At 51.2% G+C, this 57,671-nt stretch carries 52 protein-coding genes, 2 rRNA genes and 1 other RNA gene (1 of these 55 running past the window's edge); 30 read left to right on the top strand and 25 right to left on the bottom strand.

Annotated elements, in window-relative coordinates; genetic code table 11:
• The 5 genes from LLG46_09010 to LLG46_08990 all read left to right on the top strand — a co-directional run.
• Positions 1 to 217: the 3' portion of an LPS export ABC transporter periplasmic protein LptC gene (locus LLG46_09010; protein ID MCE5323435.1), read on the top strand. Its footprint begins 395 nt before the window's first position; only the last 217 of its 612 coding nucleotides appear in the window; the start codon falls outside the window, past its left edge; its stop codon occupies positions 215 to 217.
• Between the two features lie 7 nt (positions 218 to 224).
• Positions 225 to 848 (top strand): LPS export ABC transporter periplasmic protein LptC, encoded by a 624-nt coding sequence (locus tag LLG46_09005; GenBank protein ID MCE5323434.1) that lies wholly within the window; start codon positions 225 to 227, stop codon positions 846 to 848.
• Positions 845 to 1,564, top strand: coding sequence for an LPS export ABC transporter ATP-binding protein (gene lptB / locus LLG46_09000; GenBank protein MCE5323433.1), 720 nt, complete (start codon positions 845 to 847; stop codon positions 1,562 to 1,564). Before LLG46_09005 ends, lptB begins: the two co-directional genes overlap by 4 nt.
• Before the next feature lie 7 nt (positions 1,565 to 1,571).
• Complete coding sequence (locus LLG46_08995) at positions 1,572 to 2,690, top strand: LptF/LptG family permease (protein ID MCE5323432.1); 1,119 nt, start codon at positions 1,572 to 1,574, stop codon at positions 2,688 to 2,690.
• A gap of 378 nt (positions 2,691 to 3,068) precedes the next feature.
• Entirely contained in the window at positions 3,069 to 3,869 is an 801-nt protein-coding gene (locus LLG46_08990) for a hypothetical protein (GenBank protein ID MCE5323431.1), read from the top strand.
• Here the strand turns inward: LLG46_08990 and LLG46_08985 are convergent.
• From LLG46_08985 to LLG46_08975, 3 genes are all read right to left on the bottom strand, one after another.
• Positions 3,863 to 6,037 carry a hypothetical protein gene (locus tag LLG46_08985; GenBank protein ID MCE5323430.1) on the bottom strand — a complete coding sequence of 725 codons (2,175 nt, stop codon included), beginning with the start codon at positions 6,035 to 6,037 and terminating at the stop codon, positions 3,863 to 3,865. The two genes, LLG46_08990 and LLG46_08985, sit on opposite strands and share 7 nt — an antisense overlap.
• A 110-nt stretch (positions 6,038 to 6,147) precedes the next feature.
• Positions 6,148 to 7,989 (bottom strand): penicillin-binding protein 2, encoded by a 1,842-nt coding sequence (mrdA, locus tag LLG46_08980; GenBank protein MCE5323429.1) that lies wholly within the window; start codon positions 7,987 to 7,989, stop codon positions 6,148 to 6,150.
• Positions 7,990 to 8,005: 16 nt separating this feature from the next.
• Positions 8,006 to 10,327, bottom strand: coding sequence for a penicillin-binding protein 1A (locus LLG46_08975; GenBank protein MCE5323428.1), 2,322 nt, complete (start codon positions 10,325 to 10,327; stop codon positions 8,006 to 8,008).
• Between the two features lie 126 nt (positions 10,328 to 10,453).
• Between LLG46_08975 and queD the strand changes: the two genes are divergently transcribed.
• Genes queD through LLG46_08960 form a run of 3 tightly spaced genes read left to right on the top strand, consistent with a single transcriptional unit; the run spans position 10,454 to position 12,530 of the window.
• Positions 10,454 to 10,816, top strand: a complete 363-nt coding sequence (gene queD / locus LLG46_08970) for a 6-carboxytetrahydropterin synthase QueD (protein ID MCE5323427.1) — start codon at positions 10,454 to 10,456, stop codon at positions 10,814 to 10,816.
• Between the two features lie 11 nt (positions 10,817 to 10,827).
• On the top strand, positions 10,828 to 11,556 hold the full coding sequence (locus LLG46_08965; GenBank protein MCE5323426.1) for a 7-carboxy-7-deazaguanine synthase QueE: 729 nt from the start codon (positions 10,828 to 10,830) through the stop codon (positions 11,554 to 11,556).
• Positions 11,553 to 12,530: a 2-hydroxyacyl-CoA dehydratase gene (locus LLG46_08960; protein MCE5323425.1), complete on the top strand. Its 978-nt coding sequence runs from the start codon at positions 11,553 to 11,555 to the stop codon at positions 12,528 to 12,530. Before LLG46_08965 ends, LLG46_08960 begins: the two co-directional genes overlap by 4 nt.
• A gap of 70 nt (positions 12,531 to 12,600) precedes the next feature.
• Here LLG46_08960 and LLG46_08955 read toward each other — a convergent pair whose 3' ends face one another.
• Positions 12,601 to 13,074 carry a hypothetical protein gene (locus LLG46_08955; protein MCE5323424.1) on the bottom strand — a complete coding sequence of 158 codons (474 nt, stop codon included), beginning with the start codon at positions 13,072 to 13,074 and terminating at the stop codon, positions 12,601 to 12,603.
• A 190-nt stretch (positions 13,075 to 13,264) separates the two neighbouring features.
• Positions 13,265 to 14,068 (bottom strand): RNA methyltransferase, encoded by an 804-nt coding sequence (locus LLG46_08950; protein MCE5323423.1) that lies wholly within the window; start codon positions 14,066 to 14,068, stop codon positions 13,265 to 13,267.
• A gap of 94 nt (positions 14,069 to 14,162) precedes the next feature.
• Here LLG46_08950 and LLG46_08945 point away from each other — a divergent pair, with 94 nt between their 5' ends.
• Complete coding sequence (locus LLG46_08945) at positions 14,163 to 14,345, top strand: tautomerase family protein (protein ID MCE5323422.1); 183 nt, start codon at positions 14,163 to 14,165, stop codon at positions 14,343 to 14,345.
• Positions 14,346 to 14,679: 334 nt separating this feature from the next.
• On the opposite strand, the gene LLG46_08940 is transcribed toward LLG46_08945, so the two are convergent.
• A complete protein-coding gene (locus LLG46_08940) occupies positions 14,680 to 17,151 on the bottom strand; it encodes an AAA family ATPase (protein ID MCE5323421.1) in 2,472 nt (823 codons plus the stop codon).
• 202 nt (positions 17,152 to 17,353) lie between these two features.
• On the opposite strand from LLG46_08940, the gene LLG46_08935 reads away from it, so the two are divergent.
• The 3 genes from LLG46_08935 (at position 17,354) to LLG46_08925 (ending at position 20,533) form a co-directional block, all read left to right on the top strand.
• Positions 17,354 to 18,553: a helix-turn-helix transcriptional regulator gene (locus LLG46_08935; protein MCE5323420.1), complete on the top strand. Its 1,200-nt coding sequence runs from the start codon at positions 17,354 to 17,356 to the stop codon at positions 18,551 to 18,553.
• 66 nt (positions 18,554 to 18,619) lie between these two features.
• Complete coding sequence (locus tag LLG46_08930; GenBank protein MCE5323419.1) at positions 18,620 to 19,486, top strand: hypothetical protein; 867 nt, start codon at positions 18,620 to 18,622, stop codon at positions 19,484 to 19,486.
• Entirely contained in the window at positions 19,487 to 20,533 is a 1,047-nt protein-coding gene (locus tag LLG46_08925) for a hypothetical protein (GenBank protein MCE5323418.1), read from the top strand. It abuts the gene before it with no gap.
• A 64-nt stretch (positions 20,534 to 20,597) separates the two neighbouring features.
• Here LLG46_08925 and LLG46_08920 read toward each other — a convergent pair whose 3' ends face one another.
• A complete protein-coding gene (locus LLG46_08920; GenBank protein MCE5323417.1) occupies positions 20,598 to 22,403 on the bottom strand; it encodes a hypothetical protein in 1,806 nt (601 codons plus the stop codon).
• Positions 22,404 to 22,684: 281 nt separating this feature from the next.
• Positions 22,685 to 24,637 carry an arginine--tRNA ligase gene (locus LLG46_08915; protein ID MCE5323416.1) on the bottom strand — a complete coding sequence of 651 codons (1,953 nt, stop codon included), beginning with the start codon at positions 24,635 to 24,637 and terminating at the stop codon, positions 22,685 to 22,687.
• Between the two features lie 122 nt (positions 24,638 to 24,759).
• Between LLG46_08915 and LLG46_08910 the strand changes: the two genes are divergently transcribed.
• Genes LLG46_08910 through LLG46_08900 form a run of 3 tightly spaced genes read left to right on the top strand, consistent with a single transcriptional unit; the run spans position 24,760 to position 28,018 of the window.
• On the top strand, positions 24,760 to 25,563 hold the full coding sequence (locus LLG46_08910) for a phosphoglycolate/pyridoxal phosphate family phosphatase (GenBank protein MCE5323415.1): 804 nt from the start codon (positions 24,760 to 24,762) through the stop codon (positions 25,561 to 25,563).
• Positions 25,560 to 26,330, top strand: coding sequence for a bifunctional hydroxymethylpyrimidine kinase/phosphomethylpyrimidine kinase (gene thiD, locus LLG46_08905; GenBank protein ID MCE5323414.1), 771 nt, complete (start codon positions 25,560 to 25,562; stop codon positions 26,328 to 26,330). Before LLG46_08910 ends, thiD begins: the two co-directional genes overlap by 4 nt.
• 56 nt (positions 26,331 to 26,386) lie before the next feature.
• Complete coding sequence (locus LLG46_08900) at positions 26,387 to 28,018, top strand: CTP synthase (GenBank protein MCE5323413.1); 1,632 nt, start codon at positions 26,387 to 26,389, stop codon at positions 28,016 to 28,018.
• Positions 28,019 to 28,120: 102 nt separating this feature from the next.
• Here LLG46_08900 and LLG46_08895 read toward each other — a convergent pair whose 3' ends face one another.
• The 3 genes from LLG46_08895 to dusB are packed head-to-tail and all read right to left on the bottom strand — an operon-like array spanning position 28,121 to position 31,086.
• Positions 28,121 to 29,191 carry a shikimate dehydrogenase gene (locus LLG46_08895; GenBank protein MCE5323412.1) on the bottom strand — a complete coding sequence of 357 codons (1,071 nt, stop codon included), beginning with the start codon at positions 29,189 to 29,191 and terminating at the stop codon, positions 28,121 to 28,123.
• Between the two features lie 28 nt (positions 29,192 to 29,219).
• Positions 29,220 to 30,134, bottom strand: coding sequence for a quinate 5-dehydrogenase (locus LLG46_08890; GenBank protein ID MCE5323411.1), 915 nt, complete (start codon positions 30,132 to 30,134; stop codon positions 29,220 to 29,222).
• Positions 30,112 to 31,086, bottom strand: a complete 975-nt coding sequence (dusB, locus tag LLG46_08885; protein MCE5323410.1) for a tRNA dihydrouridine synthase DusB — start codon at positions 31,084 to 31,086, stop codon at positions 30,112 to 30,114. The genes LLG46_08890 and dusB overlap by 23 nt, the downstream gene beginning before the upstream one ends.
• Before the next feature lie 310 nt (positions 31,087 to 31,396).
• On the opposite strand from dusB, the gene ligA reads away from it, so the two are divergent.
• From ligA to LLG46_08840, 9 genes are all read left to right on the top strand, one after another.
• Positions 31,397 to 33,472, top strand: coding sequence for an NAD-dependent DNA ligase LigA (gene ligA, locus LLG46_08880; GenBank protein MCE5323409.1), 2,076 nt, complete (start codon positions 31,397 to 31,399; stop codon positions 33,470 to 33,472).
• 505 nt (positions 33,473 to 33,977) lie between these two features.
• Positions 33,978 to 34,544 (top strand): GNAT family N-acetyltransferase, encoded by a 567-nt coding sequence (locus tag LLG46_08875; GenBank protein ID MCE5323408.1) that lies wholly within the window; start codon positions 33,978 to 33,980, stop codon positions 34,542 to 34,544.
• A gap of 21 nt (positions 34,545 to 34,565) precedes the next feature.
• Entirely contained in the window at positions 34,566 to 34,979 is a 414-nt protein-coding gene (locus tag LLG46_08870; protein MCE5323407.1) for a VanZ family protein, read from the top strand.
• Positions 34,933 to 35,349 (top strand): DUF1844 domain-containing protein, encoded by a 417-nt coding sequence (locus tag LLG46_08865; GenBank protein ID MCE5323406.1) that lies wholly within the window; start codon positions 34,933 to 34,935, stop codon positions 35,347 to 35,349. The genes LLG46_08870 and LLG46_08865 overlap by 47 nt, the downstream gene beginning before the upstream one ends.
• Positions 35,350 to 35,426: 77 nt before the next feature.
• Positions 35,427 to 35,615: non-coding RNA, 6S RNA (gene ssrS / locus LLG46_08860), on the top strand.
• 49 nt (positions 35,616 to 35,664) lie between these two features.
• The gene (locus LLG46_08855) at positions 35,665 to 35,865 is read left to right on the top strand and encodes a hypothetical protein (GenBank protein ID MCE5323405.1); all 201 of its coding nucleotides are present in this window, start codon (positions 35,665 to 35,667) and stop codon (positions 35,863 to 35,865) included.
• Positions 35,866 to 36,179: 314 nt separating this feature from the next.
• Positions 36,180 to 37,061: an NmrA family NAD(P)-binding protein gene (locus LLG46_08850; protein MCE5323404.1), complete on the top strand. Its 882-nt coding sequence runs from the start codon at positions 36,180 to 36,182 to the stop codon at positions 37,059 to 37,061.
• Between the two features lie 76 nt (positions 37,062 to 37,137).
• Complete coding sequence (locus LLG46_08845; GenBank protein MCE5323403.1) at positions 37,138 to 37,545, top strand: Rubrerythrin; 408 nt, start codon at positions 37,138 to 37,140, stop codon at positions 37,543 to 37,545.
• 23 nt (positions 37,546 to 37,568) lie between these two features.
• Positions 37,569 to 38,375, top strand: a complete 807-nt coding sequence (locus LLG46_08840) for a bacteriocin family protein (protein ID MCE5323402.1) — start codon at positions 37,569 to 37,571, stop codon at positions 38,373 to 38,375.
• A gap of 69 nt (positions 38,376 to 38,444) precedes the next feature.
• Here LLG46_08840 and LLG46_08835 read toward each other — a convergent pair whose 3' ends face one another.
• The 7 genes from LLG46_08835 to LLG46_08805 form a co-directional block, all read right to left on the bottom strand.
• Positions 38,445 to 38,783, bottom strand: a complete 339-nt coding sequence (locus tag LLG46_08835) for a GNAT family N-acetyltransferase (GenBank protein ID MCE5323401.1) — start codon at positions 38,781 to 38,783, stop codon at positions 38,445 to 38,447.
• A complete protein-coding gene (locus LLG46_08830; GenBank protein MCE5323400.1) occupies positions 38,776 to 39,048 on the bottom strand; it encodes a GNAT family N-acetyltransferase in 273 nt (90 codons plus the stop codon). Before LLG46_08830 ends, LLG46_08835 begins: the two co-directional genes overlap by 8 nt.
• A 43-nt stretch (positions 39,049 to 39,091) precedes the next feature.
• Positions 39,092 to 39,478 carry a PIN domain-containing protein gene (locus tag LLG46_08825; protein ID MCE5323399.1) on the bottom strand — a complete coding sequence of 129 codons (387 nt, stop codon included), beginning with the start codon at positions 39,476 to 39,478 and terminating at the stop codon, positions 39,092 to 39,094.
• On the bottom strand, positions 39,472 to 39,684 hold the full coding sequence (locus LLG46_08820) for a type II toxin-antitoxin system VapB family antitoxin (GenBank protein MCE5323398.1): 213 nt from the start codon (positions 39,682 to 39,684) through the stop codon (positions 39,472 to 39,474). The genes LLG46_08825 and LLG46_08820 overlap by 7 nt, the downstream gene beginning before the upstream one ends.
• A 179-nt stretch (positions 39,685 to 39,863) precedes the next feature.
• Positions 39,864 to 42,911 carry a preprotein translocase subunit SecA gene (locus tag LLG46_08815; protein MCE5323397.1) on the bottom strand — a complete coding sequence of 1,016 codons (3,048 nt, stop codon included), beginning with the start codon at positions 42,909 to 42,911 and terminating at the stop codon, positions 39,864 to 39,866.
• 210 nt (positions 42,912 to 43,121) lie between these two features.
• The gene (locus LLG46_08810) at positions 43,122 to 44,051 is read right to left on the bottom strand and encodes a hypothetical protein (GenBank protein ID MCE5323396.1); all 930 of its coding nucleotides are present in this window, start codon (positions 44,049 to 44,051) and stop codon (positions 43,122 to 43,124) included.
• 142 nt (positions 44,052 to 44,193) lie between these two features.
• Positions 44,194 to 45,132 carry a DUF4037 domain-containing protein gene (locus tag LLG46_08805; protein MCE5323395.1) on the bottom strand — a complete coding sequence of 313 codons (939 nt, stop codon included), beginning with the start codon at positions 45,130 to 45,132 and terminating at the stop codon, positions 44,194 to 44,196.
• Positions 45,133 to 45,268: 136 nt separating this feature from the next.
• Here LLG46_08805 and LLG46_08800 point away from each other — a divergent pair, with 136 nt between their 5' ends.
• The gene (locus LLG46_08800; GenBank protein MCE5323394.1) at positions 45,269 to 46,651 is read left to right on the top strand and encodes an alpha-glucosidase/alpha-galactosidase; all 1,383 of its coding nucleotides are present in this window, start codon (positions 45,269 to 45,271) and stop codon (positions 46,649 to 46,651) included.
• 4 nt (positions 46,652 to 46,655) lie between these two features.
• On the opposite strand, the gene LLG46_08795 is transcribed toward LLG46_08800, so the two are convergent.
• The 3 genes from LLG46_08795 to thiM all read right to left on the bottom strand — a co-directional run bounded on the left by LLG46_08795 (position 46,656) and on the right by thiM (position 49,308).
• On the bottom strand, positions 46,656 to 47,288 hold the full coding sequence (locus tag LLG46_08795) for a GDSL-type esterase/lipase family protein (GenBank protein MCE5323393.1): 633 nt from the start codon (positions 47,286 to 47,288) through the stop codon (positions 46,656 to 46,658).
• A 52-nt stretch (positions 47,289 to 47,340) separates the two neighbouring features.
• The gene (locus tag LLG46_08790) at positions 47,341 to 48,435 is read right to left on the bottom strand and encodes a glycoside hydrolase (GenBank protein MCE5323392.1); all 1,095 of its coding nucleotides are present in this window, start codon (positions 48,433 to 48,435) and stop codon (positions 47,341 to 47,343) included.
• A gap of 75 nt (positions 48,436 to 48,510) precedes the next feature.
• Entirely contained in the window at positions 48,511 to 49,308 is a 798-nt protein-coding gene (gene thiM / locus LLG46_08785; protein MCE5323391.1) for a hydroxyethylthiazole kinase, read from the bottom strand.
• Between the two features lie 286 nt (positions 49,309 to 49,594).
• Here thiM and LLG46_08780 point away from each other — a divergent pair, with 286 nt between their 5' ends.
• The 4 genes from LLG46_08780 to LLG46_08765 all read left to right on the top strand — a co-directional run bounded on the left by LLG46_08780 (position 49,595) and on the right by LLG46_08765 (position 53,108).
• Positions 49,595 to 50,056 (top strand): DUF305 domain-containing protein, encoded by a 462-nt coding sequence (locus LLG46_08780; protein MCE5323390.1) that lies wholly within the window; start codon positions 49,595 to 49,597, stop codon positions 50,054 to 50,056.
• 61 nt (positions 50,057 to 50,117) lie between these two features.
• Complete coding sequence (locus LLG46_08775) at positions 50,118 to 51,419, top strand: nodulation protein NfeD (protein MCE5323389.1); 1,302 nt, start codon at positions 50,118 to 50,120, stop codon at positions 51,417 to 51,419.
• A 240-nt stretch (positions 51,420 to 51,659) separates the two neighbouring features.
• Complete coding sequence (locus LLG46_08770) at positions 51,660 to 52,436, top strand: SPFH domain-containing protein (protein ID MCE5323388.1); 777 nt, start codon at positions 51,660 to 51,662, stop codon at positions 52,434 to 52,436.
• A 297-nt stretch (positions 52,437 to 52,733) separates the two neighbouring features.
• A complete protein-coding gene (locus LLG46_08765) occupies positions 52,734 to 53,108 on the top strand; it encodes a hypothetical protein (GenBank protein MCE5323387.1) in 375 nt (124 codons plus the stop codon).
• Between the two features lie 439 nt (positions 53,109 to 53,547).
• Here the strand turns inward: LLG46_08765 and LLG46_08760 are convergent, their stop codons facing one another.
• Complete coding sequence (locus LLG46_08760) at positions 53,548 to 54,996, bottom strand: PIG-L family deacetylase (GenBank protein ID MCE5323386.1); 1,449 nt, start codon at positions 54,994 to 54,996, stop codon at positions 53,548 to 53,550.
• A 28-nt stretch (positions 54,997 to 55,024) separates the two neighbouring features.
• Positions 55,025 to 55,969 (bottom strand): thioredoxin-disulfide reductase, encoded by a 945-nt coding sequence (trxB, locus tag LLG46_08755; protein ID MCE5323385.1) that lies wholly within the window; start codon positions 55,967 to 55,969, stop codon positions 55,025 to 55,027.
• Positions 55,970 to 56,055: 86 nt separating this feature from the next.
• Between trxB and LLG46_08750 the strand changes: the two genes are divergently transcribed.
• Positions 56,056 to 57,180 (top strand): iron-containing alcohol dehydrogenase, encoded by a 1,125-nt coding sequence (locus LLG46_08750; protein ID MCE5323384.1) that lies wholly within the window; start codon positions 56,056 to 56,058, stop codon positions 57,178 to 57,180.
• A gap of 97 nt (positions 57,181 to 57,277) precedes the next feature.
• Here LLG46_08750 and rrf read toward each other — a convergent pair.
• Together rrf and LLG46_08740 are read right to left on the bottom strand one after the other, a co-directional pair.
• A 5S ribosomal RNA gene (rrf, locus tag LLG46_08745) occupies positions 57,278 to 57,393 on the bottom strand.
• A gap of 85 nt (positions 57,394 to 57,478) precedes the next feature.
• Positions 57,479 to 57,671 (bottom strand): 23S ribosomal RNA (locus tag LLG46_08740); the annotation flags it as partial.

Below are 57,671 nucleotides of genomic sequence, written 5' to 3'. Positions count from 1 at the left end.
CATAGTAACGGCCACCGGCGGGGTGACTCTGAAATCATTGGAGAGAAACACCACGGTCAGGTCGCAGTGGATGAAATGGTATGCCAAAGAGCAGAAGGTGGTCGGTGACGGCGGGGTAAAGATAAACTCCACCATGGGCAATATGCAGGGCGCTGCATTTATCGCCGACACGGCCATGAAGAGCATCAGGGTCATGGATTCCGGGAAAGGATTGTAGTATCGGTATGAATATACATAGGCTGGTTCAGCATCCTAAGCCTCGTCAAAGGATGCGGCTGCTTATAGTAATGACTATAGTATTGTGTGTAATGATATATGTTCCGGCATTCGCATTGACACGATACGAGAGCAATGGAGTCACCATAGTCGCCGCCATAATCGACGGAAATCTTATAGACGGTTCATATAAAGTAGTCGCCGACAAAAGTGTGTATGCAAAAATGATCGACCAGGCTGCGGGGACATTTTTTGAGGCCGAATCCGATAAGATGATGGTAATCATCGGCTCGGTTTCCGGACCCATGGGTGCGATCAAGTCAGCCGAACTCTGCGGTCTTGTCAAACTGACGTATACCACCTGTGATCCCAAGACCAGCCTCAAGACAGTCACCACGGCCACAGCCGACAGCGCGACATACGACGGCGTCGTGCAAAAGGCATATCTTGTCGGCAATGTAAAGATAGTAAACACAAATCCTGCGCTCTATACTGAGCCTGCGGTTATGACCGGCGATAAAGCCACCATAGACCTCAAGTCGACTCCAAGTCCGGCTTTCAGACTGGAGAGTAGTCCCGGCCTGAGCAGGATTGAATTAACTCCAAAGAAAGAGGCGACAGCCCCCAAGTGAAGCTCCAAGCACATAACCTGGTCAAGATATACAAGGGACGCCGTGTGGTCAGCGATGTCAGTCTGTCCATGTCCACAGGCGAGACTGTCGGCCTGCTGGGTCCGAACGGTGCGGGTAAGACGACTACTTTTTATATGATGGTCGGCTTGGTCAAGCCCGACGAGGGAAAGGTGACCCTTGACGATAAGGACATAACAAACAAGCCCATGTTTATGCGCGCGCGTCTGGGTTTGGGTTATCTTGCGCAGGAGCCATCTGTATTCAGAAAGCTTACTGTGGCGGAGAACATCCTGTTGGTGCTGGAGATGCATGGCGTCAGCAAGAAGGAGAGATTGGTTCGCACAGACCAGCTACTGAATGAGTTCGGCCTGACGCATGTGCGCAACAGCAAAGGCCAGGTCTTATCCGGCGGTGAGCGCAGACGGGTGGAGATAGCCCGCGCCCTCGCCACCGATCCGAGGTTCATTTTGCTGGACGAGCCGTTCACGGGCGTCGACCCGATTGCAATCGGCGATATCCAGGATATTGTCCGTCACCTCAAGGACAAGGGTATCGGCATAGTAATTACTGACCACAACGTGCGTGAGACCCTCGCCATCACCGACCGCGCCTATATAATGTCCGAGGGCGAGATAAAGACCGCTGGAGCTTCAGCCGATTTGCCTAACGACCCCATCGCCCGCAAGTTCTACCTTGGCGACCGGTTCGAGATGTGAGGCCTGCATGAAGCTATTGGACAGACTTATCTGGCGCGAACTGCTCGGTCCGTTCGCATTCGGCGTAATCGCATTTACAGGTGTCTTCTTCAGCGGATCATATCTGCTCAAACTCACCACCTGGGTCATGAACGGCATGCCTCTTCTCACCGCGATAGAGATCGTGGTTCTGATTCTGCCTCAGATAGTGGTCATCACTTTGCCCATGGCGACACTGCTTGCCGTGCTGTTGGGCATTGGCCGACTATCCAGCGACAGCGAGGTCATAGCCATATTTGCAGGCGGCATTAGTTTATATCGACTGGTGGTGCCGGTCATCACGCTGGGTCTGTTGGTCAGCGGCGGTTCCATACTGCTCAACGAAGCCGTTGCTCCGTATGCCAATATGAGGAACAAGGAACTTCAGGCGGAGGTATTCAAGCAGGAAATGCCTTCGGATCAGCCGTTCAGCCTGGTAGATGAGGGCACGAGGTCGCTCATCAGGGTCGGCGGCGGAATGGATACAAAGAGCCGTACGCTCAAAAAGGTTACTGTCGTCCAGAGTGACAGCGAAGGCCGTCCTTCGATTCTCATATATGCCGATCATGCCGTATGGGCGGGGATCGACAACAACCCTGATAATAAGTATAAATGGCTGCTCTATGACGGCTATCTGCAGATAGGCCTTGGCACGGATCACCCCGACCTCTGGAACTTCCAGAAGTCCCAGACCCGCGAGATCAAGATCGAGAAGACTCCCGACCAGTTTGCGCTCTATCAGAAGGATCCTGAGCAGATGAGTTTTGTGGAGCTTTCTCAATTTATAAAATATGTCAGGGCTCATCCAGACAGACCACAGGAGAAGATCAACGATCTGGACGTCGAGCGCTGGAACAAACTCGCCCTGCCTATTTCCAGCCTGATATTTGCCCTTCTGGCAGCTCCCTTGGGCATCAGACCCAGCAGAAGCAGTTCGTCTGTGGGCTTCGGCCTCAGTCTGCTGCTTATCCTCATATACTGGCTCATATGGCGCTACACGTCATCACTGGCCGTCCAGGGCGATATGGCGCCGTTTGTGGGTGCATTTACGGCCAATGTGCTTGGTCTTGGGGCAGGCGTTGTGCTGCTGAAGAGAGTGGCCAAGTAATTCCCCAAACGAAGTTAAAAAGCCTCTGAGAGCTATAACATTTCCCCAGTAATTCGGCAGCATTCGGCACGACAGGGGTGCTGGCCCCACTATTCACGAGGGACGTGAATAATGCTCTCGGAGACCCGGATTATGCACTTCGCACATAATCCGGGCTGGGAGGGCGAGGCTCCTGCCGAGCCATTTGGCTGATTTATGTAAACGCTTTGTCGCCACATTGTCAACAGGTTTGCACAAAAGTGGCACTGGGTAACAAAAGCGAGGGTACGCAGTGCGAGAGGCTTGGCCCGCATTATTCACGAAGATCGTGAATAATGCTCTCGGAGCCTCATTCGCCGACTATGCCCGATATTCAGTTATTCATAAGGAGGCACCGAGATGCGACTTTTCGTAATGGTTTGCGCCCTGACTCTCGCTTGTGCGGCTGGCGTCTTAGCAGCCGACTCATGTTGTCCGAGCAATACTTGCCCGACTGTGACATGTCCCAGCAACCCATGCGCCGTTTGTCCGTCGTCAGCGCAGGTGCAATCGGTTGACAATTGTCTGATGTGCACTTTCGGTCTGACTCAACAGCAGCTGTGTGACCTGCGCAATCAAGGCTACAGTGACAAGGACATAGCCATAGCAGCGGCCATTGCCAAAAAGGCTTGTGTTTCAGTCAGCGACGTGCTGGCGAGTTACTGCGAGTGCAAAGACTGGAACAGCGTAGCGGCCAAGTATAATGTCTGCCTGGCGGACATGATTGCGATAGCAGACAAATGTCTCTGCCCGTCTGAGACAGTCGGTGCGGGTCCATGCGCCTGTTATGCTATTTATAACAAGACAGGCAACGTGCTGCTGACGCGTGCGGAGGTGTTCAGGTATTATGCGATGGGTTATGACTGGATGGACGTCGCCCTTGCAACAAATATAGCGATGGAGACCGGTTACCCCATCGGCCATACGCTTATGGACATCAGGCGGGGTGTGCTATATGAGGAGATTGCGGTGATGCAGGGAGTGCCGTATAGTGTAGCGTTCAATTTTACATGCTATCCATTCCCGAGGCAGAGTATTTACAGCGCAAGCATCCAAGAGAAGAATATGAGCAAATTTGCTCAATATCAAGTGCCGGGCAAATGTGCCGGGGCAGGGCCCTCTACCATGATCACCCTGCCGGCGTTAAGACCCAATTACTGATTCGTTGCTTCGGGCCGGGAGATATCTCTCGGCCCTTTTGTTTGTTCAAGGCTAAGCAGACGAACGGCGGGCAGCATCCATAGTACCACAGCGCACGTTGCTGCAGCGAGAACACCCGAATCATTAAATGCAAATGCTCCACATATGCCTATGAAAGTCCCGACCATTGCGGCTTTTTCATCCCTCGGGAAAATTTCCAGCGCTTTGCGGCTGACTTGCCACAGCGCAAGTAGATATCCGATCAGACTCAGTGCAAGCAGTCTGCTCCACACGCTTGTTGCCAGCAGCATGAAGTTTAGCGCCATCTTGCGCTCGGCGATCCAAAGAATATCGCTCCCACTGCCCGATGCGCTGAGTGCACGGCCGACATGTGACTGTGAAGCTCCACCGCGCAGCAAGTCGGGTCCGAATAGCGCACCAAACGCAATAAATACTACCAGTAATGCAACAACGAATGTGCGCCAACCCGGCCATTTGCCGCGCCGTGCAAGCAGTGTTGCACAGAGCGCAAGTGCTGCAGCAAGCGCTCCGCCAAGGTTTACGCCCAGGTTCGGCGCTCCAATAAAGACAAGCACCAGCACATATACAATAATTGCGGCCATCCATTTTTTCCACGCCTGAGCATTCCATGCGGCAAGCACAATCCCCATGCCGATGATCGATGAACCTAGCATGGTTCCCATAAGTTCATTTCCGATGCCGTAATACCGCGCGCCCTCAATCATGCCGTATCCGGCGACTGACGATTTGATAAGAGGCGCTCCCCGCACCAGATCGACCATCAGACTCACGACAACAATTCCGCACAGCCATCCCATTGCCCTTACCGGATTACGGAAGAGCATGGAGCATACGAGCACAATTGCTGCTGTGATGACGATCAGCCATATTATTGTGCCGACCAGTCCGCCGGAATAGACAAGCGGCAGATAGAGCATAGCAATTGGGATAGCAAGTGGCACCAAGGCGACCCATGCGGCAAGCTTTTTTACCGGACGCGACACTCCGAGGACAACTGCAAGCGTCACCAGGATCACTGCCACGGACTGAACTATACTTCCTACGCGCATAGCAGGCTGCCTTTGGTCCTGCTTGGCCGCATCCAGGTTCAACTGAAGGAGCTTACTGATATTATTGTTCTGCTTCACAAATTTGAACGGCCGCCCACCCATCGGCTGCTCAGGTTCGACTCTGAGAAGTGAGATGATCGTCGGGGCTACATCGCTGATCGTAATGAGCCCTGGTCGGCGCGTTGACGGCGAGGTCAGTGTGCCGACTCCAAAGCCTGGTCCTTTAACGATTACGGGTGCCAGTTTTTCTTCATCGATATCGCTGAAACTGCGCGAGTTGGGTGAGAGCACAATCAGAACGTCTTTATTGAAATCGAGTTTTGCAGTCAGTTTCGATATGAAATCGTCCAGATGGTGTACTGACTGACGTCTTAACATGGCTGCCTGCTCATTCGTGCAAGAGTCGGCATATATATCTGCGCGGGATGTGTCTCCGACGTCTATCACGATAAATCTGCATCTGTTCGCTGCCTGGTCGAACTCACTCATCAGAGCTGCCTGGTCGGTTCGAATGCCGTATGGTGAGTCCGAGTCGACCAGAGCCAGACTTGGTAAGTCGATATTGCCGAGGTCGACAATGCCATTTTTGTCCATTGCAATCGCTACGGCCTCGTGGTGCATTTGGCCTGGAATGTCCGAGTTTCCGATCACGGCGGTCTTTATCCCAGCCTCATGCAAAGCCGAGCCGATAACGCCTGGGTGCGCCCTGTAAGACGCCTCTTCATTGGCTCGCAGTATCTTGCCGATTTCAGTGTGGACTATCCGAGCATCCCCATAGTCGAGCGCGGTCCTCGATTTATATATGCTGCCCGCGCGAACGCCATTTATCAGGCAGTCCACACCGGCTGCACGGCGAGTTTCCGCTCCAGCCACGGCCAGCGTGCCTGCACCCAGGCTCACGCAGCCGGGTTCCATGCCGGGTTTGTCTACCGGATCGATATCTTTACTGGCTCTGCCTGTGCGCACGTTCATAAGCGCAGCTGACCCGCTGTGCATCAGGTCCCACAGGTGCGGGAAAGCAGGATCGGCAATATCCCTAATGCTTATGCCGCCCGCAACAACGAGCACCACACGCCCTTCAGTCTGGTCAGCAGCCATGACGCTGGTGCAGAGTGCAAGCGCAAGTATGATTATAATCGGTATCCTTATAGTCAGGCTCCTCGCATATAGCCAAATATAAAATACAATATACTAAATATCAAATCAACTCAGTCTCCGCTGACTGAGACTTTCTTCTCTTCAATTTCGCCAATCTTCTTTTTACCGAAATATACGTCCATGATGGCGCGGCAGACGGGCGCTGCGGCGCTGGCTCCATGGCGGCCATGTTCGACTATGCATGCGACTGCAATCTGAGGGTCTTCCAGCGGTGCGAAGCAGACGAACCATGCGTGGGCGGGTCCTCTGTTTTCAGCCGACCCGGTCTTACCGGCGACAGTGATGCCGGGGATATTGCACACACGACCTGTTCCCTGGGTAATCGTAGCGCGCATTGCCTGCCGGACCAGTTCAAAATCCTCATCAGAAGCATCGACACGGCGTTTAATATACGGTTTTGTGCGCATTGTCACTTTGCCGTTGCGGTCCAATACTTCATCCAGCAGATAAGGCCTGTAGACCTTGCCTTTGTTTGCAACTGCCGCAATTGCCACAGCCATCTGAAGTGGGCTGGTCTCGACATATCCCTGGCCTATTCCGCAGCTCGGAGTTTCGCCGGGATACCATTTCTGCTGTTCCGGATGGTTCTTAAAACGTTTTTTCTTCCAGGCGGTGGAAGGCATTGTGCCCACGTGATTGTCTTCGTAACGGCTTTCATACGGCAGATCGATGCCGGTTGCCTGGCTGATACCGAACTGTTTGGCAACTTTTGCCATTCGGTCGATGCCAAGTCGCAGAGCCAGTTTGTAGAACCAGACATCACACGACTCAGCAATAGCCCTGGTGAACGTCACACCCCGGCCGTGGACTTTCCAGCAGCGGAATGTACGCCCGAAGTGAAAAGATCCTGGGCAGCTGACCGTGGTGTTTTTGTTGCACTGATGATATACCAGCCCGGCAATCGCCATAATCGGTTTGAATGTGGAGCCTGGCGGATAGACATTATATACACTTCTGTTCTGTAGTGCTCGCTCACGGGTTATTCTGTCCCAATCGCTGCGTTTTATTCTTTTGACGAAGATATTGGGGTCAAACGAAGGTTTGCTGACCATAGCCAGCACGGCACCTGTTTTAGGACTGATAGCCACGACTGCGCCGGTCTGTTTGCCGAGTGATCGTTCAGCGGCGATTTGAAGGTCTCTGTCGATTGTAAGTTTGAGAGTCTTTCCAGGTGTCGAGCGTTTCTCACCTAATATTCTGACTGCCCGACCCATGGCATTGACTTCGATTTGTTTACCGCCGTCTTGGCCTCGGAGCAGGTCTTCATACTCCCGTTCTATGCCGGACTTGCCTACATAATCGCCCGGCCTATAGTCTTTATTCTCTTTTTTCGTCTGGGCGAGCCGTTCCTCGCTTATCTCACCGAGGTAACCCATCACATGAGCCACCGCCTCGCCGTCGGGATAGTTTCTGAGATTGTCGAGTTCGACGCTCACACCCGGCAAATCCATCCTCATCTCACCGATACGTGCAACGGTGGCCAGCGGGACATCGACCTCGACTCTGACGGGTGAGCCGGGTCTTGCTTCACCTTTTCTCATGCTCATTTGGAGCCTGTCTTCAAGCTCCACTGGGGTAATGGCAAGGATACCGCATAGGGTGTTTATTGCATGCTTGTCTTTTTTGAGGACATCCGGCGTCGCCAACACCACAAACTGTGGACGGCTTGTGGCAAGCACCCGGCCTTTTCGGTCGAGCACGGTCCCTCTAGGGGCGCGCGTGCGCAGGAGCTTGATGCGGTTTGCTTCGGATGCTCTCATCAGCTCATTGCCGAGTGCGATCTGCAAATACCACAGCCGCGCAATCAAGATTAGGAAAAGGACAACCGCAATTACAGCGAATGTATTTATTCTCGCGAGTTGGAGTTTGCGGTCTTCGGATCTACTTACCATTACGACTCACATGCCCCTATTCTCTCGGGTGGCTGTGTACGTTACACACCTGTGTCGGCACTTCATCAATTGGCACCAGTTTGCGCACAGACGGGCAGTTTCTCGTTGCCAGCATTCCGGTTTCCTTACAGACAGTTGCCGGGACGTATTGCGTATTGGGTGATGTATTTGTTCGCTGCGTATGCTGCTGCTTATGTTCGTTATACCAGTCACGTGTGTGGATAGTGCAATATGAAGTCGGCTCAGTGCCGCGGAGCATCTTTTCAGTATGAGTTGCCGGGCAATATCGGGTTGCTCGCATCTGGCTCTCATTGCAGATTTTAACAGTGACGACATCGGAATCGGTTTCAGTCACATCCGGCGATGGCTCCTCTTTTGGAGTATCGTCTTTATGTGTATCGGCGGCAGTCTGCTCTCGTTTTGGAGTGTCCTTGGCAGTGTCGCTAATTTTTACTCTGTTGGGTGCCTGGTTTTCATCCTGATGAATCTTGTCATAGATGGGCAGAGACTGGCTCATGAACTCTTTCCAGACGGGGGCGCATACGACTCCACCGAATGCGTGCCTCATAGGGGCATAGTTATCGTTGCCGACCCAGCATGCCGCGACCAGTTTGCCCGGCACATAGCCGATGAACCATGCATCTCTGTCATCGTTGGTTGTGCCGGTTTTACCTCGGGCATCGCGAATACTCTTGACTGCGTAGCCTGTCCCGCCTCTGCCGGTGACGACTGCCCTGAGCATCTTGTCCATTTCCGAGTTAACTCGCTCGGATATAACCCTGTTGCCCTCGGGCACGTAATCCTGAAGAATTTCACCACGACTGTTTGTCACACGGATTATCGAGCATGGGTCGACATGAATGCCTTTGTTTGCGAATGTTCCGTATGCCGAAGCAATCTCTATAGGTCGCAGTCCGCCTATGCCGCCGATGGCAGTGGACAGATAAGGCTCCAGGTGAGAGGCTATTCCCATCAACTCGGCATATTTGATCACGTTATTGATTCCGACTTTTTCAGCCACCTTGATAGCCGGTATGTTGATCGACCTTGCGACAGCCGACTCCATCGTCACCCAGCCATGATATTTGTTGTCGTAGTTTTTTGGTCTCCATGTGCCGCCTGTGCCGTTAGGATATGAGACGGACTCGTCCAAAATTCTATCGGAGGGCTTCATTCCAGCCGCAAGTGCAGCGGTATAGACAAACGCCTTAAAGGCGCTTCCCGGCTGCCGCTTGGCCTGAACGCATCGATTATACTGGCTGGCCGGGTCCACACTGCCGACCATGGCTCTCACATAGCCTGTGGCCGGCTCAATCGCAATAAAGCAGCCCTCACTTACGTGACGTAGTTTCTCATGTTTTCTCACACCGTTGCGCAGCGCATCCTCGGCAATCTGCTGCATCCTATAGTTGAGGGTCGTATAGACTCTGAGGCCGCCCTTAAACAGAACGTCATCGCCGTATTTGTCTCTCATCTGCTTGGTTACGTAGTCGATAAAATGCGGGGCTTTGTATGTATTGCGGCCCTTGGTTCGCCTTATGACATACAGTTTTTCGGCCTTGGCTTCGTCCCTCTGCTCGGGAGTGATATATCCCTGCTCGGCCATGGCATCCAGGACGACGTTGCGCCTGCCGACGGCTGCGTCTATGTCTTCATGAGGTGAATAGCCGGAAGGCTTTTGAGGCAGACCGGCCAGCATAGCGCATTGAGCGAGGTCGAGCCTGCCCACGTCCTTACCGAAATAGACACGTGAGGCAGCCTGCACACCGAACGCTCCGCTGCCGTAGTATACCTGGTTGAGATATAGTTCAAGTATTTTGTTTTTAGTGAAGTTGCGCTCCATGAGGATAGCGAGCACGGCTTCCTGTATTTTTCTGTTAAGGGACTTTCTCTGTGTAAGATAGACGTTTCTGGCAAGCTGCTGGGTTATGGTGCTGCCGCCCTGAGCGAGTCTCTGGCCTCGGACATTCTGCCATACGGCGCGCGCTACACCTTTCATGTCGATCCCGGAGTGGTGATAAAACCGTTTGTCTTCGATTGCTACGGTTGCATTGCGCAGGGTTTTGGGGATATCGTTGAGCGGCACGTTGGTACGGTCCTCGCGGTATATCCTGCCGAGGATGACATTGTCGCTGGAATAGATGATCGTCGCTTCCGGCGCTTCGAAGTCTCCGACTTTCGGCAGAACATTGGACAGGTTGATAAACAGTCCAAGCGCTATTCCCACAGAGGCGCTGATCCCAAGCAGAATCATCACCTGCAAAATAGTAACTATGGATCGCAGTCTGCTGCGCTTACTGCGAGTTGATTCCGTTCTTCGCGATGACGCGGATTTCATATTCACCTTTACTCCCGATTCGCACTAAATTATAGGTTCGCACGCATTCAGGTGTCAAATCAATAACCCACAACTCCTAAATCATATCTATGATATAATCTCTTATGTTCAAGGAGCGCCAATTACATGTATGAGATTACCATAGAAGATAGTTTCGACGCAGCTCATCGCATTCCCGACTACCAGGGCAACTGCAGCAGGCTCCACGGCCATACATACAGGGTGCAGGTGTGTTTTCGTGTAAAAGACCTGGACTCTCTGGGCATGGCCATAGACTTTCGCAGAGCCAAGCAGATACTCAAAGCTGCTCTAGATTACATGGACCACCATTATATAAACGAATTGCCGGAGTTTTCGGATCAAAATCCTACAGCAGAAAACATAGCTCGGTTTATATACGACCGCGTAAATGCCGAAGCCGATTCCGTACAGAGCGTAAGTGTTTGGGAGACTCCATCTTCCTGCGCAACATATTATCGGGAGGATTGACATTGACCGATGTGAATCAGCCCGGCTGGTTGTGCGAGATATTTACCTCTATCCAGGGTGAGGGCATCTACTGCGGCCAGAGACAGACATTTGTCAGGCTTGCCGGATGCAATTTGTCATGCAAGTATTGCGATACGATGGGCTCACGCGACCCGAAACCTGCGCTGGCAAGAGTCGAACTTGGGGCAGGTGGTCAAAAATTCGATGAATTGCCTAATCCTATCGACGCCGAAACAGCAATCAAGGCATGCCGTCGGCTCGGGTCGAAAGTCGCGGCGCTTACGGGCGGAGAGCCCCTTGTTCAAGTGGATTTTCTCTCACATTTGATGCCGGGGCTAAGCGGCGCCGGGATTACTACATATCTTGAGACCAATGGGATTCTGCCGGACGCTCTGGCTCGTGTTGTGCAACACACGGATATTATTGCGATGGACATAAAACTGCCGAGTGCATGCGGAATGTCGGAACTGTGGGATCTGCATGAGAAGTTTTTAAAGATCGCCGCTCAAAAGCAAGTGTTTGTGAAGTCGGTAGTAGCGCCCGTCACGCCGGATGACGAGGTTATCAGATGTGCGGCGTTGATAGCATCAATCGACCGTGAGATTCCTCTTGTGATCCAGCCGATCAGCGGCGTGCGCTTCGATGCCTCATCACTGATCCATATGCAGGAGACAGCCATGGATCGGCTTGCGGATGTCCGAGTGATACCGCAGTGCCACAAGATACTCAATTTGCCATGAAGAAAATAGGAATTACATCCACCATACCCGTCGAGGTCGTTTATGCTGCAGGCTGCGTGCCTGTGGACCTCAACAATATTTTCATAACCTCAGAGCAGGCTCCCGCCATGGTTGCGGAGGCTGAGTATGACGGCTATCCCCGGAATGCATGCGGATGGATCAAGGGCATCTACTCTGCGGCAAAGAGAGCAGATATCGATGCGCTGATAGCGGTTGTAGAGGGCGACTGCTCACAGACTCAGGCTATGGTCGAGACCCTGGAGATAGCGGGTATCGAGATTATCCCGTTTGCATATCCATATGGACGCGACCGCGTGCTGCTGCGAATGGCGATAGACAAGCTGATCGACCGTCTGGGAACCACATGGGATGCCGCACATGAGTGGAAAGCGCGGCTCGACAGGATCAGACGAAAAGTATCCAGACTCGACGAGTTGACCTGGCGCACAGATGCCATATCTTCATTTGAAAACCATTATTATCAGGTCAACTGCAGCGATTTTATGGGCGATCCCGACGCATTTGAGTCGGATATCGACAAACGCCTGGCTGAAGCCGATTTACAATCCACGACTCACAACTCACAACTAAAGCTAGGTTTTGTGGGCATCCCGCCCATCTTCACTGACTTCTATGAATATATCGAGAGCCTTGGGGCGAGGGTAGTGTTTAATGAGGTCGTTCGTCAGTTCGCCATGCCGTATGAGACGGCCGATCTGATAGAGCAGTATGCCGCCTACACCTATCCATATGACGTATTCGGCAGAATAGAGGATATCAGCCGTGAAATGGAAAGACGTGGTCTGGAAGGTCTGATCCATTACACTCAGAGTTTTTGTTTCAGGCAGATTCAGGACTTGATTATACGCAGTCGGATAGACATTCCGATATTGACGATCGAGGGTGATGCTCCGACAAAGCTGGACGCGCGCACAAAGGTCAGGATAGAAAGTTTTGTAGAGATGCTAAGCTGAGCTTGATCTTGGCGTAAACACTCATCAGAGCCGTCTGAATGGCACTGGCAGGCCTACAAAACACAGGAGATTAACGGGCAACGCTCACTGTATGCTCGGAATGATCGTCCATTATAGCGATCACACTCTCTTCCGTTATTCCAAGGACAGCCGACACCTCTTCTGCAAGCAGTTTTTTTGCTCTTTTGAGCTGATGCTGTTCACTAACTTTTGGATAGCGAGATTTCGGCTCTGTCACTCCGCGGCGTATAGCGCCTGCAAGAGCGATTGGATCACCCCAGGTAAGGTTTCGCAGGCCATCATCTTTTGGCACATCTTCATCACCGGCCAGAATGTGAAGTGCTTCTTGGATTTTATCCGGTGTTGACACGGGACGAAGTCCAAGTTCATCAGCAGAATCGACAGGGACGAAGATTGTTGAGCAAATAGATGGCTTGGGGATAACGTAGTATTCGCGGGACTGGCCGTCCTGTTCACGACGTTCGATGGCATCAATTATTCCCACGCCATATCTAGGGTGCAAGACTGTATCACCGACATCCATTAGGAAAACAGTTTCCTTTCGTCAAGTCGCGCCGGGATTTCCGGGCTGGGAGCCCGAGGCACAAAACCCGTCCGAGAAGTATTTCGGCGCGGACTAATGGTGGAGTAATGAAAATATTATATGCATATGATACTACGTTATGTGCGCAAAGTCAAGTTCCCAAATGCGAATATCGGCGACCCTGAATGGTTCATGGTCTACATCTCTGTCTCACTGCCTCGTACATCACAACACTTGCTGCCACTGCGATATTGAGCGAATTTATCTTGCCAACCATAGGAATTCTCACCACCATATCAGCCACCCGGCGCACTGTATCCGATATGCCGGTATGCTCATTGCCGACCACAATCATCGTGGGTTTTGTAAAGTCGACTGAGGTGTATGGCATGTCGACATTTGCCGATGTCCCGATCACCTGCAGTCCTCTCGCATGGGCGCACTCGATAATTTTTGCCGAATTTTGATGGATGCAAATCGGCACAGTGAAGACCGCCCCTCTTGAGCCGCGGACAACACGACGGCTGAACGGGTCGGTAGTATTAGCTGCAAGGACGACTCCGTCAATTCCTGCGGCATCCGTCGAGCGAAGCAGCATACCGAGATTATCTGCGTTCTCGCAGCTCTCGACCATTTGGACCAGGGGGCACTCAGCGGAAAAAACATTCTCCAGCCCGACCACCCTTCTCTCAACAATTGCCAGGCACTCTGGTGTAGGTTTGGCGTCGAGAATTTTTGCCAGCAATCCCTCAGTGCACTGATATGCATCCACACCGGCGGATGCAGCTCTTTCGATCAGGGCTTGTGATTCCTGTGCAGCCGAATACTTATCAGTGAATATTACCGATTCGACCCGGCCGCCATAGTCAAATGCGCGTTTGACCAGTTCCTCCCCCTCCGCAAAAAAGAGACTGTTTCGCCTGCGCCCATCCTCTCCGACAAGCTCACGCAGCAGTTTTATGAGGGGGTCTTTTTGTCCTGATATACTGTTCATTTACAGGTAGTCTAGCCCTGCGTCGAGCATAATGTCAAGCCGTATTAGGTGATATAATGATTTGAGCAATAGATCCATAGAGAGGTAGACAAAAATGCCCGTAATCACATTCAATGGAAAGACATTAACAAAAGAGCAAAAGGCTCAACTTGCGCAGGAGTTCACAGAGACAGCCTCCAAGGTGACCGGCATCCGCAAAGAGGCATTTGTTGTGCTTATCCGCGAGTATGATCGAGAAAATATCGGTGTAGGCGGAGTTCTTCTGGCTGATAAATAGTGATGAGGTTGTGTGTGGCGGCTTTGGGAGCCGCCACACTTCCATAATAATTACAAACCGGTAAAAAGAGTATCGCGTCATTGTGTCAAGTAAATTACGGCCTTGAACTTGTATTAGCCCGGATTATGCGCTTGCCGCATAATCCGGGTCTCTGAGAGTATTATTCACGTTCCTCGTGAATAATACGAGCTAGAGATATGTGTTCTGAATACGGAATTCAGACCGAGACGTGCAATTTACATAGCGTAAATTGCTTAGTGGAATTGTTAAGGCCGGAAGTCACCTCCGGCTCATCATCATCCAGCACTCTCGAATGTCTTACGCCCAAAATAATCTAGATCTCAAATTGTTCCATGCTTGCCGCGGGCTCTTTTTCTTCTGTGGGGGTGGCAGTTTGTGGCGCGGCGAACTCTTTGACTGTCTGGGCGAGTTCCATCAACCTCTTATTGACCAGGAAATGAACGCTTCCTTCAGGATATGTGCCATCGGCAGCCTTTTCCCCAGCCGGAATTCCTGTGATTATTTCGATCCCCTGATCCACTGTCTCCACCGGCCAAATATGGAATTTACCCTCATGCACCGCTTCAACTATCTCAGGCTTGAGCATCAGGTGCCGGATATTGGAGGCCGGGATCATTACACCCTGATCGCTGGTGAGTCCCTTGGACTTGCAGACAGCATAAAACCCCTCGATCTTGCGGTTTACTCCACCTATAGGCTGGACCTGTCCGTGCTGGTTCATGGAACCCGTGACGGCGATGCCCTGCTTGATCGGGATGTCGGCTATGGCTGATAGTAGCACATAAAGCTCGGCGCATGAAGCAGAGTCGCCCTCGACCTCGTCATAGAGCTGCTCAAATGCAATGGTAGCAAATGCTGCAATTGGCTTGTCCATCGCATACATGCCTTCCAGGTAGCCGGTGAGGATCATTACACCCTTGCTGTGGATCGGTCCACCCATCTCGCTTTCACGCTGCACATCCACTATCTTGCCGCGCCCAGCCGCTACCCTTGCTGTGATTCTCGAAGGCCTTCCAAACGAAAAATCGCCCAAGTCATATATAGAGAGGCCGTTGATCTGTCCGATTTTGGATTCATCGGCGTCGATCATAATTACGCCTTCGTCGATCAGGCTCTGGACTTTGTCCTCTATCATCCTTGAGCGGTATTCTTTCTGTTCCAGAGCTTTATCGACATGCTCGGCCATCACGATATCGCTGCCCTCTGCCCAATATGAAGCCTCGCTTGCCAGGTCTGATATGTCTATAAACCGGGTGGAGAGCCGACCCTTGTCTTCAATAACGCGCGAGCCGTAGTCAACTATCTTGGCCACGGCACTCTTGTGGAAAGGTTTGAGCTCAAGGTTTTTGCAGCAGTCGGCGACAAACGCGGCGTACTGCGCCACATGCTTATCGCTGCGCGCCATCTCTATATCGAAGTCCGCTTTGACCTTAAAAAACTTGCGAAATTCATCATCAAGGTAATAGAGCAGGTAATATATGTATGGGCTGCCGACCATTACTACTTTGACATCCAGCGGTATCGGTTCCGGCTTGATCGTTGCGACTGACATCAGCCCGTATTGGTCGATCAGGTTCTCGGGTGCGGCTTCTTTTGCCCGCATTACGCGCTTGAGGCCGTCCCATGAGAACGGGTTCAACAGCACGTCCAGAGCCTGCACGATCAAATACCCGCCGTTTGCCTTGTGCACTGCTCCCGACTTAATCATATTGTGATCGGTGCTGACGAACCCGAACCGCGATTTATATTCTATCTTGCCGAGCAGATTATTATACGTCGGGTTATTTTCACGTATCACAGGCGCGCCGTCGTGATCTTTTTGCGTAAGGAAGACATTGACCTTATATCGGTCATATGTGGACTCTGCCAATTCTTCGAAAGCAGGCGGCATACCCGGCTGTGTTTTCTTCTCCTGCGATCTAAAGTCATCCAGATGCTCGACTATATCATTTTCGACCTCATTAAGATAATCCAAAATGGCCTTGCAGTCACCGAAACCATTGCACATCTGATATTTAGCGCGGAGGTCTTCGAGGAGATGACCCACCGCAAAAAGTGCTATCTCACGGTCCAGATCACGGACTTTGTCCTGAGCTTCTTTTTCCAATCCCCGCGAGCGTGAGACGAACTGGTTTGTGCTCTCCTGCAGCTTTTGTCCGCGCTGTTTGATTTCCTGCTTTTTCTCATCCGGCAGGGCATCATACTCATCTCGGTTATATGCCCGGCCTTCGGCTGTGAGCGGGACAGACGCTATTCCGACAGGGGTTGCCTCTATGTTGAATCCCAGGTCGGCTGCTTCTTTTTGTAAATCGGCCAACAGAGCTTCGCGCCTGTGTTGAATATCGTCCATTATCTCGCTCTTGCGCTTGCCATAGTTTTCACTTTCAAATGCGCGCGGCAACTCTTCACGAGCAACTCTAATGAACTCATCCATGTCCTCCGCAAGCTCAGTGCCTTTGCCTGACGCTACTCCAATCGCTTTGGGATGATACGGGTCAGCAAAATTGTTGACATAACACCAGTCTTTAGGAGAGGGCTCATTTTTGGCTTTTGCATTTACATGCGAAAGCACACTGGAGTTTCTGCCCGTGCCCGGCTTACCGGCGACATATATATTAAATCCGTGCGTGCGTATTCCGAGTCCGAAGTCTACCGCGCTCACCGCGCGTTCCTGCCCCACGGTTCCTTCGATCGGCGAGATATCTGCGGTGCTTTCAAACCCGAGATCATCAGGGTTGCAAGTATGAGTCAACTCGTCTGCGGCCAGCTCTTTGATTTCGGCCATTTTTTACCTCCGCTATGATGTCTGAAGTGACTAAAGGATGTTTACCCAAGCGCATTCGGCCTGAAAACAAGCATGAGCTAGACCCGCATTATTCACGATGAACGTGAATAATGCTCTCGGAGACCCGGATTATGCGGAAAGTGCATAATCCGGGTTAGAGGTAATGGCCTAGCCTAAGTAGAAGGAAAATCTAGGGGGGTCAATGGACGTGTCTTTATGGAATGGCGTGTTTTGGAACCATATGGTCTATCCCGAACTGTCGTCTGATGACACCTATGACCCAACGCTCACGGTGTCCGGCGTCCATAAAGAAGCTCTCGGCGGCAGGTTTCCCGATTATGTCATCTGCCTGTGTCTGGATGACTACCACACCCTTTCGCCTGATGAACGGCGCAGCGCTCTGGAAGCAGTCAAAGACGTGATATCCTCACGTCTGCAGCCGTCACAGCGCATACTGCTCGGTTTCGCCCATGCCAACTCTCTCTATTGGTGCGGGATGCTGGGCGGTATGTCACAGCCGGAACTGATCGAGCACATAAAGTCGCTGCATAAGCAAATCAACGAGTCTGCATCACTGTCTGTGACCATAGGTCTTGCATTTTTGGCTGATGAGTCGATGCAGGCTTGGCGGTTGGCGTCGCAGCTTGCGGTTGTAGCCCAGCGCAGCAAAGTGCGTTTGGGCAGCAACCAAGTGTTTGTATACGATGAAAAGACAATGTCTCCATCTCCGTTCCTGGCGACATACTGGCGCCTGGGCAATAGTCTATACCGTCTCGTGCGCAGCGGCGATAAGTCACAGGTCGGTAATGTGATGTACGACGTATCGCACACACTCTTTACGTCAAGCTATTTGGGTCTGATTTACCTCCGCCCGATCCTGCAGAGTATGGTCATATTGATGGCGCAGGGGGCAATTGAGGTCGGTGTTGAATCGACCGAGGTCGCCCGTGATTCTGAGCGCTGCCTGAGCGAAATCTCGACGACATACGACTACTCTCGCCTGAAAGAACTGCTCGAAGAGGCTGCCGCCGGCTTTACTGCAAAGGTGCATGCAAGGTTTCATTCATCAGTAAATCAGCTCTCTTGCATTGCGGACTCGCTCATAAAGGATAATTTGTACGATCCTGAGCTTAGCCTGCACTACCTGGCGCGCAAGTTGGGAGTGAACGCCTCATACCTGAGCCGTGCATTTAAGAAAGCCATGGGAGCCGGAGTGGTCGAGCATATAAACCGGCTTCGGATAGATGAAGCAAAGCGTCTGCTGCTGGATAATAACCTCTCCATCACCGATATAGCGTTCCGGGTCGGTTTCGGAAGCGTGCAGCACTTCGGAAGGGTTTTTCGGGCAATCGAGTGCACCTCGCCGAGTGAATATCGGTCAAAACATGTTCATTCAGGGTAAAGCCCTGTGTTGCCGCTGTTTCAATAGTCACGCTAGACTGAGAGTGGTGAACTTATGGAGGCGGCGATGGACACACTCACAACTCAACTCAAATCATTTTCAAAGACTGCTGGAGCCGATCTTATCGGAATTGCTCCCATAGAGCGTTTCGGCGGCATCCCAGCCGAGCATCACCCTGCTTCGATTCAGCCCCATGTGCGGTCGGTCATTGTTATCGGCAAGCGGATTACACGCGGCACGCTCCGCGGGATCGAAGAAGGCACCCAGTTCGACAACTATAGCCTCTATGGCAACGTCTGGCTTAAGTTGCGTGTATTGGCGACCGCCACGTTTCGCGTTGCCGAGTATATCGAAGACAACGGCTGGGAAGCTGTTCCAATTCAGGACCTGCCCATTGAGACTCCGCCCATGGGAATCGCTGTAAGGCCGGATCAGCCTGCGCCTAACGTTATGGTCGATGTTACGGATGCGGCGGTGCGCGCAGGGCTGGGTGAAATCGGCTACTGCGGAATGTTTCTGACCCCGGAGTTCGGTCCCAGACAGCGTCTGCAGATGATCCTGACCACAGCGGAGCTTGAGCCCGACGATATTTTCGAGGGCAGCGTATGCTCTCACTGCAAGGAACACGTAAAATTCTGTCCCAACGGTGCGATAAGCGCTGAAGGCGAGAAGACGATCACAATCTGCGGCAAAGAGATGCTCGTGGCATCGATAGATGACACAAAGTGCCGCGAATGCAAAAACGGTGCAAATCCGAACTGTGACTATCCTGCAGCCAAAACGGAGCGCTATGGAGCACTGTGCACACGAAGCTGCATCGACTATCTGGAAAAGGAATGCCGCCTTACAAATAAACTCAACAATCCGCTCAGAGTGCGAAAGCCATGGGCTGTTGTGCATCAGACGCGTTCGCTCAATCCGGAGTATATGTAGATGACGGTGCTCACAAAAGAGAAAATTAAAGAGTTCGCATATTCTCATGGGCTTGACCTGGTTGGTGTGGCGAATATCGAGCGGTTCGACGGCGCGCCTGCCCGCATGCATCCTGCATCCATCTTTCCCGAGGCGCGCTCGGTTATAGTAGTGGGCAAACGAATCATTCACGGTGGATGGCGAGGCATAGAAGAGGGGACCTACTGGGCGTCATACAGCACGTTCGACTACTGCGGTCTGCTGAATATGCAGTTTATCCAGATTCCATTATATGATCTGGCGTGTCTGATAGAGGATCATGGCTGGGAAGCTGTTCCATATTACTCCGGCGCATCTGAGATCCAGCAGGACATACCGCCGCTGCGAGAGGGCGGTGTGCCTCCAAATGTGCACCTTGCAATTCGCATAGCGGCTGTTGCCGCCGGGTTGGGAGAAATTGGCTGGTCCAAGGCGCTGTTGACCAAGAAATATGGTCCGCGTGTCCGAGTGCATGCGATTATCACAGACATGCCGTTGGAGCCTGACCCGTTGGTTGAACCGGGTTCGATCTGCACCAGGTGCATGCAGTGCGTCAAGGGTTGTCCCGGCGCCATTCCTCACATAAAGGAAGGCAAATCAGTTAAGGTAACGATAGAGGACAAGACCTATGAGTGGGGCGATGTGGATATGGGAAAATGCACACTCATATATCATGGCGGTGACTCGCGCGTCTCCCCATTCATCCACAAGAGCTTTCCAGGTTGGAATATGGACGTTACTGCGCAGGAGATGAGCGAAGAAGCCGCCTACAAATTCTGCTGGCCGATGTCGACAGGCGCATGGAGGGCATCGTCCGAGTTTCCTTCCGGCTATATCATAGAGGGCCATGCCATGCTGCAGAGATGGGGTGATATGGTCAGCTATGGAATTGGAGCATCGCGCGGATGTATGCGAAGCTGCTTCAACTATCTGGAAAAGCATGGTCTGGTCGAGCAGACGTTCAAAGACGGTGATTTTATCAAACGTCCTCGATGGCTTTTGCCTTCAAAAGTCGAGAAGAAAACCTAGATAACAAAAAGAGGAACCTGGGCTGTATCAGGTTCCTCAATTCTTCCTGGTTATCTTGTGACGCCTACCTGGATGCGAACCGTGACAGAAATACGCTTGCCTGATGATACACACTTGCGTCTATCACCGTCCTGCCGTTTACGATATACGGCGCCTCGCTTATCTGCATCTGTTTGCCGTTCACTATTGCGACTTTGCTGCCGATCTTGAGATCGATCTTCATATCGCCTGACATTGCCGTAACGGTTTTAGTCTCGCTGTCCCAGAACAGGATTCCGTTGAGGTTATTATATAGGTCACGCAGCTTTACTTTGCCTGAGGCTGGGGCTATTTTCTTTTCGAGTTTAGCGCGTGTGTCTTTCTTTAATGGAGGTGTGCATGCATAAACTCGATTTGAAGCCGACTCAGAGTTGATATCTTTCACGAACGGCACAGCGGCGACACGGACAGGTTTCGGCTTTGCAGCGACAGGAGCTTGCGGCTCTTGCGCGGAATTCGTGCCGTCACTCATCTCAGCTTTCATACTTTCCGAGCGGATCATAGCTGCCGGAGCCATAGCCATTCTGGTCACATTGCCGACAACGGCTTCACTGGATTGCAATGGCTGCTCCGGTGAGCCTGAGGCCTGCGTAGCTTGCAGGATGATTGATTTGGCTGTTGCGGACTGAGACATATCGACCGGTGCAACTGGTGACACATATGATTCAAGGTGCTGGATAGGCTCAACGCTGTTAGCTGAAATGACACCCTGTATGGACTCGACTGCTTCGGAGCGCACTGTCGGAAGCTGCGTGTCTATTACTTGGTTCGGCTTTGCACTCACCGCCGGGATAGATATTTTTGCCGGTTCAAGTGCGGGTGCAATCTTTGCAATTGTCGGTGCCTGGACAATAATAACTGGCTTTGCCGCCGAACTGGTTTTTGGCTGATATGATTTCTCGACATCATGCTGCTTCACTGCAGGTGACGCAACGGAAGCTGCTTTTGCCTTAGGCACAGATGCAACGGGCAGTGAAGGCGCTGCCGCACTGGCGGAAGCACTGACATCGAGTTTCGCTCTACCTGCGCTGTTTCTTGTTGATGGCGAGGATACCGAGGCTGACGACATAGTCGGGACTGCTTCAGCAGGAGCCTCATCATATATTTCAGGGTTTGGATGGGACTTCACATTCAGGGCAGCTACAACCGGCTTTTCGACGCCATTTTTGAACGCAACCTGCACGACTGCGGCATCGCTCTTATTGCCCGCTCCATCAAATGCGAATGACCTGATCTCATGGTCGCCGTCAGAGTAGCTTGTTGTGTCCAGATCATAGTCATACGGCGGCCTGTTCTGCACCAGCTTGAGAGATTTGTCCACTAGCAGGCTGACCACAGGCGGCTCGCCGCTGTCATCGTTGGCATTGAGCTTAAGAGTGGTTATGCCTTTTAGGACATCACCATCTTTTATATTGGTGAAGCGAACGGTCGGCGGACGAAGATCATATCTATAATTGCCTACGGTACCGGTGCTTCTTACAGTTGATAGAAGATCACTGCCCGCATAGATTTTAACAGCCAGGTTATGCGGTCCATCGGAGTAGTGTGCTGTGTCCCACCAGAATGAGCATACACCTCGCGGCTCTGGTCGCGCCAAGATCTTTTTGGCATATAGTTTGCCGTCCACCCAGAGTTCGAGTTTGGTCACATTGAGGTCAGAGTGTGTGTTATAGCCTACGGCCACTTCTATATTACGAGTCGTAAATGTCTGGCCGGGCTGCGGAGCAAGCCATGTGCCGACTGCCGCCTCGGCCGCGGACGCAACCACGGAAAGTGTCATACACATCGCCACTACCAGGCTCACTATTCGTCTGATTTTCCTTTTGTCCATAACCATTTTCCTCACACTCCGCCCACCAGACTCTACCATGGAAGTGTATGAAAGTCAACAATTGCAGCGGGTGGGTCCCTTATTGAAGGAGCCAGGCTTGTGTCATTCCCGCGAAAGCGGGAATCCAGACACTCTGCTTTCATCGTAGGGTCGGTTCCTGGATTCCCAGTCAAGCTGGGAATGATATATGAGCTTCACCTTAGTTTTGGGACTCAACCCAGGTTGGCGGCCTTATCGGCTGACAATACTTTAAGAAAAATTGAGTCCTTAAGCGGTTACGGTTATATATGTTCCAGCGGTATGATCCCCAGCGCATCCAGGCAGTTTGCCATACTCTGGCGGAAAGTATCCACCAGTGTAAGGCGATAAGTGCGCAAAATGGGGTCCTCGATCTTGATGAATGGTGTCTGCTGAGGGGCATCCGGGTCAGGAGTTTCATAGAATTCCGTGAACACCGTAGCAAGCTCGAAAGCATAGTGAGCAAGCGGGGCAGGAGATAGTTCTTTTCCTGCCTTTTTGAGCACTGAGCCGAACTCATCTATTTTCTTTATCAAGTTTTCTTCCGGCACGGTTATTTTGTCTGGAAGCAGCAGGCTTTTTTGCGCATGTGTGGATATGCCGGGATGTGCCTGGACGGCTCTGGCAAGGATGCTGCATGCCCGCGCGTGAGCATATTGGCAGTAGACGCCGGTATCTCCCGTGGTGCGGAGCGCCTCATCGAAGTCGAAGACAATCATCTTGCCGGTCGATATCCTGGACATGAAGTATCGGATTGCCGATGCGGCAAGGATGTGTGCATTCTGTTCCTTGTTGACCTTTTCCGATAGGCGCTTGACCATAGTGTTTATCAGGTCGTCGCCCTTTACCCCGAGTCCTTTGCGCCCTGACATAGCCTGAGTTCCCTGGTCCTGTGAATCGACTTCCATTCCAAGCTCTGCTGCAGCAGCATTTGATAGGACCACGACCTCGTAATCCAGATGCGTCGAGTTCCTGGCTTCTTTTTTGTATCCGAGTTTGCGCAGGCAGCTATAGACTATCTGCTGCGGATAGCTCTGGCGTACATCGATTACGTTTATAACCTTTTCCGCTCTGCCGAACCGATCCATGTCGACACCGTCCGGCGCTGTGGTCCAGAGTTCATTACCGTTTGGCTGAATTCCCCAGAGCTTGTATAGAAAATCACGACCGAGCACGCCGAACTTCCACATCTGGTAAGCGATATCTTTGCCGGTGTATGTGACGGTTCCATTCGAGCGGACGAGCACTTTGTCCTCGCTTTTAAGCCCATTTTCGGTCTGGAATACTCCTCGCCCGAATTTCACGACCCAGCAGCCTGCGTTTGGACCTTTGGTTTCATGGACTATGGCGCCGGATGATTTGAGCAGCCCGAACGCCTTCTTCCAGAATCCGCGCAGAAAAATGTCAGATTCCCAGTTCAGGAGGTCATAAAAGACGTTCAGGCGACTGACTGTCGCCAGGTGCGCCTCGACTATCTTTGTGGCAACCTCTTTTGCAAACTTTGCGATGGCGCTATTTTGGCTCTCGACCGCATGCAGGATTTCAGCACGTTTGGCTTTAAGCTCCTCATCGTTCTCATATGCCTGAGCCACACGCGAGTATACTTCCCAGCACCAGTAGTCGAACGATTGAGACTTGTCCCACTTTGCCCAGATAGCGCTCAGATCATTGCCGCCCTGATACTTTGGCTCGTCCATATAAAGCATCGCCACGACCACATCCGCGACCTGAACGCCCGTGTCGTCAATATAATTGCATGCCTCGACTTTGTAGTTGAGCTTCTTCAAGATTCGGACCACGCTGTCGCCGATGATTGCGTTGCGCAGGTGCCCGATGTGCATGGCTTTGTTTGGGTTCACATTTGTATGTTCTATCAAAACCTTGCGCATACGCCCGACATTTGAGCAGCCATATCTTTCGCCTTCTTTGGCCACCTGGTTGATGATGGACTTGACATACTCAGGATGATTGATCTTGAAATTGAGATATCCCGGAGGCGTGACAAGAATTTCGCTGACAAACGGGAGCTTTACCTGCTCAAGTTGTGCTTTGACGTCTTGCGCAATTTGCATAGGCGCGCGCTTTTGTATCTTGGCCTGTGCCAGACATACTGCAGTGGAAAAATCTCCAAACTCGCGTTTGGGTGGAATATTGAAAGCAACCTCCTTGGTGGAGAGAATCTTGTTAATTGCTTTTGCTACAACGTCTTGAATCAATTTGTGAACATCCCTTCAAAAAGTGCCTGAATATTATATCACACGGGCGATGGAAAAACCTTTATAAAATGGAGAGAAATTCTTTACTTTACCCCGCAGACTTGATACAATGAGTACCCGTGATGCAGTTATCAAACACGGACAGACTCACCTATGTTTTTGACCTCGACGGGGTAATCTACCGCGGCAAAGAGCTGCAGCCCCATGCGATTGAGTTACTATCGGTCCTGCGAGACCGTGGACACGCCGTCCGATTCTACACCAACAACGCCGCACGGTCGCGAAAATCCTATGTCAACAGGCTCGCGTCTATGGGTATTCCTACGCCCATAGAAGAGATTATGACCTCATCATATGCCACCGCACTTTATTTTGTCGAGATGAACGCCGTCGGTAAGACCGTATACAGGATCGGCGAGAAGGGCATGGCCGAGGAGTTCGAGGCTGTGGGAATGAAGGTCATATATGACCAGGAAGAGCCTCATGCGAAGATCGACTTTGTGACAGTAGGCATCGACAGAGATTTCAACTACCACAAGCTCGCGCGTGCTCAGAGAGCTATTCATAGGGGTGCGAAGTTTATTGCCACAAATGAGGACGCCACATTTCCGATGGAGAGTGGTACTCTCATGCCGGGCGGCGGATGCATGGTGGCTGCCGTGCGAACGGCCACGGATGTCGAACCGTTCGTGATCGGCAAACCAGCCACTTATGCATACGACAAGATTTTGGAGTTTACAAACTGTCCGCCTGAGCGTTCGGTAATGGTCGGCGACAGACTGGACACTGATATATTGGTTGGAAACCGCGCCGGGGCGCAGACGGTGTTGGTTTTGACCGGTGTTACCTCACGAGAGCAGGCCGAAAGTGCCACGGGTGATCTGAAGCCTGATCGAATAATCGAGACTCTCGAGGAGTTGCTATGACACCGATTGCACTCACAATCGCAGCGTCTGATTCGTCATGCGGAGCCGGAATACAGGCTGATCTGGCCGTATTTCGGGATATGGGAGTCTACGGACTGTGCGCCGTGACGAATGTGACCGTGCAGGACTCGCATGGCGTCCACAAGGTAAACAAAGTGCCGCCGATGATCGTGACCGCGCAGATAGATGCGGCGATGCGCGATTATAGTGTGGGCGCATGCAAGATAGGCATGCTCTATTCGCCTAGGATAGTCGATGTTGTGGCCGAGCGGATTGCAAGGCGCGAGATACCAAATGTGGTTCTCGACCCCGTAATGAGCGCAAAACACGGGGAGGTGCTTTTAACGGAGCCTGCTATCAAGCGCATGAAGCGCCGACTGATTTCTAGAGTGACTCTGATCACTCCTAATGCGCTTGAAGCTGAAAAACTGACCGGCATATCTGTAAAGGATGCGCCATCGGCCAGAGACGCAGCGAAGGCGCTGGTAGAGATGGGCGCAAAGTATGCGCTGGTTAAAGGCGGCCATATAGAGGGCGAGCCGGTGGATGTTCTCTATGACGGCCAGGATTTCTATGAGTTTGCAGGCAGGCGGTTTGAGAAGAACATGCATGGCACAGGGTGCGTTATGAGCGCCGCTATAGCAGCAAGGCTGGCGCAGGGTGATGAGATCATTGATGCTGTGAAGTTTGCGAAGGACTATGTCTCAAAGGCGATAGAGCATTCGGTCAAGCTCGGCAAAGGACAATTGGACTACTTTTTCAAATAATCACCAGACAAATATAAAATACCAAATCACAAATACTAAATCAGTTGGGGGGCAAGATGGGCACAAAGTATGTATTCGTAACCGGAGGTGTGGTGTCGTCCGTGGGCAAAGGAATCACCACGGCGTGCTTGGGCAGACTGCTGAAGAACCGGGGTTTTAAGATCACGGTTCAGAAACTCGACCCTTATATCAATGTTGACGCAGGCACAATGAACCCGTTCCAGCATGGCGAGGTCTTCGTTACGGATGATGGAGCGGAGACCGACCTCGACCTGGGTCATTATGAGAGGTTTGTTGATGAGAACCTCTCGCAGCTCTCGAACGTGACCACGGGCCGTATATACGATACGGTTATCCGCAAAGAAAGACGCGGCGACTATCTGGGCGGCACTGTCCAGGTTATTCCGCATATTACTGATGAGATCAAAAACCGCATCAAGACGAATGCGGCTCAGACAGGCGCGGATATCTCGATTGTCGAGATCGGCGGCACTGTCGGCGACATCGAGGGTCTGCCGTTTCTTGAGGCAATCAGGCAGTTCCGCAAGGATGCCGGCGCAGAGAATGTGATGTATGTCCATGTCACGCTGATCCCATCGGTCGGACCATGGAACGAGCTTAAGACCAAACCCACTCAACACTCCGTCGCAAAGCTGCGCGAGGTCGGTATTCAACCGGATGTGCTCATCTGCCGGACAAAGAAGAATATCAGCAAAGACATGCGCGAGAAGATATCGCTGTTTTGTGATGTGGATAAGGACGCTGTAATAGAAGCCAAAGACGCCGACAATATCTATGAAATCCCCCTGCAGTTTGAAAATGACGGTCTCTCGGACCTGGTTTTGAAGAAGTTCGGCCTCAAGGACGGCAAGGCCGACCTCACTGAATGGAAGAAGATCGTCGATATCATCAAGAAACCCAAGCACAAGGCGGTAGTAGCCATTGTCGGCAAGTATGTAGATAATGGTGACGCATATATCAGCCTCGGTGAGGCAGTGCGCCATGGCGGAATCGCCAATGACACAGGCGCGCAGGTTCGCTGGATCGACTCAGAATATATCGAGCAGAGTCAAGAACGCCTGATGGAAAAGCTGGGAGATGCCGACGCGATAATCGTGGCAGGCGGGTTCGGCGCAAGGGGTGTCGAGGGCAAAGTTGCCGCCATCAAGTATGCACGTGAGAACGGCGTGCCGTTCTTGGGTATCTGCTTTGGTCTGCACTGGGCTGTAATCGAATTTGCCAGAAATGTCTGCAAGCTCAAGAAAGCCAATACTGAAGAGGTAGATCCGACAACTCCCGATCCGGTGATCCATCTTCTGCCGGAGCAGGAAGGTGTCGAGGACAAGGGCGCTACTATGAGGCTCGGTGTCTATCCATGCTGCGTGCAGGACGGCACACTGGCCTCGAAACTATACGGCACCGACCTTGTGTATGAGAGGCATCGCCATCGGTTTGAAGTCAACAATGCCTATCGTGTGAAGCTGGAGCGCGGCGGACTTGTTTGCTCTGGTGTTTCGCCGGACTATAGACTGGTTGAGATAGTGGAAAATAAGAAGCACCCGTTCTTTATCGCGACTCAGTTCCATCCAGAATTCAAGTCTCGTCCGAACCGTGCCCACCCATTATTTGCCGGGCTGCTCAAGGCTGCCCTTGATTATCAGGCATCGAAGACATCTGCAGTAAAGTAATGGGTTCGCCCAGTGATGGTTGGAGGTATTCTTTCCTCTAACCATTTTTGTTGGCATGCTTGTCCGCTTGTCGGGTATGTTATGGATTGCGATGCGATAGTATTATCGCTTCACATTCTTTTTGATCTGCTCGATCTGCTCATCGGTGACGGCTTTCTCAAAACTTCTGAAACCGGCGAGTTTAAAGCCGTGCTTTTTCGCAATCTGATTGATCTGCTCGACCTGCTCCACGCAGACCTCTTTGCCCAGAGTAAAGTTTTCGTATCGGCCATCCAGAGCAAGCATCATAGTCTCAGACATGCATGCATATGCTGTTTTGGGAGGAAAGCCGAAGTTAAAGCCGAAATCCACGTCTCCTGGAGGTTCGATTACGCCCCCCTCTATCACCAGGATGTCATTGCGCTCCTTTTGGACTTTGATCGATACATCCCTAGGTCGGGCTACGTCGCAGACCACGGCACCACTCTTAATGAAATTAGGCTCAATTATCGCATCGACTGCGCTAGAGACTGTGACCACGATATCTGCATCTTTTATACCGGATTCGATATCGGTCGTCGCTTTGACGGTGCCGTTCACTTCAGAAGATATCTCGTCGGCAAGGATTTCCAGGCGATCTTTTGCGCGGCCGACGAGAGTAGTCGCTGCTGCTGTTTTTGAGAGTATGCGTGCACAGGTCTTGCCAATCGAGCCTGTGGCTCCGACAACCGCCACATGCGCCTCATGCGGGTCGATACCCATCATTTCTGCGCCTTTGAGCGAGCCTTCGATGGCTGTGGCGATAGTGTAACTGTTGCCTGTGGTGACGGCTATGTTGGAGTGCTTGGCAACAGTAATCCCACCGTCGCCGACCACTGACGTAAATGCGCCCAGTCCCACTATCTTTGCGCCATGAGCCTCGGCAAGCTTGACCGTGCCGATGATCTTTCTCCAGACCTCTTCAATCGGAAGCTCGAGCATCAGCTTAGGCGAAAGCGGACAACCGACAAACCACCCCTCCGCCTCAACACCGGTAATCGACTTCACACCCGTTATGTGCGATACTTCCATCGGGCTCTTGTATCTCAATGCAAACTCGACCCAGTTTTCTGGAAGCATCTTCACGAAGGGATACTTACGGGCGATGTCCCGTTTTGCAGACAGCGGGTGTATTATAAATGCAAATTTTTCCAAAGCTACAGTCCTTATGCCGTGTTGTTCTTCAGGTCAGATCAGTTATGGTGGGCTTCCAGTTCAATTTCTCCAGCAGGCAGGAATAATCCTCTACGCTCGTCTCCTCAGGACGTTTGCCGAGCAGGGTTATGAGAATTCCCTCCAACACATTTGTCCCGAAGTTGCGTCCGGCGAGATTGGGAGTCGCCGTAGCAATAAGACTGACCTCATAGTCCTTGAGCATTGCTATATCCTGTTCGGTCAGTGTATTGGTTATGATTATTTTTCCTCGCAGCAGGCCTGATTCGATCGTGGGCATCGTTCGCCTGACGAAATGCCAGTCACCGGCTATTACATCCGCCCAGTGATAGTACTTTTGATATTTGGGGACAGTAATCTCCTGTTTTTTGCCGGTGGGATATATCCACTTGAACGGCAGGCGGCATACCAGGGGCAGCAAAGTCTGTGCCGCCATGCGGATTGTGGCATATGAGCGCATCGGGATGGGGATATTGCAGGCAAACATCAGATCGCCATAGACCACGCTCTTGGATAACTTGGCAATTGTCTGAGCCATGCCGAAACGGTCCACTGCACTGGTGACCATGACGTTGCTATTGCCGAAGTCTACCAGACCATTATACTGCAGATACTCGATGGTCCTGCGTTCGAGAGTGTTTTTGACTCCACTGCCGTCGACCACAGGTGTCTTCACGGCGTTTTTTGCCAGCCTATCGGCATCACGGATTGTGTAGCGGCGTTTGTCCGTCCAGAGATATCGGTCGATCCCGCCCAGTCCGATTGCATCCACATCGCCGTCCAACTCTCGAACAAGCTGGGCAAACTTGGTCATGTCACCATCGGTTCCGATTCGCGACACTTCAAACTTCTGACCGAGTATTTCCACCTGCGAAGTCTTGTCCCGAGTCGAGGAACCAAGGCTAACACTCACCACACGCTTCATCAAGTACCTCTAATATCTCTTCGACCGATCTGGTCGTCATAAGTCTGTTGCGCAGCGCAGGCGCGCCGGGCATGCCTTTCAGATAGAAAACTAAATGTCCGCGCATCTCTTTTGCGGCACGGGCTTCACCCAACACCATTCTAAGCAGCGCGGCATGCTCTCTGGCTCCCTGAAGCCGCTTCCTGAAATCCGGTTCGGCAGGCAGTTCTCCAGTTTTCAGGTAATGGGCTGTCCTGCTGAATATCCAAGGGTCACCCAGAGCCGCCCTGCCGATCATTACGCCCGCGCAGCCGGTCTGCTCAAACATTTTGGCTGCGTCTGTCGGGCTTTTGACGTCGCCATTTGCGATCACGGGTATATCCACCCGCTTGACCACTTCGGCTATTATATCCCAATCGGCCTTTCCTGAATACCCCTGAACTGCTGTCCGCGCGTGCACAGATATTGCGTCTATTCCGGCATCCTGAGCAGCTTGGGCAAGCTCGAAGACAGTCACGTCGTCGGTATTCCACCCTATCCGGGTCTTTATGGTTAGGGGTCCATCCGTCGCCTCGCGGGCGGCAGCCAGGATCTCTCGCGCCAAGCCCATATCCTTCAAGAGCACTGCGCCGGACCCGCTCTTGGCGACCTTGGGCACGGGGCAGCCGAAGTTCACGTCCACCACATCCACGCCATGATCGCGCATCGCTTTGACGCCTATGGCTACAGTCTGAGGGTCACCAGCGAAGATTTGAGCGCTGACGGGGCGCTCTTCATCCGTCCAGTCGAGCATGGATGCCGTTCGTGGATCGCGAAATTTGATTGCGTAGGCGCTGAACATCTCGGTGCAGACCAGCCCGACGCCTCCACTGCGCTTACACATGACTCTGAACGCATGGTTGGTCACACCCGCCATTGGCGCAAGGACCAAAGGCGGGTCGACCACGACATCACGAATTTTGAAGGGGTTCAATACACATATCTCCGAAACCCTCTGAGAGGGTATATAGATCACTAAGCAATTTACGCAGAGTAAATTGTGCGTTTTGGTTTAGAACCAGTATATTAGAAGCACATTCTCTGATACAAGTTCAAGGCAGTATTTTACTTAGTAGTATTGCGCTTAGACTGCGAAAGTTCCTTTGTGTTACTTTGACAACGCCGGCGCGTATGATAACATGATGTAGCGCTGAACCTGTAGGGCAGAAGCATTTGCCGTTCAATACGGTTGTCTCTACGCTCCAGTCGCAAATGCTTCATCCCTACTATGCATATTGGATGATATGAACACCGGTAACCCTAATATTCCAGATGAAATAGCTGATCAAATAAAGGATATACGCAGACGTCTCAACAGGGCGAATTTTCTTTACTATGTGAAAGACCAGCCCGATATATCCGATGCCGAATACGACTGCCTCATGCGCCGTCTTCAAGAACTTGAGGAGAAGTATCCCGACGCCGTGACGCCGGACTCGCCCACGCAGAGAGTCGGGGCAGCTCCTCAGACTGTATTTGCGCCGTTTCAGCATACCGTGCCCATGCTCAGCCTGGCAAATGCGTTCGACGAGAATGAACTGAGGGCATTCGATGAGCGGTGCAAGAGGTTTCTGGGTATTGACCGCGAGCTGCCTATAGAATATGTATGCGAACTGAAATTCGACGGCCTGGCTTGCTCCCTGACATATCAAAACGGCATTTTTACTGCAGGAGCAACTCGTGGTGACGGCTTCCAGGGCGAGAACATCACAGAAAACCTGCGCACTATAAAGGCCATTCCGCTCAATTTGTATCATTCAAAACGCGAGTCGCCTGATACTAAAGACATACCGCCGCTGGTTGAAGTCAGGGGCGAGGTGATACTCGAGCATAAGGAATTTCAGCGGATCAACGAAGAACGCGAAATGAGCGGCGAACCTACATTCGCCAACCCGAGGAATGCCGCTGCAGGCTCTGTCCGCCAACTCGATTCGAGAATTACTGCAAGGCGCAATCTCACCATGTATTGCTATGGTCTGGGAGAATATGACGGCATAGACTTCACTACCCACTATGAAATTTTATGTGCGCTAGGCGACTGGGGTTTCAAGGTCAACCCGAATATAAAGGTCGCCGGGAACATAGATGAAGTTATCGCGTATATGAATGAGTGGCAGACCAAAAAAGAAGACCTGCCATACGACATAGACGGCATGGTCGTCAAGGTCAACTCACTGGATATGCAGACCAGGCTCGGAAGCGTTTCACGCAGTCCCCGCTGGGCTATTGCGTACAAATATCCGGCCCACCAGGCGACGACCGTAATCAAAGATATAATCGTGCAGGTCGGCAGGACAGGCGCGCTCACGCCGGTAGCCGTTATGGAGCCGACAGAAGTGAGCGGAGTCATCGTATCTCGAGCCACGCTCCATAATGAGGATGAGGTCAGGCGCAAAGATGTCCGGGTCGGCGACACTGTGGTGATCCAGCGCGCGGGCGAGGTCATCCCGGAAGTCGTTGAGGTAGTCAAAGAAAAGCGGACAGGCAATCCGCCGGAGTTTGGCATGCCAAAGAAATGCCCGGTATGCGGAGCAGATGTAGAAAGGGCCGAGGGCGAAGCCGTAGCCAGATGCATAGGGATTGCATGCCCTGCGCAGATACGGGGCAGGATGATTCATTTTACGTCCCGCAATGCGATGGATATAGACGGCATCGGTCCGGCTCTGATCGACCAGCTTATAGATAAAAGCCTGATTCATGACCCGGCTGATCTTTATTACCTGACTATCGATCAAATTCTCCCGCTTGAGAGAATGGCTCAAAAGTCGGCTGAGAATGCAATAAACGCAATCGAGGCGAGCAAAAAAGCCAGTCTGTCGAGGCTGATATATGCGCTGGGTATAAGGCATGTCGGTGAGAGAACGGCTGCATCACTCGCAGAGCAGTTTGGCAGCATTGATGCCGTCCGCAATGCGTCCGAGGAAGACCTTGCTCAAGTGCAGGACATAGGGCCGGTTGTGGCCAAGAGTGTGGCGACATTCTTCAAGCAGGATGAGACTGCCGAGGTTTTGCGAAAGCTCGAAGCAGCCGGGATCGACCCGAAAGAAGAGTTGCGCACACAGGCCGAGGGCTTTGCCGGAAAGACAATAGTATTTACGGGAGCACTTGAGAAATTAACGCGAGACAAGGCTCAGGAACTGGTCTTCAAACTGGGTGCGAAACCGTCTTCGTCCGTGTCGAAAAACACCGATCTGGTGGTGGCGGGTGAGGGTGCCGGTTCCAAACTCGATAAAGCGATCTCGCTCGGCGTAAAAGTGGTCTCGGAAGATGAGTTTCTGGAAATGGTAGAGCGGGCAGACATACATCTGGATGCAGGTTGAAATCGGCAGGAATGCCGGGATACATAAGTCAGGGACAAGAATGCCCCCCACTATCAAGGAAAAACGGCCCGATAGATCCTCCTCCGCTGAAGCTTCGGCGGATGAAGAACCGGTTGAGAGCGTTTTGGGTAACATCTGCTCTAATCCAGGCCAAAGGAGTATGTTCACAGACTCATGTGACATGCGAAGCAAAACCACGGCTTGCCAGCCGTAGCCCTGAGCTTCGAAGAAGCGTATAGCGAAGGCTGGTGGAGCAATTGTTCCTTCCGCAGAAAGCGCCGGGCTATTTTCTCTTAAATCGGTCGGTTCATTAGGTGCCAGCATGAAATCAGTGGTAGGACATTTTGCTATCCGAAAAACGAGCGTCGCACCTGATCAATCCGGATCATCGCCTGTAAAAAGACGAAATGGCATGGATCTATGGCGGTACAACGCATGGTTGACAAGGACATGCGTCGTTATGCTATATGTTTTAATGGCAAACAGGTGACGGAAGATTACCACCATGTTGAATCATGTAGGAACGCGAACAATCGAAACAAATCGAGTCGTCTTACGAAGATATAACATGAACGATGCAGAAGATATGTTTCGTAATTGGGTAACAGACCCGGAGGTTAGCCGATTTTGGGGATGGGAACCACACAAGAATATCGAGGAAACAAAGTCTCTTTTGTCGCGTTGGATCGAAGAGTATTCAAATCCAGAAACATATCACTGGGTTATTGTACTCAAAGATGCTTCACAGGCTATAGGCTACATTTATCTCAATGAAATAAACAATGAAGATAACAGCGTTTCTGTTCATTACCTGTTAAGTCGAAAGTATTGGAATCAAGGTATAATGACTGAGGCTTGTAAGTGTGTTTTGGATTTTGCTTTCTCTGTATTGGGAGTTGAAAAAGTGTATACGCATCATCATGTTGATAACCCTGCGAGCGGTAAGGTGCAACAGAAAAGCGGTATGCGGTACATCAAAACTGCATACAGGCAAGTTCCAGATTGTGAACAACTCAGTGGCGACTATAGTTATTATGAATTGACGATAGATGACTGGAAACGTAATGGATAAGTGCTTTCAACAAGTTTATTTATGAAAGATAAGATTTACCGATGGGGACCGGTGGTGCTTTGGATGGGACTAATATTTTTTCTCTCGTCTCAATCCAAACTACCTTCAATACCCGGATTGGACAAGATTGATTACTCAGACAAGATCGAGCATGCACTCACATACGGAGTGCTCGGTTTTCTCACATGGCGGGCATTGAACATAACGGCGCCCAAGTGGCAGCAGATCGTTATCACGATAGGTATTTCTGCAGCATATGGCCTGACTGATGAGGTGCATCAACTATACGTGCCGGGACGCACGTTCGACCTGCTGGATTTGGCAGCAGACACGCTTGGAGCAGCCATAGCGGTTATTGCACTAGCTATACATATGGGAGGCGATAAATATGGACGAAGAACCGAAAGTGACGGACAAGAGAAGAGTCAACGCTGACGGCACTTTGAAAGAAGAAAATGTCGAGCAGTCTCCTGCCGAGGAGCCAAAGGCGGGTCAGACAGCGGAACCGACTCAGGAAGCAGCTTCGGCTGATGACGAGCAGGCAGGTATGCCGCCGCCGAATGTTTACGCGACTATGGAGTTTATGGTGAGTATGTTGGCCGAACAGGCCTGGATGCTGATGGGCTTGCGGCTTGCACCAGGACAAAAAGAAATATCCAAAGACCTTACCCAGGCCAAGGTCGCCATCGATACGGTGGTGTTTATAGTCGATAAGCTCCAGCCTTACATTGAGGAACAGGACCGCACAGCGCTGCGAGGGCTGATCAGCGACCTTCAGCTCAATTTTGTGCGTCAAAATCAGTAAACCGGCCTCGATTTCGGTTGTAAAGGCCGCCATGGTGTGGTAATATACACATGGCAATGCAATATGGGTAATGTAAGAAAGCCCTGCGGTGTACGTGATTAGTCGAGGAAGTTTTGAGCCGACACTCAAAATTGTAGGAGTCTTTACTTGCCGATCCAAAGTGGCAGTCCCGAGCAATCGGGAAATCGCGAAGGTCGACAGGAGACTCCGCCCTGGTTCGCTAGGGTTCAAAAACTCGGTAGGCACACGGCACATGTGGGGCTTTTATATATTGTAAAGCACCCGGGAGGAGTATGTCGCAAGGGGGTGTCAACGGTGACACAGAGCGAGTTCTCGGGAGCGATAGTGAGAATGAAGACCAGAGATGAGTATGACGGCATGCTCGGAAAGGTCTGTGGAGCGGATGATGAGGGCGATATGCTAGTGGTCAAGCATAGACCGATAACATTTCCTCATCGCCGCGATACGACAGTTCACTGTTTCAGGAGAGATGAAATAGAGATACTGAAAACATAGGTTGCCAAAGACGGCACTGAAGATAATAAAGGGCGCTTTGCATATACTGCAAAGCGCCCTTTGTCATACATGCGGCAGGCCTATCCATCATGGTTTGATAAAGCCCCCTCCATGGGAAACAACTCAGCTAGCGAGCATTATTCACGAAGAACGTGAATAATGCTCTCGGAGACCCGGATTATGCGAGAAGTGCATAATCCAGGTTAGGTAGTTCACAGTTTGTCGCCTGCGTACCGCTATTGTTTTTTATACCATTAAAATACAAAAAATCGTGAATTTAATTAATTAGAATTGCTCACAAGGAGGCTGTTACCATGATAAGTGTATTCGGGTCGACAGGTAATGTCGGCGGCAGAGTTGCCGCCATGCTGTTGGAGTCTGGTGTGGCCGTGAGGGCAATGGTGCGCTTGCCGCAAAAGGCCGATGTGCTTAAAAACCGCGGAGCTGAGATAATCGAAGGAAACATGCTCAACATCGGGGATGTAAAAGATGCTCTTGACCGCTGTGACGGAACGTTTTTGATGACCCCGATAAACATTGCAAGCGATAACTACATCAAAGAAGAGATCGCCATCGGCAAAAACTATGGCCATGCACTGGAAGACTCGACTGTAAACCATGTGGTACATATGTCTTCGATTGGAGCGCATGCAAAGACCGGGATTGCTCAGATTGAATCGAAAGCCGCGATAGAAGACGCCATATTTGCCTCCGGTGTCGACTGCACATTTCTGCGCCCGGCGTTCTTTATGGACAATCTATATAAGCAGATGGATATGATACGCAGCCATGGCATCATATCCACACTTCTCCCTCCTGACGTGCCCATCCCGATGGTATCCACCGAAGACATTGCATATGCGGCAGTAAAGTCTCTGATGCGCGGAGCAAAAGGCGAGAAGGAAGAATACGATATTCTCGGCGGCAGGGATTATACGATGGACGAAGTCGCCGATATAGTCTCGGATGCCGTCGGCAAAGACGTGCAGTATATTCAGATGAATGATGACCAGGCTCGCGAGTTTTTCAGTCAGATGGGTATGTGCCCGGTGGTCGTCGAGGACTATATCAAGATGTTCAAACTTATCCCTGATGTGCCTGTGGAGGCCGACCGCATGCGGGTTTATGAGGAGTTCAACTTCGAGCCGACCAGCCTGGAGTCGATGGTGAGCACCATTGCGGGCGCGCTGGTCTGATCAATAGTTGTGTTTGATTGAATTTGCAGGTGGGTAGATTGTAGCTGAGCATTAAAACATATATTGGAGGTGCCAAATGCCCAGTTTTTCAGATCCGTTCTATGGAAATACTCCATCAAAAAAGATGACGATCACCGAGTTGATCAGAGCGCTCAGGCTCGATGTGGCAGCAGAAGAAGAGGCCACAGCGTTATATGAGGCTCATGCGGACGCCACAGATAATCCTCTGGCCAAAAAGGTTTTTCTGGATATTGCGAACGAGGAACGCGTACATGTCGGCGAGTTCACTGAACTCATAAACATCCTTACAAAATATGAGGAAGACGCGTGGCTCGCCAATGGCGCAGCCGAAGTGAAGGAAATGGCTGAAGAAGTGGCGAGAGGCGAACTCGAACCGGCTACGCCTGCCGAAAAAGCCGAGCACGAGTCAGGCTCCGAGGCTGAAAAAGATAAAGCTGAGCTGACGATAGGATCATTGAAATAGTATTGCTGTGAAAGGACACCAAAATGACGAATAAATATCTCGGACGTGAAGATTTTTCGGGGTCGGAGGAAGTATTTTCCAGACTGGACGAGATAGTGATTTCCTCCGCAAAGAGTCAACTATCCGCAAGAAAATTGCTTGATATAGAAGGACCGTATGGTCTGGCATTGAAGAGTATTCCACTGCCGGACAAGACAATCAAAGAATCGGACCCAAAGGTAACTGCCGGCAACATGCTCGCTGTTCCACTTATTGAGACCACATTCTCACTCGGAGCACGCGACCTGGCTGCATTTGAGTCGAGCGGGTTTTCGCTGGACACTGAAGCAGTTGCATCCGCCGCCATGAACATGGCGTCAGCGGAAGATGTCCTGATATTTGAAGGCAGCAAGGAACTTGGAATAGAAGGGCTGCTCAATGCCAAAGGCACCCAGTCGAGCAAACTCGGCAGTTGGGAAGAAATCGGTTCGGCGGCAAACGATATTATAAAAGCGCTGAGCACACTTGATGTGTCAGGCTTTCATGGACCATATCTGCTGGCGCTCTCGCCGAACCTCTATAATCTGCTGTATAAACGATATCCCCAGGGCAACCAAACCGAGATGCAGCATGTGGAGAGCATGGTGGGCAGCAGTGTCATTAAGGCTCCGGGGATCAAAAACGGAGGGGTGCTGCTGGCTGCGGGCAAGCAGTTTGCTTCTATAATAATCGGCCAGGACATGACGACCGGCTACATCGGTCCTGAAGATGAGAGGTTTGTGTTTAGTATCTCCGAAAGTCTGACACCATACATAAAAGTGCCAGCATCCGTGTGTGTGCTGAAAGCATAATCAAGCTCCGATGGCCGGAGATGCGATAGGAAGTGCTCGGACTTGCCGGTCCGGGCACTTCTGTCTATTTCATCTCAACTCAAAAAGCAGCAGTTCTGCGCCGTAATACTTGTTTGTCGTGCCCACCGGTCGCATGCCGATCCTTTGAGTCACACGGACGGAACGTTCATTACCCGGCCTGACTACGGCATATATCACGCTCTGGCCTAGAGTATCCAGGGCATAGCGCGCAGCTCGCATCCCTGCTTCGGTCGCAAAGCCTTTGCCCCAGTGCTCACGACCCATATGCCAGCCGACCTCCATGTCCTTTGTTGGAACCCGGTCCGCATCCGGCAGCCACTTCAAGATTACGCTTCCGACTACTATGCCTGACTCCTTTTCTTCAAGCGCCCAGCCCGCATTATTCACGAGAAACGTGAATAATGCTCTCGGAGACCCGTATTATGCGCTTTACGCATAATACGGGCCAGTAGCCTGTGCCGTCGTTGTGACGATACTCGGCACATTTCTTCATCAGTTCATCTCTCTGCGCATCCACATTAATAGGAATATCTTTTGGAGCACGTATGAAGCGGGTTACCTCGGGGTGGGAATAAATGCGAAAGGCCTGCTCGGCGTCTTTATCAGGTTCCCAATAACGGGCTATCAGCCTTTGGGTTTCAAAAATAATCAAAACAAGTATCTCTTTTCCCGGGATTCGGAAATTGCCGCCACGGTTAGGCCATAGTAAGGCCGAGAATGTCTACAAACGGCTGGAAATGGTGGTCTGAGCTGAGAAGTCGGCTGTTTGATATAATGCAAAATGTCGCGATGAGGCAGTCTACTGTTGCCGCTTGAATTCCCTGTGAACGCAGAGTGCGCGCATTTTGAATGGCTTCAAGTATGAGATCACGGCCACCCATTGTAAAAACATCGAACGCAAGCAGATGAGACTTGACCTTCTCGAACCGATCTGCAGGAGTAACACCCTGCAACACCTCATACAAAATCAAGTCACCAAGCCCGATTTCCTCTTCTGCTGCGAGGCGCTCAAAGGCAAGCGTCTCAGGTGTTTCGCGATTTCTCAGCAGGTCGATCCAGACCGAACTGTCCACGATTACCATTTTGCAACAACTCTATTTTCGCGAAGCGCCCTAAGATCGCCTTCCCAATCTGCCGATCCTTTGAGCGCATTGATAGCGTCTAATTGCTGTTTGCATTTGACAAGACGCCGCAGTCCTTCTTCCACAACGGCCTTCTTAGTTTTTAGCCCGGTGGCTTCCTGTGCGGCCTTAATCAAAGCGTCGTCTATCACAATATTGGTGCGCATGTTGACCCCTCCGGTTTCGAGTCATATGGAGTATACCACAAAATGTGTATGATATCAATGCATTATACACACAGCGGCATCATTTCTGCCACCAATAATCAAGCATATTTTGGTCCGGGGAAAGATTCTCCGGACCATCAAATCAAGAACCATCAAGATTCATATAGAGTCAACCGGACTTACTGTTCAAACTTGCCCATACAGCACTTCTTGAACTTCTTGCCGCTGCCGCACGGACAAGGATCGTTGCGGCCTATCTTGCCGTGCTTGCCCTTTATCGTGGCTGCAACTTTGGCCATTTTTGCCTGATCCTCACCCATGCCCTGAGGACCTTCGGATGACATCTCAATGAGGTTATCATATGTCAGGCGTCTGCGCCTTGGAGGCTCCTGAGTCTGGACACGATACATTATCTTGGCCATATCTTCCTGTACGCTGTCGAGCATAGCCGAGAAGAGGTCATAGGCCTCTTTCTTATACTCGACCAGCGGGTCGCGCTGAGCATAGCCCCGTAAGCCGATTCCCTCACGCAGGAAGTCCATCGCGTCCAGGTGATCGATCCACTTGCGGTTTATCATATCCAAGGTCACATGGCGTTCGATATCACGCATCAGCTCAACGCCGATCTCCTGTTCCTTGGCCTCATAGCTCTTATCGACTATCTCATCGAGCATATCCGAGAGCTCATCACGCTTCTTGCCCTTGAGATCAGATGGATTGGCATATAATTCCAAAGGAAGAATGCCGTTTACATAATGGAACAAGCCGTCTGTGTCCCATTCGTTAGTCGCCATGCCCTCATGACAGAACATATCGATTGCTGCCTGCATAGTCTCATACAGGTAGCCAATTACAGTCGCCCGGAGGTCGGCACCTTCGAGGATGCGGCGGCGCTCTTTATAGATAGTCTCACGCTGGACATTCATCACGTCGTCATAGTCGAGAACGTGCTTGCGCATCTCGAAGTGGTGCATTTCGACTTTCTTCTGCGCCCGCTCGATAGCTTTCGAGAGGACTTTGCCCAGGCCGCCTTCATGCTCGATCGCCTCATGCTCCTGCCAGCCTTGGAACATCCATGAGCCCGACTTGTCGCCAAACAGGCGCATCAGTTCGTCTTCAAACGAGACGAAGAACTTGGACGCGCCTGGGTCACCCTGTCTGCCGGAACGGCCTCTGAGCTGGTTGTCGATCCGGCGGCTCTCATGCCGCTCTGTGCCGATTATATACATGCCGCCCCGCTCGATCACGTTCAGCGTCTTCGGATTCTTCAGCGATTCGTCATATTTGTCCGGGTTATGCTGTTTCCATGAGTCCATATCCCAGGTGAGGTCAGACATATCGAAAGCCTGCATCTCGATCGGGTCATCTTCAAACTCGGCCTCTTCGTCATCAGAAAGCTTTGAGCCGCCAAGTATGATGTCAACACCACGGCCTGCCATGTTGGTGGCTATAGTTACTGCTCCACGGCGGCCGGCCTGAGATATGATCTGCGCTTCCATCTCGTGGTATTTGGCATTCAATACGTTATGAACGATACCCTCTTTTAGGGCCTCACGGAGTTTGGCGATTCCACTCGGTCTGATCGAAAGGATCGACGCCAATTCGCTGATATTGGCATCACTGAGCATGTTAAGCTCGACCTCAAGCCTTTTAGCAAGTTTGCTGAAATTATTGATACCGAGAGTCTCGAATTTGGAGTTTAGATGGTTGAAGAGTTCCTGCTTCTCATCGCCGATCTCTTTGTCTGCATCCAGCCGTGATCGCAGGATGATTGTTGCAGCCAAAAGCTGGAGCCTCTCAGATAAAAGCCTTTCGCTTACCCGCTCGGAGACTTCGATAGATCGTGTGCCGACCAGCACAGGCTGTTCGCGCGTATATGCCTTCAAAACTTCAGTTACTATCCCGCGGAACTTGGCCTCTTCGGTCTTATAGATAACATCCGGTGAGTCTTTGCGGATCACGGGGCGGTTTGTCGGAATCTCGACCACATCGAGCGCATATATCTTGCGGAACTCTTCTTCTTCCGTCTTTGCAGTGCCGGTCATACCCGAAAGTTTGTCATACAGGCGGAAATAGTTCTGGTATGTGATGGTTGCCAGGGTCTGGTTTTCTTCCTCGACCGGGACGCCCTCTTTTGCTTCGACTGCCTGATGGAGTCCATCACTCCAGCGCCTGCCGAACATGAGCCTGCCTGTGAACTCATCGACGATGATAACCTGGCCGTCCTTGACCACATAGTCGATGTCTTTCTTAAATACGGCATGAGCCTTCAAGGCCGCATTGACATACTGGTTTATCTCAATATTATCAGGGTCACTGAGGTTGCCGCAGCCGGTGATCTCTTCGACCTTGCGAGTGCCGTCTTCAGTGAGCATGGCCGTTTTGGCCTTCTCATCGATCGTGTAATCGCGCTCTTTGACGAGTCTGCGGACGACCTTGTCCATTTTATAATACATATCGCTGGAACGGTTGCCCGGCCCGGAAATAATCAGCGGGGTCCTTGCCTCATCCACAAGAATGGAGTCGACCTCATCGACGATGGCATAGTGAAGCTCACGCTGCACCAGATCCTCAGCTCGGAAAGCCATATTGTCACGCAAATAGTCGAACCCGAACTCATGGTTGGTCCCATACGTGATATCACAGGCGTATGCCTCCTGGCGAGTCACAGGCCTGAGCTTATCCCATCCCAGCGGGCTTTCAGCGGCATAATCGGGGTCGAACATGTATGAATTTCCACTCCCGCCGCTCTCTGCGCTCTGCCCATGGATCGAGCCGACAGTTAGGCCAAGAAAATGATATAGTGGACCATTCCAGGCAGCGTCGCGCTTTGAGAGGAAGTCGTTTACAGTGACCAGATGCGCGCCCTTGCCTTCGAGGGCGTTTAGGTAGAGTGGAAGAGTGGCGACCAGTGTCTTGCCTTCACCGGTCCTCATCTCGGCGATGCGACCCTGGTGGAGCACCATTCCACCGATGAGCTGAACATCGAAATGGCGCATCCCAAGCGTCCTAATGCCGGCCTCGCGCACAACTGCAAATGCCTCAACAAGCAAGTCGTCAACAGTCTCACCCTGAGCGATGCGCTCGCGGAACTCGTCTGTTTTTGCTCGAAGCTGCTCATCAGTCAGAGACTTTATGGATGGTTCAAGAGCGGTTATCTGATCAGCGACCTTGCGGAACTTCTTTATCTCGCGCTCATTGGCGCTGAATAGCTTAATTATGTTCATCCCAATTCCTCTGTGGATACATAAAAAAGGGAAACATTGGGGTCGTCCCCACTGCTTCCCCGAATACTCAATCTATGTATGTACGATATCACAATCAAGTTCCCAAGTCAATTGAACGAGCGTAAATCACAAAAATGAGGAGAGTAGGAGATATGCGGAGATAAGGCAAGCTAATACCAGTATGCCCTTGGGAATAAGCTGTCTCCTGGTCTATTGATTAGGAATCTTGATGGTCTTTTTATAGTATTCGTATTTGTAATCGCCGTCTTTTGTCTTTCCTGGAAGCTGCTTTACCAAAGTAAATACTAAAGTGTGTTCATCTTTCCAATGGTCTATTTCAGACCAACTCCAATTATCCCCTGGAATAGTTTGTCGCACTATAACCTTTTCAGTAGATGTATCCATCACCCAGAGTTTCCTATTCTTACACAGCTCGACACAAGCAATATATCTTCCGCTGGGACTCCATACGCAAGGAGATTCCATATCATAGCTTTTAAGTCGTTTACCTTTGTGGTCGATCACATAAAACATTTGGCCACATCCACAATCGCCGTCGCCTTCCGTAAACTCAACAAGCTTTGGCATATTCATGTTGATTTTCTTGTCCTGATTATAAAGAGCTATCTCGGAAATACATATGTCATTATCTCGGCCTATTGCAAATCCATTGAAAACCAGTCTGACTTCGGTGACAGGCTTCCCCGGAATCGATATCTTGTGCCAACCCATTGAATCTGCCAGCTTAACAGTCTTAATGTATTTGCCGTTAATGAAGACATTAAGCTTGGTAATCCGGTTGTTTCTCAAAAACAGTTCTTGTGACTTGTTATAGCCGTTCATGATCCAAATACTGTCAACAGTTACGGGTTTCACATCCTCATCACGAGTCAGCTTGATTTCATATCCTGACGGGCTGCCGTCAATCCTTTTGCCATTTCCGCTGAATACCCAAGCGGTACTTACATCGCCATCAAACATGTTTGTGAGTGGAAACGATGTATGCTTGTGCCCCATGTAGAGGTCCTCTGTCGACGAGACAATCCACCCTGGCCAGGCTATTAACGTGTTTGTGCCGTCACAAGATGCTGGAAATGCAATGAGCATCAAAAAAACTATGAGAATCAGTTTCTTTATCATAATTACCCTCGCTTGTATCTATTACAGAGTGACGGCACAAATGAACGTAAATTGCTTTCAAGCCGCGGGCCATACCACGGCATCCTTGATTCTATTTCGCATAATACTGGTCATCACTGACAGACCGGCGCTATATTGTTTCCTATGGAGGTGGACCCAAGCTGCCGTTGATCAGGTCATCGATATTGTCGAACGCCGAGTCAACCCACTCTTCGTCGAGTCCTGTTTCCACCAGCATGTGGTCCCACATCTCTTGATGCAGCTTTGCATCATGGTTCTTGTCTGAACAGCACAAGGACTCAAATGCAGAGTCCAGACGCTGCCAGGGGTGCATATCGGGAAGCGTTTTGCCCACCACCAGATCGACTATATCTCTCAAGTAAGCAAGGGACTTGTGACCGAGTGTGGTATCGGCGGCATGGCAGACCAACCGCTCCGTATATGGAAAAGGCTTCCCGTCGACAAGGAAAAACACTCTCAGAAACTCGTTGATAGCATTGAGTAGCGAACTTGCTGCGGGCAGCAGCTCATCGTCCGATTTATGGTGCAGCGGATAGACTTCAATAGCCCAATACCAGCCCATAAGCCAGTGATACTTGATCTTGTTTATCAGTATGTCATGCGGATATGCAGTAAATGAATTGCAAATATTCTTGAATTGTCGGCTTGGATCAGTGATGATCTTGGCGTTCGTCCAAATCCACAACGGCACATCTTCATAATCACTAAATTGCTTCTGGACCTTTTCGAGCGGGGTTACAGAAAAATGTGGGTTGCCTAATTCAATACCAAAATAGTGACCTGTTTTTTCCGCCGGCTGTATACAAAAGAACGATGTTTGCGATTTGATAAAGCCTGCTCGATATGCTTCCATCTGCACTACATCATATACGTTCTGCGGGCACAAAACATCGATGTCGATATCCGAGGTCACGCTATGCTTTCCAGTTGCGCGACTCCCGGTCAGGAGAACTGTAAACACATCTCGATGGTTTTCGATTCCCGGCAGAGAGTATATTTGCTCATCCATATAGTGCTTTAGAGCATCCTGGTCTATGCCGGATTCAGTAGGGCTAAACATAGGACGGCCTTAGACACAAATCGTCACGTTTCCTTCCAAGTATGGATGTGTCATTTCAGCTTTTCGCAATTCGTATTGACAGGCACAATTCCAGAGTGTGATAATGAACCCACAAGCAAGCAGATGTAGAGGAGTAATGATGAAAATAGCGTTCATTGGAGCAGGCAGTTATATTTTCGCTCGAAAACTCGTGATCGACTTGGCGACCTTTGACGATTTGCCGCCTATTGAACTGGCATTAATGGACATAGACGCAAGCCGCCTGGAGACGACCGAAATGCTGGTCAACAAAGTGATTTCACAGCAGAAACGGCAGATCAGCGTAACCAAGACACTTGACCGCAGACAGGCTTTGGATGGTGCTGACTTTGTCTTCGCTATGTATGAGCCCAATGGTCTTGAGGCTCGCAAGCGTGAGGTCCAAGTGTGCATCGATCATAGAGTGCCGATGGCAATAGGCGATACACTGGGTCCCTCGGGTGTCTTCAAAGGTATACGAACCGGAATACTGGCGCTGAGTGTAGCCCGCGATATGGAGCAGATGTGCCCTGACGCACTTTTCCTTAACTATGTAAATCCGATGGCGGTAAACTGCTGGGTCGTAAACGCCATGACCGACGTTCGCTCTGTGGGCATGTGCCATGGTTTGGAACACACCCGTGTTCTGCTGGCAGGGTTTCTTGAAATACCTGCTGATGAGCTGTATCTGCGCGGCTGGGGTATCAACCACATGCTCTGGATACTGGAGATGAAGCATAACGGACAGGATATGTATCCACGGCTCCGAGAGATCCTGCCCTCAGTCCGTGAGCAGGACCCTGTGAGATTCGCTCTGATGGACGCTGCCGGATATTTCGTAACTGAATCGAGCTATCATTCCGCGGAATACGTGCCTTATTTCCGGGAATGGTTCAAGCCCCTTGCGGTATTCGACCATGAAGACCCGTCGTTTAACTTCGGTATGGGCGGATGGGGAGGCCAGATAATTGAGCCATCCGAGCCTCCCGCAGGGCGCGTGGAGCAGAAAATCCCGCTCAATTGGGATATTTACCTGTATGAAAAGCACTGGGCCAAGAATTGGGACAAACAAAAACAGCAGTTGCTGGACGAAACGTCCGTTCCTATTGCGCTGAGCGAAGAATACGGGATGAGGATAGTACATTCTGTTATTACGGACACTGCCCGCACTATGAGTCTTAACGTTGCAAACAAGGGCTATATACCCAACTTGCCGACAGGAGCCACAGTCGAACTGCCCGTGAAGGTAGATAAAGATGGTCTGCACCCGGATACGGTCGATCCTCTGCCGGAGCCTTGCGCATCGCTGTGCAGGCGCAATATTGAGGTGCACTCGCAGATAGTCGAGGCTATAGCGAATGAGGATGCGCGCGCTGCGTTCAACGCTGTGCTCCTCGACCCGTTGGCGGGAGCGTGTCTTGACCCGGCTGGTATGCGTTCGCTGTTTAATGATCTTGTTGAGCGTGATAGGGAGTGGCTGCCTGAGTGGCTGATACGATAAACGATCAACGTTTCGCGATCATATGAATAACCTTATACATCGTTTCAGCCAGCAGCTTATGGCCCGCCGGGTTGGGATGGCACGAATCCGTCTGCAGAGTCTCGATTCTGGAGCCGGTTTTTGATTGCCACTCCCACCAGGCAGCGTGATTGTCAATCAGTGGGATGCTTTCATCTGCGGCAATCTTTCTGACAGCATCGACATATGCTTTGATTACGCAGTTAGCACCCTGCTCTTTATACGGTCTGTGACCCACATACGACCAGTGATCTCCCAAAGGAATAGGGGTCATGATGATCGAGGCAATACCTGCTGATCCGGCCTGGGATATCATGGATCGCAGATTGGACTCGTAGTCCGACAGGCAGACTCTGGGTTCAGTGCAACCTTCATTTACCGCAGCATCGTTTGTGCCGTACATGATCGTCACATAATCCGGGTGAGCGCCAATCACATCTTTGGCGAATCTTTCGAGCCCGCCTGCCGTGTTCTCACCGCCGATACCTGCGTTTATTATTTCAACGTCGATGCCGTCATCGACCAGCATACTTGTGAGCAAAAACTCGAAGGTCTGCTCATTTGCAACACCAGGCCTGATGCCCAGCGTAATCGAATCACCCAAGCATATAATCTTCAATCTGGACTCCGAAACAAAAAACGGTTACTGCGTATTTGATATATTCGTCTTACTAAAATGACGGCAAGCTCCAGCGCGACCACATCAGCGAGCACTTCTCGCCTTGTGCGACCGCTTGATAGTATATCGTATAGATGCTGCCGTCACTCATCTCCACCGAAGCGGGATAGCCGAGGTCCCAGTTGGGAGCATCGTCACGTATGATCCAGTTCTCCCATGTCTCGCCGTCATTCTTGCTAAGCAGCACACGCTGCCCATAGCCCTCCGCTCGATATCCGTAAACGCACACCAGCGCTCCCGACGAGTGGCGGATAAGGTGCGGCGGTGAACCCAATATGCCCGTAGGCTTCATATCGCTCCATGTCCTTCCGCCGTCAATAGACTCGGTCTGGAACATGCTGAAGTTGATAAGTCCTTTTTCCTTGTCTTCAGGATCGAATCTCTCGACACGAATCATCCCGATCAGCTTGCCGGACGGCAACTCAACAACATGCGGCTCGTGATAGTTATCGGGGATGGTGCCCTCATACATCGGCACTGTTCCGACCACATCCCATGTTCGCCCGCCGTCTTTGCTTCGAGCAGCCATAATGTGGCCTTCGGCTCTAACTCTGGTAAATCCCTTGCCGAAATAGAGCAGGTCACCATCGGCCAGCTTGATCGGACCATGAGGCGAAGTAACGGGAGACCTGAACGGTCCGTCCCATGTGTCACCGGCATCGTCGCTGGTGATCACCCATGAACCGAACCATTTATCGACAAGCTCATCCGTCCAGAAAGAGAGAGTGTCTTTCCACTCCTCGACCTTGAACATCCTGGCATAGTGCTCGTTTGTATACTCGCGCGTGTCGGATGTGAACCAGGTCACGAGCAGTTTATCGCCGCCGAGCGAGATAACGCCTGCGTCACGGTCATCTATCGGCGAATCGTTGATTATACGCGGCCAGGACCACGTCTTCCCATCATCGCGGCTGATGTTGATCACTGTCTTGCCCCATGGGTCAATATGGCTGGTCCGTAAGCCCGAACTTGCCGCCACAAGTGTTCCGTCATCCATACGCGCAACCGACGGCCACGCAAAGTAACCGAATCTTTCGCCGGGCAGTTCACAAATAATCCCATGCTCAGCTTGAACTCTTTTTTCCATTGAAATCCTCGTCTATTGCTATTGTGTCACCTGTAAGTCTTGTATGTTGGAGGGCAAAAGTCCTTCGGTTCTATATCATTTGCTACAAGATATTTGCACTCTGCCGCCCGATTCTATATCAGCCGCACTTATGGCATACAGCGCGTTGTAAAGCTCGACATGAAACGTGCCGGGTCTCTCACCAGAAGTCTTGGCTGCCATCTCGCCTGCAATTCCAAACACAGCCAGGCCGCCGACTGCTGCGCTGAACGCATCCTTATCAACAGCGGCAAATGAGGCTACTATTACATTGGACATGCATCCCGTTCCGACCACTTTGCCGAGCATAGCATCGCCATTGGAAATATGAGCGATTCTGCTGCCGTCGCTCACCACATCCACGGGACCGGTGATCGCAACAGTGCAGCCGTATGTTGATGCAAACTTCTTAGCGATCTCATCTGTCCCCGCCTCGGCACCAATAGACTCGACCCCGCGCACCTCCGCGGCGATTCCTGCAAGCGTGGCGACCTCACCGGCATTGCCGCGCACGATAGATACCTTCACATTTTCAAGCAGGCGTTTGCTCGACTCGGTCCTGAGCTTTGTGGCGCCTGCACCAACAGGGTCAAGGATTACCGGTATGCCAAGCTCGTTGGCTCGTTTGCCGGCAAGCTCCATGGCATCGATCCATGTTGGTGTGAGGGTGCCGATATTGAGGACCAATGCGCCCGCGATGCCTACCATCTCCTCGACTTCCTCCACTGCGTGCGACATAATGGGCAGCGCACCGATGCAGAGTGTGGTGTTGGCGGTCTCATTCATTACCACAAAGTTGGTAATGCTGTGGATCAGCGGTTTCTTCTTGCGAATTGCTGCGAGGTCCGCAGGTATATGTTGTGTGATTTCCAAGAATGCCTCCAAGACTGTATATTATCTATAATAGCCGATTTAGCGCTAATTCGGTCAATTGATTAGTGGATTTCATGTAAATTCGATTGCCCATATCTACGCACGGGAAAGTACATTACGTGTCACAATTCGTGCAATCAGGAGTGGTATGATGAGAACGGCATTGCTGCTTACAGTCATAATGTGCTCCGTTCCTCTTATGGCAATATGTGAAGAGTGTCAAGTGGGAACACGGCCTCCAGGCAGTGATTTGAGGTCGCTTTCCTCTTTGAACAAACTGTCAGGAGTCGAGTTCGATCTGCGTTACATGATATCGATGTATCAGCTCCACAGCGATACTCAGGCTCTGGCCGAAGTGGAAGTGAAATACACCATGGATACCGGGCTAAGGCAGCTCTCGGATAATATCAGGCATGAACAATATGATCTAAACAAAAAGCTCGAACTCTGGTATAGCCAAATGACCGGCAGGCAGATAAACGAATACTGTGCAAACTCAAATGTGGATTTCAGAAGGCTGATGCAGGCCAACATTCGCCACTTCGATGCGGAGTTTGTCGATGTTATGCTCGATTATCTTCAGCGTGCAAAGGATGCTTCTTTGCTGCTGCTGACAAAAAGCTCCAATCCCGACTTGCGAAGTCAGGCATCCATAGTGATTAAGACATCCAACAAGGAGATAACTGCTATGCAAAGGTGGAAGAATAATCAACCTATGTTTGAATCCTGATCGGCCTCTTTTAGTTTGCAGATAAAGGACTTATTGCCCTGCATATAGAAACTTATTGAATATGAAGCGCTCTATCATACTGATAACGATATTGCTGTTTCTATTTCCTCTTGCCGCGCATGCGGCGAAAGTCGCGCCCATCTACGTCCTGCACTTAGACGGCCAGATCGACCCCGCTGTAGCAGATTACATCAGCGACGGCATCGACAGAGCCCAGTCAGAAGGCGCGCAGGCAGTACTGATCGTGATGGACACACCCGGCGGGCTGCTCTCATCCATGCAAAAGATCGTGAAGTCGTTCTTCGCAGCCAAGATTCCCGTGATTGTATATGTTTCGCCGAGCGGGGCATGGGCAGCTTCGGCTGGGGCGCTAATCACAATGGCGGCTGACGTGGCGGCAATGTCACCCGGCAGCAGCATAGGGGCAGCCACGCCCGTGAGCATCAGCCCAAGCGGCGAAGCCGAAAAAACGGACGAAACCTTAAAAAGAAAGCAAGTAAATTATACATCCGAATATGCGCGATCGATAGCCGAGAAACGGGGTCGCAATGCAGACTGGGCAGCCTCGGCAGTGCGTGAGGCTGCCACACTGACAGCTTCAGCCGCCCTGAAAAAGAACGTGATCGACTATGTTGCAGAAGACACACCGCAGCTCATGAAAAAGATAGATGGTCGTAAAGTAAAAACAGGCGGCGCGATAGTCACGCTTCACACAGCCGATGCTCCGCTCAAAGAGATGCCGATGGGCATGCTGGACTCGTTCCTGCACTTTTTGAGCAATCCGTATGTCACATTGTTTCTGACCATGATCGCGATGTACGGCATCATCTACGAGCTTGCCAACCCCGGCGCAATATTTCCGGGTGTGCTCGGCTCGATCGCAGTCCTGCTGCTGCTATATTCATACTCAGTGGTCCCGGTGAACACTGCGGGCTTTGCATTCATCGGCCTGGCTATAGTGCTGTTTATGATCGATCTGTTCACACCAACGCATGGGGTGTTGTCGGTGGGTGGAGTAGTCAGTCTGTTTTTCGGGCTTATGATGTTGTTCCGGTCGTCGGAGGGTTTTATGGTTTCATTATGGGTGCTAATTGCCGTGGCTCTGGTCACCGGCGCATTTTTCTTCTTTGTAATCAGCCTTGGAATCAGGGCTATGAGGCGGCCATATGTGTCGGGCAGGGAAGGTGTCGTTGGACATATAGGCGAAGCAAGGACAGACCTTGACCCGACAGGCGAGATATTTGTTGACGGCTCACTCTGGAGTGCCACCAGCGAACATGGCGTCATATCAAAGGGCGAGAGTGTGTATGTGGTGTCCATGTCCGGTCTCAAACTCACCGTGCGAAAGCATGAGAGTGATTAGTTATTGGTTCTTAGTGATTAGTCCGGTATGTTGGATAATGCTGATCCCACTAACAACCAATAGCAAAAGAGCCAATTGCAAAACGAGAGAACGTCTTAATCTTTGTCATTCCGAACGAATGTGAGGAATCTGCTTTGAACCTAACGCTGTAACAGCAGATTTCTCGCTGCGCTCGAAATGACATGGTTGATGACTTTTGCAATTACCTCGAAAAACTAATAACAATTTCGGAGGAAACAAATGCAGGCTTTAAGCGCTTTTCTTGGTGTAATTATCTTCTTTGTGGTTATCGTGCTGCTCAGCTCGATCCGCATAATCCGTGAATGGGACAGAGGCGTGCTGCTGCGGTTCGGGCGGTTCGATCATGTCAAACTGCCGGGGATCAGGTTCGTCTGGCCGATAATCGACAAGATGATCGTGATCGACACCCGCGTCATCACGATGGATGTGCCCAAGCAGGAGATCATCACCCGCGACAACGTGTCGGTGATGGTGGATGCAGTAGTCTTCTTCCAGGTGGTGAACGCCGAGAACGCGATTACCAAGGTCGAGAACTGGATCAGGGCAACATCGCTGCAGGCTCAGACTGCACTGCGCTCCGTAATCGGTCAGGCGGAGCTTGACGAACTGCTCTCCGAGCGCGAGAAGGTCAACATGCACCTGCAGACCATAATCGACGAGGCCACAGAGCCTTGGGGCATCAAAGTGACCGGCGTGCAGGTGCGAGACGTCAGTCTGCCTGAGACTATGAAGCGCGCCATGGCGAACCAGGCCGAGACCGAGCGCGAGCGCCGTGCAAAGGTCATCAACGCCGAGGGTGAGTTCCAGGCAGCGCAGAAACTCGCAGATGCAGCAGCAATCATCAGCCAGAACCCTCAGGCTCTGCAGCTTAGGTTCTTGCAGACCCTTACTGAGGTAGGCGCTGAACACAACTCTACAATCGTCTTCCCTGTACCTATTGACCTGCTGACTTCGTTTATGAAGGCTGCAGATGTTCTTGGGGCGAAAAAGGAATAGGGCACCAGCATAATGGATTGGATCGATAAATTCGCGTTGTCCATGTCTGCAGCTTGCTGTATAGCGTTCGGTATAAAAAAGCGCAGAAATTTGCGGCTATTATTAGCGTTCTTAGTTTTTGGAATTGGCTTCGGTATGGCGACTCTAGGAGCATGTGACCAACGGTCGCCATATTTGATATTTATATCAGGTGTGGCACTTTTTATTTCTGCTCTAGAAACGAAAGAAAAAGGTGAGTAGACACGTGCTTTTACTCAAATAGTAAATGAAGCATAAGCTGCAAATGGAGAATCAGAAATGGAAGAAAATGTGGGCAACATCCCAAAGGTCAGCTCTAGTAAACTCAAAATCTATTTATTAGGCATACTCTTCACTGGATTGGTTCTTTATTTGTTTTTCAGCTTGGAAACGTGCAAAAGCAGCATTGAATTATTACGTGTACAAAATTTGCTGGATTACGGTATGACAGAAACTCAGGCAAACTATCTCTGGGACAGTACTCCGATAGTTCTGAATCGTAATGATAAAACGATGCTTCCCGACATTCCAATCAATTTGATCCCTCAAGGTGGCAAGTTGGTTCGTTATAGTAAAATATTGCCATCGTGCTACTATTTGGTACATTTCAACGAGGAACACAAGATAGACTTTCTCTATTTTTGGCAGTCCTGATGGTCCGGGATTTGAATCCCGGGCCTATGTTATTTGGGATATTCATCCCCTGTATGCGCTTTCGTTATTCGGTAGCAGTAAATAACGTGTAAGCCGAACACTAAAGCCAAGCTCCGCTGCCGAATCCGCCGGGCACACTCACCCCAACACCAATCTCCTGTATTCACAACCCATGAACAACATTTAGCTGAAATGTACCGGCCATTTCATCACATTTTGCCCGAGTTGTCGTACTGTTATTATGAGAGGGAAATTTTCTCTGAGAATGAACAAGGAAGGAATAGTCGATTTTGATACAGCCGGTTGGCAGTCACACAACCAGTCACTAACAACTAATAACCAATAACTAATAAAAAAACAGCCAAAACGAACTCTCCACGCTTAAAAATCTGGATTTCACGCTCAGTTCGTTTCACTCAAAACCTGAAATTACGTCTGCTTAGTCAGCGCCAAACTCTACGGCGTGCCAGCCCGTCTGGTCAACAGTCATTTTCATAGTCATGGTCTTGACCTGGATAAACATGTCTTCATCCAGGCGCAGTTTGCTCAACGGCACTGCGACCTCCAGCACGTTGTTTTTGTATGCCCAGTGAGTGTCTTTTGGGGTGCATCTGCGCGGAGGTTTGATTGAGACCGTATACCAGTCATCCGAGTCCGTGTCGCTGATCCCGCGGACATTGATCGTGTACCTCACCTGTTTCGAGAGCTTCTTTGCGCAGTCGATGCGCACGTAAAGATAGTCATTGTCTGAGCACAGGTATATAGCACGCACGTCACCGCCCTTGCTCAGGCTCGCCATAACATAATCGCCGACCGGGTCCACCACTGCCTGGGGTATTCCTCGCCAGTCATCGGGGTTGCCGTCTACAGCAATTTGCCATGACTCGACCCTGTTCACTTTGCGATCCGGCACATCGCCGAATATCTCATTGCCTCGGGCAAAGCTCATCATGAAGCTTTTCTCGACAGCCGTCTGGGTCTTGTACTCGCCGATGGCCTTTCGTTTGAGCTTGGCGACCTGCGGTCCCAATGGCAGCGACTTCCACCGAGTGTCACCAGATGCCATTGCATATGGCGGAGCCAGCGGATCTTTGGGGTGATAGCCCTTCGGAACCGGCCAGTCGCCTCTATGGACCAGGTACGTGTGGAGCCTGATTTTTTTTGCGAAGTCGCGATGCTCAGATATAAGCTGCTCGATAGCTGCTGCTACAAAGCAATAGGTGGCATAGTGATCGGGGTGATTATCCAGTGGGTGAGGCAGATATACATCGGTGGGCCTATCGCGCTCCAAAACATGCATTACGTCATCCATCAGCGCCTCACCGCAGTATGGAGCATATCTGGTCAGCGAATCGGTGTAGGGAGAATGCATGGACTTGGTCGCATGGGAAAGATAAAGAGTGTCCCTGTCCCAGTACTTTGTCCACATCTGGACAATGCCCCTGTCAGGATACCCGAGAAACGTAACCCGCTCAGGCGGAACGCCCAGACTGGAGAGTGCACCCAGAGTCTCTTTTTGTCTCCTGTAAGCAAAAGTGACACACTTTTTCGGAGTGACTCTTAAAGTTTTGTATGCTCTGCCGACCGCGAACCTAAAACCATCGCCATTGGTAATCAACGTGACATGCACACTTGCCCCGTTCTCGACAGCCTTTGCAATCATCCCTGCGCAACCGAGGGTCTCGTCATCCGAATGCGGCGCAAAGACCAACACGCGGTCTGCTTTTTGAGGCGCGCTCATTACAGGCAAATAGACATATTGCTGCCACTCGTTGGCAATGTGGATTCTATATTGTATTGCAAGTGCTGCCACAAGCACGACTGCCGTTACTGCTGCCAGAACAGACAGCGCCAGCTTGAGCACACTCCGAAGTGTGGTTTTTATCATGATGAACCGGCTGATTCTACTCTGCCGCCTACTGCTTGCTGCCTAACCCCTGCCTGGACTCGATATACTTTTCGGCAGCGGTGGCCGCTATCGCGCCGTCCGCGCAGGCTGTCACTATCTGTCGCAGCAGTTTATGGCGAACATCACCCGCCGCGAATACTCCGGGGATATTTGTCTGCATATTCTCATCTGTAATGATGTAGCCGTTCTCATCCAGATTGATCTGACCATCGAGCATTTTTGTGTTCGGGTCGAGGCCGATAAGGATAAATACTCCATCGACCGGCATCTCTACAGTCTGTCTTGTAACAACATTCTCCAATACCAGATGATCGACAGTGTCGGTCCCTCCGATACCCTTTACTATGCTATTCCAATGCACGTTTATCACAGGGTGCGATAATGCTCGCTCCTGAATGATGCGCTGGGCACGGAGTTTGTCTCGTCTATGGATAATCGAGACCTCTGAAGCATATCGGGTGAGGAACACGCTGTCCTCCACCGCCGTGTCCCCACCACCGATAACGGCCAGTTTCTTGCCCTTGAAAAATGCGCCATCGCATAATGCACAGTATGACACTCCCCTGCCGAGAAATTCCTTTTCGCCGGGCACACCGAGACTCCTGGGTTTGGCGCCAAGGCTCAGGATCACGGTTTTTCCCCTGATCTGCTCACCGTCGGCGGAGTGGAGTACTTTGATATCGCCTGACAGGTCTATGCGGTCGATCTCGGCGATCCTGGTCTTCATACCGAATTTTTCAGCCTGCTCGCGCATTGCGTTGGAAAGGTCGTAACCGGAGGATGTCGCTGCGAAGCCAGGGTAGTTTTCGATGCTTTCGCACATCATCAACTGCCCGCCAGGGTAGTTTTTCTCCACCAGGAGCGTAGATAGCCTTGCCCTGGATGCATATATGCCAGCCGTCAGACCGGCAGGACCTCCGCCAAGAACAATTACGTCGTACGTGTCAGTTATCCCCCTTTGTAGTCACACCTCTATTATACAGACAATACCGTCCTCCTGCAAAAGTGATATAATTTCCTGGTTTGGAGGGGAGAAATATGTCATTCGATATAACAAGCCCGAAAATCACGCACTGTGGAGCAGGCGCGTTTTCAAAGACTGCCGTGGAAGCTGCCAGGGTGGGGCGCAAGGCGATAGTTGTGACCGGTGAGCATCTTCATGGCTCAAAGCTCATTGATACACTTGCAGACCAACTCTTTGGCCTGAAAAGCGATTGTCTGGTGGCCGACCCGATCAAGCATGAGCCAACTATCGAAATGGTGGATGCGCTTGCCGAGCAGGCAAGACAGTTTTCAGCTGATGTAATTATTGCTGTTGGGGGTGGAAGCGTGATGGACACAGCCAAAGCTGCCGCAGTCATGGCAACCAACGATGGCTATACTGAGGATTATCAACTCAAACGACGTGAGATAGTCAATCCCCCTATCGCACAGGTCTTTGCGCCGACAACAGCCGGTACAGGCTCCGAAGCGACGCGCGTATCGGTTTTGACAAATGAACATCTTCAGATCAAACGCAGCATATCTGATCCGATGATGACGCCGGATATCGTTATACTCGACCCTGAACTGACTGTGTCACTGCCCAGATATTTCACCACGCTTACGGCTATGGATGCATTCTCTCACGCGATCGAAAGCGCAGTGTCGAGAAAATCGACTGCATATACGCGGCACATTGCTCTTGCAAGCATTCAAGAGTTATGCAATGGCCTGCCTGAAAGTCAGAATGATCCGGATAATCTCGATGCAAGGCTGGCGTGCCTACTTGGCAGTTATCTTGCGGGTCTTGCGATGCAGATGGGTCTTGGAGCGTCTCACAGCCTTGCGCCCGCTATATGCATTGTTGCTGGAATAAGGCACTCCGAAGCAGTGGCGGCACTGCTTCCGCATGTGATCAGGCTGAACGAACGCTTATTGCCCGGTACATATAATGAAGTAAAGAATGCCATGGGCTGCGATGATGTCGCATTTCGTCTGATTGAGTTGTGTAAGGCCGCTGGTTTTTCCAGCAACCTGGCACAGTTCGGGCTGAAAGAGTCGGACTGGAGTGGCATCTGCGAAGCGATGAACCGCTATGGCAGCCACAGGATCACCAACCCTGTCGAGGTGACGGATGATTTCGCAAAGGAACTATTTTTTTCTGCATTGGACGGGCAATAAATGAGAATGAGGCAGTCCCCAGAGTTTATGTGAGACAGTCTCAATTTCTGGAAATGTATAAAAGCCTCCAGCTCAATGCTGGAGGCTTTTAATTTAGCCCTGGCGACGATCTATTTTCCCGGGGCCTAACGCCCAAGTATTGTCGACCCTGGTGGGCTTAACTTCCGTGTTCGGAATGGGAACGGGTGGACCCCCACCGGTATGGTCACCAGGAAAGCGTATTCAGTTATCAATCATTCCATTGACAATTGCAGATTGATGCGAACTCGTATACTTGCCTTAAGTTAATAATTGCAAAATGGTCAAGCCCTCGGTCTATTAGTACTGCTCAGCTACAACACATTACTGTGCTTACACTCGCAGCCTATCAACCCGGTAGTCTACCGGGGACCTTACCAGGTTAACCCTGTGAGTGACCTTATCTTATGGCCGGCTTCCCACTTAGATGCTTTCAGCGGTTATCCGTTCCAGACATAGCTACTCGGCACCTG

The organism is bacterium, assembly GCA_021371935.1.
In the GTDB taxonomy this organism is placed as follows: Bacteria; Armatimonadota; UBA5829; order UBA5829; family UBA5829; genus UBA5829.
This window is presented reverse-complemented; position numbering and strand designations above follow the sequence as displayed.

Excerpts from the sequence above, each read along its gene's own strand:
- LLG46_08975 (MCE5323428.1), bottom strand. The coding sequence starts at position 10,327 with ATGAAATCCGCGTCATCGCGAAGAACGGAATCAACTCGCAGTAAGCGC.
- LLG46_08890 (MCE5323411.1), bottom strand. The coding sequence starts at position 30,134 with ATGAAGCGTGTGGTGAGTGTTAGCCTTGGTTCCTCGACTCGGGACAAG.
- LLG46_08930 (MCE5323419.1), top strand. The coding sequence starts at position 18,620 with ATGGACACACTCACAACTCAACTCAAATCATTTTCAAAGACTGCTGGA.
- LLG46_08825 (MCE5323399.1), bottom strand. The coding sequence starts at position 39,478 with ATGGTAATCGTGGACAGTTCGGTCTGGATCGACCTGCTGAGAAATCGC.
- LLG46_08770 (MCE5323388.1), top strand. The coding sequence starts at position 51,660 with ATGCAGGCTTTAAGCGCTTTTCTTGGTGTAATTATCTTCTTTGTGGTT.
- LLG46_08920 (MCE5323417.1), bottom strand. The coding sequence starts at position 22,403 with ATGGACAAAAGGAAAATCAGACGAATAGTGAGCCTGGTAGTGGCGATG.
- LLG46_08750 (MCE5323384.1), top strand. The coding sequence starts at position 56,056 with ATGTCATTCGATATAACAAGCCCGAAAATCACGCACTGTGGAGCAGGC.
- LLG46_09005 (MCE5323434.1), top strand. The coding sequence starts at position 225 with ATGAATATACATAGGCTGGTTCAGCATCCTAAGCCTCGTCAAAGGATG.
- LLG46_08845 (MCE5323403.1), top strand. The coding sequence starts at position 37,138 with ATGCCCAGTTTTTCAGATCCGTTCTATGGAAATACTCCATCAAAAAAG.
- LLG46_08910 (MCE5323415.1), top strand. The coding sequence starts at position 24,760 with ATGCAGTTATCAAACACGGACAGACTCACCTATGTTTTTGACCTCGAC.
- LLG46_08940 (MCE5323421.1), bottom strand. The coding sequence starts at position 17,151 with ATGGCCGAAATCAAAGAGCTGGCCGCAGACGAGTTGACTCATACTTGC.
- LLG46_08985 (MCE5323430.1), bottom strand. The coding sequence starts at position 6,037 with ATGGCTGCTGACCAGACTGAAGGGCGTGTGGTGCTCGTTGTTGCGGGC.
- LLG46_08815 (MCE5323397.1), bottom strand. The coding sequence starts at position 42,911 with ATGAACATAATTAAGCTATTCAGCGCCAATGAGCGCGAGATAAAGAAG.
- LLG46_08760 (MCE5323386.1), bottom strand. The coding sequence starts at position 54,996 with ATGATAAAAACCACACTTCGGAGTGTGCTCAAGCTGGCGCTGTCTGTT.
- LLG46_08840 (MCE5323402.1), top strand. The coding sequence starts at position 37,569 with ATGACGAATAAATATCTCGGACGTGAAGATTTTTCGGGGTCGGAGGAA.
- LLG46_08810 (MCE5323396.1), bottom strand. The coding sequence starts at position 44,051 with ATGATAAAGAAACTGATTCTCATAGTTTTTTTGATGCTCATTGCATTT.
- LLG46_08865 (MCE5323406.1), top strand. The coding sequence starts at position 34,933 with ATGGACGAAGAACCGAAAGTGACGGACAAGAGAAGAGTCAACGCTGAC.
- LLG46_08820 (MCE5323398.1), bottom strand. The coding sequence starts at position 39,684 with ATGCGCACCAATATTGTGATAGACGACGCTTTGATTAAGGCCGCACAG.
- LLG46_08790 (MCE5323392.1), bottom strand. The coding sequence starts at position 48,435 with ATGGAAAAAAGAGTTCAAGCTGAGCATGGGATTATTTGTGAACTGCCC.
- LLG46_08945 (MCE5323422.1), top strand. The coding sequence starts at position 14,163 with ATGCCCGTAATCACATTCAATGGAAAGACATTAACAAAAGAGCAAAAG.
- LLG46_08990 (MCE5323431.1), top strand. The coding sequence starts at position 3,069 with ATGCGACTTTTCGTAATGGTTTGCGCCCTGACTCTCGCTTGTGCGGCT.
- ligA (MCE5323409.1), top strand. The coding sequence starts at position 31,397 with ATGAACACCGGTAACCCTAATATTCCAGATGAAATAGCTGATCAAATA.
- mrdA (MCE5323429.1), bottom strand. The coding sequence starts at position 7,989 with ATGGTAAGTAGATCCGAAGACCGCAAACTCCAACTCGCGAGAATAAAT.
- LLG46_08775 (MCE5323389.1), top strand. The coding sequence starts at position 50,118 with ATGAAGCGCTCTATCATACTGATAACGATATTGCTGTTTCTATTTCCT.
- LLG46_08805 (MCE5323395.1), bottom strand. The coding sequence starts at position 45,132 with ATGTTTAGCCCTACTGAATCCGGCATAGACCAGGATGCTCTAAAGCAC.
- LLG46_08765 (MCE5323387.1), top strand. The coding sequence starts at position 52,734 with ATGGAAGAAAATGTGGGCAACATCCCAAAGGTCAGCTCTAGTAAACTC.
- LLG46_08955 (MCE5323424.1), bottom strand. The coding sequence starts at position 13,074 with ATGGATGTCGGTGATACAGTCTTGCACCCTAGATATGGCGTGGGAATA.
- LLG46_08935 (MCE5323420.1), top strand. The coding sequence starts at position 17,354 with ATGGACGTGTCTTTATGGAATGGCGTGTTTTGGAACCATATGGTCTAT.
- LLG46_08875 (MCE5323408.1), top strand. The coding sequence starts at position 33,978 with ATGTTGAATCATGTAGGAACGCGAACAATCGAAACAAATCGAGTCGTC.
- LLG46_08995 (MCE5323432.1), top strand. The coding sequence starts at position 1,572 with ATGAAGCTATTGGACAGACTTATCTGGCGCGAACTGCTCGGTCCGTTC.
- queD (MCE5323427.1), top strand. The coding sequence starts at position 10,454 with ATGTATGAGATTACCATAGAAGATAGTTTCGACGCAGCTCATCGCATT.
- LLG46_08800 (MCE5323394.1), top strand. The coding sequence starts at position 45,269 with ATGATGAAAATAGCGTTCATTGGAGCAGGCAGTTATATTTTCGCTCGA.
- LLG46_08900 (MCE5323413.1), top strand. The coding sequence starts at position 26,387 with ATGGGCACAAAGTATGTATTCGTAACCGGAGGTGTGGTGTCGTCCGTG.
- LLG46_08950 (MCE5323423.1), bottom strand. The coding sequence starts at position 14,068 with ATGAACAGTATATCAGGACAAAAAGACCCCCTCATAAAACTGCTGCGT.
- LLG46_08960 (MCE5323425.1), top strand. The coding sequence starts at position 11,553 with ATGAAGAAAATAGGAATTACATCCACCATACCCGTCGAGGTCGTTTAT.
- LLG46_08870 (MCE5323407.1), top strand. The coding sequence starts at position 34,566 with ATGAAAGATAAGATTTACCGATGGGGACCGGTGGTGCTTTGGATGGGA.
- LLG46_08925 (MCE5323418.1), top strand. The coding sequence starts at position 19,487 with ATGACGGTGCTCACAAAAGAGAAAATTAAAGAGTTCGCATATTCTCAT.
- thiD (MCE5323414.1), top strand. The coding sequence starts at position 25,560 with ATGACACCGATTGCACTCACAATCGCAGCGTCTGATTCGTCATGCGGA.
- LLG46_08850 (MCE5323404.1), top strand. The coding sequence starts at position 36,180 with ATGATAAGTGTATTCGGGTCGACAGGTAATGTCGGCGGCAGAGTTGCC.